We start from the raw sequence: 57,671 nt of genomic DNA, 5'->3' as shown, positions 1-57,671 counted from the left end.
CTGTTATCTTTTGAGTTAGCATCAGATCACTTACCTTTACTAATGAAATTTAAATTTAAAGATCAGTTTTATGCAAGTATTAGACAACAACCGGACTCTTGATGCCAAAGAATGGGCACTTACAATTTTTATTGCCTCACTGCCTCTGATAGGCATCATTATGCTCTTGGTCTGGGCTTTTAGCGATAATGCAAATATCCATAAAAAGAATTGGGCAAAAGGAACCTTGATTCTTTGGGTGATTGGATTTATAATAGCGTTTGCTTTTCTTTTCTTATTCGGAGGTATTGCGATTCTTGGTCAAATGTTTAATTAATCGCTGCGGCACTCATCAATCCTTTTTCCCAAAAACACGTTTGAACCAGGACTTTCGCTTTTCTTTTTTCGCTTGTTTTTTGGCCTTTTTTGAGGCTTTTTCAAAAGTTGTGTTTTTACTTTTAAAAATGTCATCAAAGAATTTTTCTATGTCTGAATCTTCAATATAGTCGGGGCATGCCAGGTATTCGGAGGTGTTTTCAAAACGTTCTTTTGATAAATACTTCCGCCTTAGTTCAGGTTTTTTCTGTACTTTTTGCAAGGTTTTTGCCACTATGGGTAAAGCCAATGTGCTCCCCGCGCCATTGGCGCCATTGTTAAAATGAATCACAGGAAAACTAGCACCTACTCTTGTTGCCATTACTAAATCAGGTGTATACCCAATAAACCAGGCATCACCGTAATCTTGCGAAGTACCCGTCTTTCCTGCTAAGGGTACAGATACCCCGTATACCGACTTCATCGAGGCACCAGTACCTTCTCTGACCGCCTTTTGAAGAATTCCGGTAAGGGCGGTACTTGTTAATTCAGAAAGTACCTCCTCCACCGGAGCATCATTTGAGAAAGTATACAGGACCTTTCCTTTGGCCGTTTTTATCGATTTTATCAAGACAGGTTCAATCCGTCTTCCGGAATTAGCAAAACTGGCATAAGCGATGGCCATTTCATACAGACTTGCCGTTGCTGTTCCCAGAGCTATCGAAGGGTTATATACCAACGGTTGGGAAAACCCCAACCCATTCCATGTATTTTGCAAAAGTCCAAAGTCTTGTTGAAAGAATAAATTCACCGTGGGTATGTTCATACTTCTCGCCAGAGCAGCCGATAAGGAATATTTTCCTCCAATACTGTGATCATAGTTCTGGGGTTCCCAACCGTCAAAATCCTTTAAAACAATTGGATTATTATCTAAATACTGACAAGGTCTTGCACCTTGCTCAAGTGCTGAGGCATACAAAATTGGCTTAAAAGCTGAGGCAGTTTGTCGCTGAGCAAATACTTGATCGTAGGGCTGGGTTCTAAAATCTATACCTCCTACCCATGCCTTGATTTTTCCATCATTTGGGTTGATTGCAATAAATCCTGCATGTAACAGGCTTAAACTCTTTGCCAAACTATCCCTTACACTAATCGAATCGGAATAGAATCCATCCCAGGAAAACATTTCTCTTACTTTCTTCTCGTCCGCCCGTGAATCGAGTTTTAATCTCTTTAATTCTCTTGACACCAGGTCATTCAGTTCTCGCTGAGATGTCCCTTTTTGATATTGCTTTTGAAGTCTCCCCTGCATTTTAGACAGGTGAGATTTCATGGCGGACATGGCGTACAACTGTAATTGATAATCTAAGGTGGTCTCGATGATCAAACCACTTTTATTAAGATCATAAACAGTATCTGTTTCGCGATTAATCCCCTTGATCAATTCCGCAGCCTCTTTCTTTATCTGCACCAAGAAATAGTTGGCCCTGCCCTCAGACTGTAAATTCGCATAATCCAATTTCAATGGTTTCTTTTGGAGTTCTTCAAGACCATCTGGTCCTAAATAGCCATACTTTTCCATTTGTTCCAGAACGGTATTGCGCCTCATCAATGCGTGATCCGGATACAGTCTGGGATTATAATAGGTATTTGCCTTTAACATTCCAATCAGCACCGCAGATTCTTCAGTTTTCAGAGAGGATACTCCTTTGTTAAAAAAACGATGAGATGCCGCCTCTATCCCTAATACATTTTCTCCAAAAGGAACCGTATTGAGGTACAACGTAAGAATGTCTTCTTTCGAATAAATTTCCTCTAAGCGGGATGCAAGAATTATTTCTTTGGTTTTGTTTACCGGCATTGAAAGAAATCCATAAGATTTCCGTCCATACATATTCTTTGCTAATTGCTGGGTAATCGTACTTCCTCCTCCCGCATTTTGCTGCAAAATGATCGATTTTACCAAAACCCTGAGTAAACTTCTTGAGTCAACTCCTTCGTGATCGAAATACCTGGCATCTTCCGTGGCCACCAGGGCATTGATAAGGTCTTTAGGAATCTGTTGAAATTCTACATTGGTCCTGTTATCAGCAAAAAACTTCCCGATTATTTTCCCATCATCCGATAAGACCAAGGAGGCCGTCTCATTCTTAAAATCTTTCAATTCCTGTTCAGAAAAAACATGGCCGAAAACGCCCAGATGCACAAAGCCAATAAACAGCCCCATGAACAGTGCCGCCAACAGTAAAATCTTTCCAATAAAAACAACAATCTTTTTTTTCATAACAACCGCCGAACGCAAAAAGAGAACTTCCTAAAGATATGCGTATTTCTTAATTTTTCATTACAACCAAGGTAGCTATATACCCGGTTAAAATGTTCCATTCTTTATCAGCCAAAACCGCGCCATTCTCACCCAGCACCTTAAATTCTGCAGTATTCGGACCCGAAGATCCTTGATTCAAGGCCTCAATATCAATCCTGTTAAATCCCTCTTTCAATTTTATATCAATGGTATAATAACCTCCTTCAAGCGTAATACTTCTACGAATAACCTCTTCATTAACATAGAGTTTTACCCGATCTCCATCCACATAACTATGATCCCTGCAAATAATCCTGATTGAATTTGAACTGGTTTCTATTTTACCAAGCTCCAGAGAGGTTTGAAATTTTTTAATACTTACGTTTTTACCATTCCAATACTTGGAAACAAGCACATCTTTGTCTCGTTGACTCAAATCACGCATGGATCGGTTTTGCTTTTTTGGAATTACACTGTACTGAGGAAACTTATCGGCAATATCCTTTAAGTTACCAAACAAAGTGATTGTTTCGGCCTTGATATCCTCTTTATCCGAATTTTGAGGCGCCATTTCAATCTTATTGTTATTTTCCGGCTGGTATTGAAATATATCAGTTTCTTCAATAGTATTGTTGTCTATCTGAGCCACCAATACTGCTGAAAAAAGAAAGAAGGAAATAAAGAGATACCTTTTCAAAAGCTAATAATCAATTAATAATTTTTTCGGGCGGCAAATTACAAATTAAAGCCTACCTTTTTATTAAAAGTTTATTAAAATATATGTATTTAATCTAGTTAAGACTGCTCTCTTTTATAATTTCTCTGGATTTTTTTAATCGCATTGTCAATCGATTTATCTGGTTCTATAACATTGAGCTCGCCCCAGAACTCAGGATCTGTAAATCCGGAAGTCTTATCAGTTAATATGACGCTTCGCCTCATTCGATCTCTATTCTTAACCGTGATACCCTGATCGTTATCTTTCCAGTCTGTGATCGCCATTTCAATGGCTACATTATATACAGAGTTGAATAATTTTTTATCCCATTTGATCTTAAAAGCCAGTTCAATACGGCTATAGCTAAAATGCCATTTACCACCTGTGTCTTTATAGTCCACGATATATTTTGTATCCATTGGAATCACATCGGCGTTATTCGGCTTTTTTCTTACAAAGAATTTTTTTGCCTCACTCAGATTGTCCAGATTCAAACTAAAAACAGCCTTGACAAGAGCATATGTCTTCGTGTCAACATAGAGCTTCCCTTTGTAAAAAGGTTCTACCATTGACGGTTTTTGATAGAAGTCAATCACATAGACATTTCTATTGTCTAAATTCATCATTTTATCAAAACTAAACCTATAAATATCAAACATATCAGCAGAGAAAAACAATTCCTCATTTCTGATCATATCCATACTTAAATTATTATAAGGCCCACCCTGTAGTTTTATAACCAGCGTATCTATTTTTCTGTAATCCGTGCTTTTTCTTGCCTTGTCCAAGGTCACATAATCACTTTGGGTCCCTCTTGGCTGTTTATAAATATCAACCACCGCTTCAGATAAGGAAGCATAGGTTTTTCTTTTCTTAATAGATTCTCTGTAAAAGGCCTTCACGATGGTCGATTCTTTATAAGAATTAACCTTTCTCTGTGCAATGACCTTTCTTATTACGGAAATTGGATCTGCTTCCACCAAATTCACATCCGGTAATTTCTCAAAAGACTCTTCCATATTGACTCTTAACTCAGTATTTCCAAAAGAACTCAATGGAATTGATTTATTCTGATAGCCCAAATAACTAATGGTCAAATTTTCATCTTTCAAGCTGTTTGGCACTTTCACCAAAAACACCCCTTCTAAATTCGAAATAGTTGAAATATTTGAGTTACTTACAGATATAGAAGCGTACTCAAGAGCCTTTTTAGTTTTTCCATCAACAACGACTCCTTTATACTCCTTAAAGCTCGATGAATCTCCCTCCTGAGCTTCTATGGAAGGTTGCACTAATAAAAACGCCATTAGATAGACGCAACTTGTAAATAGTACACCTAAACGATTATTTAACTTATTCATACTCAATCTCATGATAACAAATTTTATAGTATATTTCAACCATTGAAATTACAGAATAATAAGCAATTATAAAAGAATTTTAACTTAAAATACACGGTCAAACCAATTGTAAAAGGTTTTGTCAATGGATTTTATGTATTATTGGGTTAAATGCTTTAGATGCAATTAAAACACGGTCACCAATACGAAGTTCTTCAGCCTCTTTGTCGTTGGCAATTACCTTGACCAAATCCTTTCCAATTAACACGGTAACAATTACAATAAAATCTTGCTTGACCATTTTCATCACTTCGCCTGTAAATTGAAATTTCGCATTCACCCTGTCATTGGTAAACATCGTAGCAGGATCTCCACTTCGAACAATCGTACCCTCTTCCATTTCAATCATAAAATCAGAGAGCCTGATAATTTCCGAAACATCATGACTGATCAAAACAGTGGTCAACTTGAATTCACGATGTACCTCAAGAATATAGGATTGTAATTTTACGCGCATCTTGTGATCCAAAGCAGACAGGGGTTCATCCAACAGCAACAAATCCGGCTTTCTGACCAAAGCTCTGGCCAGGGCTACTCTTTGTTTCTGTCCTCCCGACAAGGTAGCGGGTTTTCGATCTTGCAACTGTCCAAGGTCCATGATTTCAACCAGTTGATTAATTATTTTCTTAGGATCAGATTTTCTCAAACCAAAGATCAGGTTCTCCTTCACGGTCATATTGGGAAACAGCGCATACTCCTGAAAAACCAAACCAATATTTCGATTTTGAGGAGGCATAAATGCGCTATTTGCCGTATCGGACCACAATATTCCTCCGACAGCAATCCGACCAGTATCCGGCTTTATCAGACCCGCCAGCAAATGCAATAAGGTGCTCTTTCCAGCCCCTGAAGGTCCATAAATGGTCGTTAAGTTCCTCTCCTCCAACTGCATTTTAATGTCCAGCAGCATATCTCCAGACGAGGATTTGAGCGATTTTTGTATCTCTATTTCAATCATGCTGCCTTGTTTTATTAAAATAGCCCCCATTTATCAGGTATACCATCAATAGAATTAGAAATGTGATTCCAAATAAAATCAGTGAATATGTATTTGCTGCACCGTAATTTAAACTCTCCACCTCATCATAGATGGCTATGGAAGCAACTCTGGTTTGTCCGGATATGTTTCCCCCAATCATCAAAACAACTCCAAACTCACCAATGGTATGTGCAAAGGCCAGAATAATTCCAGTAATTAATGAGGGTTTAATATTGGGCAGTAACACCCTTGTCAACGTAGTGAATTTACTTTTTCCCATACTATAGGAAGCATTTTTTAAGGCTGGTGACAGATTCGCAAATCCAGCCTGAATGGGATGTACCATAAAAGGCAAACTATAGATGAGAGAGCCTAAAACCAATCCTTCAAATGAAAACACCAATCTCAATCCCAGCCATTGGTCCAGCCAATTTCCAAACGCATTTGACGGACTGAAGGCCAATAACATATAAAAACCAATAACGGTAGGTGGAAGTACCAATGGCATACTGACCAGGGTTTCAGCAACCGGCTTAATTTTTGACTTTGTATTTGCCAACCAGTAAGACAAGGGAATTGAAATAATTAATAAAAGTATTGTTGTGATCAATGCCAGTTGAAAGGTTAATATGAGCGGGTTCCAATCTATCATTTCGACAACATCATTTCGTTGGTCTTAATCATGGCATTCAGCTCAAGCCCTTCTACAATTTTCAATTGTTTTACAGCGTTTGAGGTAATGATTGATGTAATAAAGCCAAAATCAGTTTTAATCGTAACCTTGCTAAGTAATTCATCAGACTCGATGAGATGTACAGTGCCAACCAACTTATTTCTTAAACTAATACCACTCATATCACCTACACCGAGAATAACCTCTGTTTCCTTAAAAATAACTTTTACGTCATTCTCTATTTTTAAAAACGCTGCAGTCTCAGGTGTATCTATTAAAATAGTTGAAAAAACCGTACTTCCCAGATCCACCTTTACGATTGAAAGGTCGCCGTTTACCTTAATACTTGCTATTTTTCCTTTTAAAATATTCATCTATTCGACCAGATCATAACCAAACTTATGTAAAATTTCCTTGCCTTCTAAAGAAAGCATAAATTCTTTGAATTGCACCGCTTCTTCCTTATAAATTTCTCTGTTGTTTAAAATAACCATTGCCTGAGCCATCGGATTGTAGAGTTCTTTGTCAAGTACTTCCCAAGATCCTTCATGTTCCATCTGAGAAGAAAGAACAACGGACTTTGAGGTAAAGCCAATTTCAGCTGCCTGCGATATGATAAATTGATTTGTCTGTGAAACACTTTCCCCATAAACAATTTTGGAACTGATGGTAGCATACAAATCTGTATGATTCAAGACTTGCATTGCCGCCACCCCATAGGGAGCTGTTTTGGGGTTCCCCATGGCAACATGCTTGACCTGTCCTGAGGTCAAAACTTCTAAATCCGGAACCAGATCGTCTTTGAGGGTCCATAAAACCAGACTTCCATAGGCATAAACTTCAGGTTGGTCCACAGAAAATCCTTTTTTAAATAATTCATTTGGATACTTAATGTCTGCTGAAAGAAACAAATCGAAAGGAGCACCTTCAACAATTTGTGCAGTAAGTTTTCCACTTGAGCCTAAAATAACTTCACTCGATATGCCTGATTTTTCATAAAAAGCATTCGCCAATTCATAAATGACAAATTGCATATTCGCTGCAGCAGCTATGGTAAAGGAGTCCTTTTTTTTTGAATTACATGATTTCAAAAAAAAGAATGAACCTAAAATAAGTATTAAAACAAGGTTTCGACGCATGGGTTCACATCTGAATGGAAAAACATAGTATGACTTACTAAAATCAAAAATAACGAAAACAATTCAGGCCTGCTATCTTCCATCACTTTTTGTAGCTAAGAGATCATTTAAAATCATCAGTAAAATGCTGATGCCTGGTTTTATCAGAAAATTTCCTGGCATTAAACTCTTTTGAAGCTCCTTTTGCTATGGATAGCGTCTTCCAATCACTTTTGAGAATCAATTTAGCCAGAAAAATAATTTGTCCAATATGAGAGGCATAGTGGGCCAACTGCCTGTTGATGGCTTCTGATACGGTATGTCCGGTATTTCTTATGAAAATGGTCTTTTGAAGATCCTCTGTCTGTAATTCATTCAAGCTGGCCTCCAGGCATTCCCATCCTTTCCCCCATATCTCATCAAGCTCTTTTCTTGATCCACCGCCAGACTCAAATTCAAAATCCCGGTCTCGCCAATCCTTTTCACCATCGGAACTCAGAAAATCAGTAAAACGCGACAGCATATTCCCGGAAATGTGTTTAACGATAATGGCAATGCTATTGCTGTTCTCATCATGTTGCCAAAACAACTTCTCCTCAGGAACCTGCTTCATGGCTCTTTCTCCAAGCATTTTATAATAGTCAAAGAGTTTTTTGATATCATTGAGATAATTTTCTTCCATAAAAAATAATTAAAAATGGGGTCCAAGGTCGTTAAGACCTGATGACCCCATAAAACATTCATTAAAAATTAATGGCTAAGCTTCTTCCGGAGATAAATACTTATAGACAATTCCGGCAAGAATTGCACCAATGATAGGCGCGACCCAAAACAGCCACAACTGTGCCGTTGCCCAATCACCCACAAACAATGCCTGACTGGTACTACGGGCAGGATTCACTGATGTATTCGTGACAGGAATACTAATCAGATGAATTAATGTCAAGGCCAAACCTATGGCCAAGCCTCCAAATCCTTTTGGTGCTTTTGAATGTGTGGCACCCAAAATTACGATTAAGAACATAAAAGTCATGACGATTTCAGTAATAAGTGCTGCCATCATGCCGTAGCCTCCTGGTGAGTTTTCACCATAGCCGTTAGCGGCAAATCCACCGAGCTCAAAACCAGGTTTTCCGCTGGCGATCAGGTATAAAATTCCTGCACCTGCAATACCTCCTAATACCTGAGCAATAATATATGGAATCAGATCCTTTTTATCAAAACGACCACCCATCCAAAGACCTATAGAAACGGCCGGATTTAAGTGACAACCTGAAATATGACCTATGGCATACGCCATGGTTAAAACTGTTAAACCAAAAGCCATCGCTACACCAACAAAGCCAATACCTAATTCAGGAAATCCTGCCGCCAAAACGGCGCTTCCACAACCTCCAAGTACGAGCCAAAGCGTACCAATAAATTCAGCTACTAATTTTTTCATTTTTTATAAAGTTTAGTTAATGATAAGTTGAGACGCTGCAACTTCTTATTTTATTTATGAAGTGTCCAGAATCAATTGATACTAAAGTAGTCAATTTTTACTGAACACAAAGAAACACAAGAATGCTTTGGCGTCCATCATCATTTTCAAGTCACTTAACAACAGTCTTGACCCTTTTGGCGAAAAGCTTTTGCCGACTTCAATAAATTGATTAATATTATTCCTTGAAACCCCCCGACATAGAACTGTTTAACCATATAAAGTTTACTTCTATGAGGATAGTAACATTCATTATTTTTTTCACCCTTATAGGCTGTGTACCGGGAAAAATGAAAGACGGGCTCGCATCGATGGAAATTCATTGGGAAGTAGTCAGTAATTTAGAAAAAGAAGGATGCCATGCAAGATTCATCTTTATCAATAAATCTGATAGTGAACTAAACGGTGAGAACTGGACTCTTTACTTCAATCAGGCAAATGTCATGCCTCAAAAAAAGAATAATCCTTTCGGTGAAGTATCTCACATCAATGGTGACTGGTTTAAATTTGCCCCGGCTTCTGATAATTTTTTATTGAAACCCAATGATACACTTCAATTCGACTATCATTACGAAGATGCTTTAATCAAAAATACAGATGTACCTCTCGGGCCCTATTTTGTGGTCAATGAAGATCAGGCCGATGAAAAAATTTTTGAAGCCGAAAATTTTGCGGCAAAGGCATTTTCAAGGCCTGAACAAATTCACAGATCAGCAAAAGATTTTGTGCCCATACCAGAAAGTGAAATCCTTTATGCCGAAAATGAAAATATTACAGAATTAAATTCTGATGAATTTAGCCCGATCATACCAAGTCCATATCATTTTGAAAGATTAGAGGGCTCACTTCAACTGAAAGGATTCGTTGGTTTATGGGTGGATAAGGAATTCAGTAATGAGAAGAATTATCTTCAAAAGGCTTTACAAGATCGTTTTGAAGTATCAACAGAATTCAAAAAGGAGGCTGAGGCAGACATACGTATTGTGCTATCAAAACTCCAGAATGATACTGGAAGTGATGAGGGCTATGAATTATCTATAGACAGTAATGGAATTAGCATTAAGGCACAAACTAAAGCCGGAGCTTTTTATGCTATCCAGAGTTTACTCGCCCTTCAAATCGAATCCCCTGAAAATGGGGTTGGAATTTCATTTCCTAATGTAAAAATCAAGGATCATCCCAGGTTTGATTACAGAGGATTTCAACTTGATGTCGGTCGAAACTTCCAAACGAAGGAAACCATAAAAAAAACGATCGATATTCTCGCTTTTTACAAGATGAACACCTTTTTATTCTATTTCACCGAGGATGAAGGCTGGAGGCTTGAAATTGAAGGGCTTCCCGAGCTTACTGAAGTTGGTGGTCAGCGACAGCATACCTCCATGAATGAAGCAGCATTGCACCCTTCTTATGGTTCTGGTCCTTTTGCCTATAAGGAGGGCGGCCATGGTTCAGGATTCTATACCAAAGATGAATTTATTGAGATTTTGAAGTATGCAAATGAGAGACATATCAAAGTCATTCCTGAAGTCAATCTTCCGGGTCACGCACGTGCGGCGATCAAATCTATGGAGAAACGATATGAAAAATATATGGAAATTGGAGATGAACAAGAGGCAAATCGCTACAGGCTTATAGATCCTGATGACAAATCTGTTTACTCATCAGCACAAAGTTTTAAAGATAATGTCGCCTGCGTCTGCAGAGAATCTATCTATCGCTTCTATGAGAAAGTAATTGATGTGATTATTGACTATTACGACGAAGCAGGTGTTCCATTGGAATATTTTCATGTAGGAGGCGATGAAGTTCCCGATGGCCCATGGACAGCCTCACCAATTTGCGACAAATTATTTGAAAAAACAGAAGGCTTGGAAGCAGAGAACCTTCATGCTTACTTTTTCAAACGTACAGTTGACATCTTAAAAGAAAGGAATTTAACCGTTGCAGGATGGGAAGAAACAGCTCTTAAAAAGGAAAATGACCAAATTGTTGTAAACAAAGAGTTTTCGGGAGGCAGTGTGGTCCCATATGTATGGAATAATCTTTGGGGAGCTCAGGACCTCGGGTATAAATTAGCTAATGCAGGGTATCCCGTTGTTTTATGTCCGGTAACGAACTTCTATTTCGACCTTGCCTATGACAAACATCCTGAAGAACCTGGTTTGTATTGGGCGGGCTTCGTCAAGACAAGAAATGCCTACGAATACGCTCCGTTTAATGTATTTCACACCACATATCGAAACGATTCCTATTACACACCTTTTGATCAGGAATCTGCCTTCAAAAACATGGAACGGCTCACCCAGAAAGGCGCTAAAAATATTCTTGGAATCCAGGCTCAGATGTGGAGCGAAACCATAAAAGGGCCTTTGATGCTGGAATATTATTTGTTCCCCAAGCTCCTTGGCTTTGCCGAATCAGCATGGGCAAAAGAACGCGAATGGGAATCCATAGACGACACCCCTCTGAGAAATAAAAAAATGAACGAGGGATGGAATCAAATGGCAAATTCAATTGGGAAAAATGAGATGAGAAAATTGGATGGAATTTTCGGGGGATTTAATTATCGAATTCCTCCACCAGGGGCTAAAATTAACAATGGATTTCTTTTTGCCAATACCTCCTATCCAGGACTTGAGATCAGATATACTATTGATGGCTCAGAACCAAAGCCTGATTCACCATTATACACAGAACCTGTCAAAATAACGAATGTTCAGTTCAAACTGCGAACCTTTAACTCAGCAGGGCGCGGAAGCAGAACAACTCAACCAAATAATACAAATTTAAATCTTGCACAATGAGCTCATTTGATTCAAACAAGCGACTTATCTCTTTAGACATGCTTCGAGGCCTAACCATAGCCCTTATGATTGTGGTAAATGATCCCGGATCCTGGGAACATATATACTGGCCCCTGGCCCATGCTGAATGGCATGGTATTACAATAACGGATTTTGTCTATCCATTTTTTCTTTTTATTGTTGGGGTATCCATCGTATTATCTTCTTACAAACAACTTGATGCTGGAGGCGATAAGAAAAAAATGAGAAAAAAAATATGGATCAGATCCATAAAAATATTTGCACTGGGGCTACTCTTAAATCTATTTCCAGACTTCAATTTTGCCGAATTAAGGATTCCGGGGGTACTTCAGCGTATAGCAATCGTTTATCTGGTTTGTGCACATATATTTTTGGCAGTAAACTGGAAGACCCAATTAAAAATAGCCGCTGCTTCTCTGATCGGTTATTGGCTGGCCATGATGCTTATTCCCGTTCCAGGTGTAGGTGCCGGTGTTCTTGAACCAGGCAAGAACCTTGCGGCCTATATCGACAGCATTCTTATTCCTTTGAGAATGTGGCAAGGCACATGGGATCCTGAAGGCATCCTAAGCACGATTCCAGCCATCGTTACGGGAATGACAGGAATGTTTGCCGGGCAATTGTTGAAACAGGACATGCAAATAGAAAAAAAATTAAATTACCTGTTCCTGGCTGGTCTGCTTTGCGTGGTTGGTGGCTATATATGGGATCTGTTTTTTCCTATCAATAAAAATCTGTGGACGAGCTCCTATGTACTATTTACATCAGGATGGGCGTTTATGGCGCTTTCAGCCTGTATTTTACTAGTGGATGTCATGGGATATGATAAATACGCTAAATTTGGTGTCATTTATGGCAGTAATGCCATTACGGTTTATGTATTTGCAGGAATGTTTCCCTGGCTCCTCAATGATATCATGGGTGTAAGAGGATTATTCTATAATGGTTTGGTAAATGTCGGAATGGTGCCTGAACTGGCTTCATTTTTATGGTCAATTGTCTATACTTTGATTTGTTTTATCCCAGCCTATATTCTCTACAAAAAGAAAATTTTTATTAAAGTGTAAGCGTTTTGAAAAAATCAAATGAATTTCATTCTATTGTAAATGAGATGCTATCCAGGATTATGGATACGCAATTACCGACCATCAAGAAACTAGGGAAGCGCATTGCCGAAAAAACCATGGAAGGGTCTATTCTTTTCGGCTTTGGAACTGGTCATTCTCATGTCATTGCGGAGGAATTATATATTCGTGCAGGTGGATTGTTCACGGCCAAGGGAATCCTGGAACCTGAATTTATGCTGCACGGAACCAAATGGAAGAGTACGGCTTTGGAACGTATTGAAGGGATTTCAAAATCCATTCTTACTTTGAACGGAGTAAGGTCGAAGGATGTAATCATCATTATTTCAAATTCCGGCCGAAACCCGGTTCCGATAGAGATGGCTATTGAAGCGAAAAAAGCGGGGCTTCTGGTTATTTGCATTACAAATATTACGCACAGTAAATCCGTTGAATCCCGACACAAGAGCGGTAAAAAACTGTTCGAAGTATCGGACTATGTCATTGACAACTGCGGTTTTCCAGGGGATGCCGCAATGAGTATGAAAGGAGAACCCTATACCTTTGGTGCCACATCAACGATAACAGGAGCCTATATCATTCAACTGCTTGTAACCGAAATAATCGTCACCATAAAAAAGATGGGGGGAATTCCCCCTGTTTTACTGAGTTCCAACCTCGACAATAGCGATGCATATAATGAGGTGCTTCTGAAAGAATATTTTGATAAGTTCCCTGAACTGGAATGGCTTTTAAAATAATTATTGAACCTAATTATTAAACACAAATAGTTTTGAGGTATCACTGATTATTCGTAACTTAAAGAGTTGCATTTTAATGCATTTGTTAACTAAAAAGCATTCCTATGAACCTCCTTAATGTTATCATCGTAAGCGTTGTTATTTTTATTTTGGCCGGTATTCGAATCGTATATGAATATAAAAGAGCCGTTAAATTTAGATTTGGTAAATATGTATCACTTTTAGAACCTGGTATACGATGGATTATTCCCATTGTAGACAGAATAAAACTTGTTGACATCCGAGTTATTACAATTAATGTTCAAAAACAGGAAGTCATGACCCAGGACAATGTTCCATGTCTAATCAATGGAGTCTTATTTTTCAAAATCAATGATGCTACCAAGGCAATTCTTGAAGTTGAAGATTTCGTTTTTGCCATCTCACAAATGGCGCAGGCCACCTTACGGGATGTTTGTGGAAAAGTTGAACTGGATACCATTCTCTCCGAAAGGGAGGAAATAGGTCGAAACATCAAGGAAATTGTTGAACTGGAAACCAAAATCTGGGGAATCTCCATACAAGATGTAAAGATAAAAGACATAGAACTCCCGGAAAACATGAAACGCTCCATGGCAAATCAAGCAGAAGCTGAACGTTCGAGAAGGGCTCGTATCATCCTCGCTGAAGCTGAAAAACAAGCGGCTGACAAATTACTTCAGGCTGGTAAAATAATAGACGAATCTCCTTCAGCCATAAAATTAAGATTGTACCAAACCTTATCAAATATCGCAAGCGAAAAGAATTCCACCATCGTTTTTCCATTTCCTGAAGAAGTATTGCCGCGTAAAAAGTGATGTTCGAATTCTATACTCTTATATGATGGGCTCCTCCACTGCAGGGCGCATAGCAACTTTTGAAAACACCTGACTGTTTTATACAATTTACAGGAGGCTAAATTTTGTATCTTGTGTGCAAATCTGATAAAATGATCCAAACCTATAAGCGCAATCCCCAAATCCATGAACATTATCACAGTATCTTTATTGGTTCCGGAATGGGCAGTCTTTCGGCCGCTGCAATTCTTGCCAAAGAAGGTCATCGCGTCCTTGTTTTAGAGCAACATTACACCGCTGGAGGCTTCACTCATGTTTTTAAAAGAAAAGGATTTGAATGGGATGTAGGGATTCATTATATCGGTGATATGCAACGCGAGAAAAGCGCGATGAAAAAATTGTTTGACTATGTCACGGACAGCAATTTAAAGTGGGCTGATATGGGAGAAGTTTATGACAAGATCATCATTGGTGATCGCTCTTATAACCTGGTAAAAGGTCTCAAAAATTTTAAGCAACAACTCATCGACTATTTTCCTGAGGAAAAAGGAGCGATCGAAAAATATATTGACCTCATCTTTGCTGCTAACCGAACGGCTGGGAAGTTTTATATGAATAAAGCCTTACCACCTTTTATTGGTAAGTTACTTTATAATTGGATGTCCAATCCGTTCTTTAAATATTCCGATCAAACAACCGATGAAGTTCTCAGAGGATTGACGCAAAATGAAGAGCTCATCAAGGTGCTATGTGGTCAATATGGAGATTATGGTTTACCGCCTAAACAGAGTAGCTTTTTTATGCACAGCACAGTAGTGAAGCATTATTTTGGCGGCGGTAGTTTTCCGATTGGCGGATCTTCTCAAATTGTAAAAACAATTGATCCGGTTATTGAAAAGGCAGGAGGCTCTATCATTATCAATGCGGATGTGGATAAGGTTCTGATAGAAAACAACAAAGCAATTGGTGTACTGATGAAAGATGGGAAAACCATCAAAGCTTCGAATATTGTGAGTGGTGCAGGTATCATAACTACCTACCAGCAGTTACTACCGGAAGAGATCGGTAAAAAGTACCGATTGAACGAGCAGTTGCAGAAAGTAACTCCTTCGGTATCTCATGCCTGTCTGTATATTGGCCTAGAAGGTGAACCAGAAGAACTATCCCTTCCAAAAACTAATTTCTGGATTTATCCCGAAGGAGAAAATCATGACGAAATAGTGCACAGATATCTCAATGATATAGAACAAGAATTCCCGGTGATTTATGTCTCCTTTCCTGCCGCAAAGGATCCTGATTGGACCAATAGATATCCAGGTAAAAGCACCATCGATATCATTACACTATTGCCTTATGACATCTTTACGTCCTGGGGCGATTCAAAATGGATGAAAAGAGGTGAAGATTATGAATCGTTCAAAGAAAAAATTTCTCAACGATTGCTTAAAAAATTATACGAACAATTGCCTCAGGTCAAAGGGAAAATAAGCCATTATGAATTGGGAACTCCCCTTTCAACGAAGCATTTTATGAACTATTCAAAAGGAGAAATCTATGGCATAGATCACAGTCCTAAAAGATTTCGTCAGAAGTTTCTTACACCACGAACGCCCATTAAAAACTTCTACTTAACCGGTCAGGATATTGTTACAGCTGGTGTGGGTGGAGCATTATTTGCCGGACTATTGACTGCTTCTGCCATGACAGGTAAAAACTTTATGAAAAAGATTATAAAATCCTGATATGAAAAATAGGTGGGTATCGGAACCATGGGTTTTAGTTCCGATACCTTCAAATTTATTTAACTCTTGCTTCCAAATCCTTTCGCGGAATTTGTAAGAGCCTTCCAATTGATTTCCCATCCCTGAAAGACTGAGTTCTTAAACTCAGATCACCCGCTGGAACCTCGAAAGGACCTTCATATTTAATCCCTGTTGTAATTGGATAGGTATTATCTATGGTATAATACATGTCAATATCCTCATATGGATTTCGCAATTCACACATCAGCTTTCGGCCGTCACTGTACATATGCACCTCTGGCTCGTAAATGGTTTTGGCGACACTTATATTCTCCGCATCAAACCTATCAAAATGCGTTTCAATACGATTCGTAAAACTCTTCCAGTCTTTGCTTTCTTTGGTACTCCATAATGACTCAGACAAAGCCAAGGCTCTTGGATAGGTCATGTAAAAAGCAAAAGAAAGACTTGGTATAGCCTCTGTCCAGAGATTACCTTGTCCTCCCAGGATTAATTCCGGGTCCAGCACAAAATCAGGAACTGGCTCAAAACTATAGGTTTGTTTCAACGACAGGTCTGCATAAATCTTATTTTCAACACTATAATCGCCCTGCGTATAATCTAAATAGGTAAATTGTTTTGGCGTCATCACCACCTTATGACCAAGACCTACGGCTTCGATTCCTCCTTTCATATCCCTCCAGCTCATTACCGCTGCACCTTCAGCAAGACCTCCTTCAAGAATTTCATCCCAACCGATCATCTTTTTTCCTTTGCTGCTAATGATTTTTTCTATTCTCTTCACAAAATAGCTTTGTAATTCATGACTGTTTTTAATCCCATTTTTAGCCATAAAATCCTGCACCTTTGGATCGGACTCCCAATAACCATGGTAACACTCATCACCACCCATATGAATATATTCGCCCGGGAACAAATCTGCAATCTCACCAAAAATCATGTCCAAGAAAGCATACACTGCCGGATCAGCCGGATTTAAGGTATTTTCTATATTCATCTTAAAAGTTCCATCTGCGAACCAGTCAGCAAATTTTGCACCAGGATTGACAAATTTAAACTCTTTCCTTGTTGAATATTGCGGATATGCCGCCAACAATGCCATGCTATGGCCCGGTACATCTATTTCAGGCACAATAGTGATATTTCTTTCTGCGGCATAGGCAATCACATCCTTGATCTGTTCTTGTGTATAGAAGCCCCCAACTGTTGTTTTTTCAGTTTTTTTAGGTGCTGCCCTGCCTGCTCCAAAACGGCCATGTCTTTCCACCCTCCAAGCTCCCACCTCGGTAAGTCTGGGAAATGTTTTAATCTCAATTCTCCAGCCCTCATCATCCGTCAAATGCCAGTGAAAAACATTCATCTTATAGGCAGCCATTTGATCGAGATAGGCCTTGATTTCATCAACTGTAAAAAAGTGCCTGCTCACATCAAGCATCAAACCTCTCCAGCCAAATCTTGGGAAATCTTCAATGATACAGGTTTCGATTACAATAGGGATTGTTTCTCCCTCAGCTGACATCTCTCTTTTAACAGGTAATAATTGCTTCAAGGTTTGAAGACCATTAAAAGATCCTGCCTTGGTATTGGCCATCAATATGATCCCTCCTTCTTCAACAATTAACTGATACCCCTCGCTGCCAAGTGTATCTACCGCTGTTTCGTGGTATCCTATTTTTAAACTTTTAACTGCCGAACTATCCCCGCTGCTCTCGGTTAACTTAATTCCGATGGCCTCGAGTTCTGATTTAAAAACACGAAGCTGCTTTTTCAAATCATCATTTTCAGTGAGCAAAATAAGGGCCAAACTTTGATCAATACTTAGTTGACCCCCTGAAGATTCGTAAGAAACCGGGGCCGGTATCAACTGATGTTGTGACCAGGCAGCATTATTTAAAAAAAATAGGGTGAATACAAGTAGGGTAAAAACTCTTTTCATGGAACAATGAATTAAATGAATGATTTTTTCAAGTCGTGAATTTACTTGAATTCAATAAATTAAACTACATTTTAAATTAAAAAAATACAGGTCGTCATTGACTTCCTGTATTTTTTTCACTTCAATCTAACTTAACCTAATCAACTTATTTTTATTCAGTAGTCATACTGATAGTTTGTGTTGGATATGTAAGCCCATACCCAAAGCTATATAAAGGATCTTTGGAATCATACGGAAGGTCTTCTTTTTGATCAAGAACCGCCTTCCAGCTTGAAGGTAATTCCATAGGAAGTTTCCCTTCTGGTTTTTTAACACCAAACAACAAATCAGTCGCGACCTCATCACTTAATCCAAATTCAGCCATCAAAGCAGTACTTTCTGCCGCAATTTCTGTAAGAACAGCGGCTCTTTCTAAATTAACAATTACCACAGAAGGTTTTTGAGAAATCAAACTCAAAATCTCAGCTTTCTCTTCATCACTGTAATAAAGTCTTCCCTGTTTAAAAAAACTTTCCAGAAAATATTCATCACGAGGTTCAAACGGAGTATTTGTTCTCTTTACGATAACATCTGCCTCCATCGGCGTATCTACCAGCTCTCCATAAGCATTTAACAGCTCTTTCTCATTCATGCCTTCCGCATAGATCTTGGTACCCTTTTTTAGAGGGAGCAGGTTGTCATTTTTAAGCAATACAGTTCCTTTGGCCTGTGCCATCTTTCCTAACTTTCTGAAAGACTCCTTTCCGGCAATATCATTTGCAATAGATTCATCAATAAAGGGGTTGTCAAACAATCCCAAACGAAACTTATCTCTCATAATTCTCTTAACAGATTGATCAATTCTGGCTTCAGTCAATTGTCCGCTGTTCACAAGTTCAACAATCAGTTCCGGGCTGCTTTCTCCTCCAAACTGATCACAACCAGCATCGATTACCTTTTTAGTTCTTTCTAATGGACTCAATCCTTCAACTCCCCAAGCTCGCGCGTCTCCCATCTTTGTTGCATTGATAATGTTCCAGTCGGTACATATAACACCATCAAAGCCATATTTCTCTCTCAGCATGGTTGTGATGATGGTTTTATTAAAAGCAAAGGCTACATTCTCATCGGTCTGATCTATAGGGATGCCATAATAAGGCATAATTTGAGCTGTTTTTGCCGGAAATGCTCCTTTTTCGAAGGGAATCAGATGATAATCAAAATTATCTCCTGGATACACCTGATCTTTTCCATAAGGGAAATGTGCATCTTCACCATCAGCCTGTGGTCCGCCACCTGAAAAATGTTTGGTCATACAGGCGACACTTGTTGAACCCAATGAATCTCCCTGAAATCCCAGCACATATGCCTTTGTCATCATAGCAGATAATTGAGCATCCTCACCAAAAGTACCGTTAGATCGACCCCATCTTGGCTCGGTAGCCAAATCAGCCATTGGATGAAGCGCCAATCTTATACCGGTGGCCAGGTATTCCTGTCTCGCAATATTACCGAACTCTCTTACCAGGACCGTGTCCCTAGTGGCAGCAAGTCCCAGTGAGGTCGGCCACTGAGAAAATGTTGGAGTACTTAAGGCTGCCCCGGGGTTATGCTCAGAACCATGTCTCGGATCCGAGGCAATCGTTACAGGGATTCCCAATCGGGATTTTTCGCCTATTAACTGAATATTATTGTTATACCTGGCCAGAATATTGGCCTGGTGCGCGTGTAAAATATTAAAACTATTCATTTTCCTGTTAATGAGCATTTCAGAACTCGAAGGCATCATGAAAGTCATCATAATATCTAAAGGGTTTGAGGTCATAAAAGGCTTATCCATCGGCTCACCTTCCGGTGTCATACCAATCATGGTTATAAACATCGAACCTGCTTTTTCTTCCAGAGACATCTGAGAAACCAGATCATTTACACGATCTTCAATAGCTGCTCTGGAGTCTTCATAAACATCCAGCTTTCCATTTTTATTCAGGTCTCTAAATTCATGGCCATCAACTTTCAGCTTTTCTGCTTTTTCTCCCAGTTTTGAATAGTTGTTGGAAGCTTTATAAGACATCCTGCTATAGCCAATGAATCCTGCCAGCAAAATCAGTACTATTAAGGCACCTATAACGATTCCTGTTATTTTAAAAATTTTCTTCATCTTTGTTCTCTTATTTGAATACAATATTACAAATTTTATTTATTGTGTACAAATGACACAATATTTTTTTCCTATATTTGACCGATGAGTTCAAAATCCTCTTTAGAGAATATAAATTTAGCTGACATGTTCCTTCCTGGACAATCAGTAGACTGTGTTATTATTGGGTTCGAAGATCACCAATTAAAGATTCTAATCCTTAAATGGAAATCCAAAGATGAGGTCTGGGGTTTGCCCGGTGGATTTATAAGAAAAAATGAAGACATTGAAAAATCAGCGGTCAGAGTGTTAAGCGAAAGAACAGGTGTTCAACTGCCATTTTTAGAGCAATTCAAAACCTTCGGCAGAACCAATCGCAATTCAGCGAATGGTAAAAATAAAACATTTGATTTTGAGGGAATCAATAAAACTCAATTGAAATGGTTAAATCAACGGTTTATTACCTCAGGTTATTTGTCGCTGGTGAACATCCAAAAATGCAATCCCAAACCTGGCTTGTTCAGCGAAGAAATTCGATGGGCACCTCTCGAGGAGTTACCTGAACTCATTTTAGATCATGATATTATCGTTAGAACTGCTATTCGATATATAAAAAATCAAATCAATTATTTGCCATTTGGTATCAATCTGTTGCAAGAGAAATTCACGATGAAAGAACTTCAATTATTATATGAGGCTATTCTTGAAAAAAAATTAGACAGAGGAAATTTCCAAAGAAAAATGTTGAAATTGGATATTTTTATCAGGCATGAGAAACAGCTGGAAGGCGGCGCTCATAAAGCCCCTTATTTATATTCCTTTCACAAGGAAAAATACGAGAAACTTTTGGAGCAGGGATATGGTTTTAATTCCTGACCAAAAATTTCAACACAGATAAATACCTTTTCTTAGGTAAAAGTTCCCAATTGTTGCACCATAACTTTAGAATTTGTCGCGTAAAATTCCTTGGCCTGTTTCGACATCGCACCCGGATAAATATCTCCAAAAAAAAAAGGATTAGATGAATTTTTTATCAATTTCATCTAATCCTTAAAGAATCTACTGGTAGCTAAAATACCTAATTCACTGAGAACGTTGTCATCATTAAATCTTCACTATCAGAACTGCCTCCTACATAAAGTTCATATTCCATTTCTTCAATTTTCCATTCTTTCAGCTCTGGATCATACCAGGCCAAATCATCAACCTTAACTTCTAAACCGATAGTTTTAGTTTCTCCTGCTTCAAGAAATACCTTATCAAACGCTCTTAATAGTTTTACCGGTCGATCGACCCCAGAATTCTTAAACCCTATATATAACTGAACAATTTCCTCCCCTGCTAACTTCCCTGCATTTGTCACATCTATTCCTACTTTCAGGGTTCCATCCTTTGAAAGAGATGGTTCTTCAACTGCAAGTTGATCATAGGTATAATTTGTATAACTCAATCCATATCCGAAAGGATACGCTATCTCTTTATTTTCCTTCTCAAACAACGTATATCCATGATAGTATCCATATTCTATTTTAAAGGTATAGGGATTAAAAAACGGGTAATCCGCATCATTTCTTGCTATTGAAAATGGTAATTTCCCACTGGGGTTTACATCCCCGTACAACACGTTTGCAAGAGCATTCCCTCCTTGCATTCCGCTATACCATGAGAAAAGAATGGCCTCAACATCCTGTTCCCATTCATTCATGTTGATAGCAGAACCTCCTACATAGACAACTACTACATTATTATTATTTTCCGCCACCTTCTTTATGAGATCAACATCCTCCGGAAGTAATCTTAAATCTTCTCTATCTCCGCCTACTCCTTTCTTACCAACAAGTTTTCCTGCTTCTGCCGACTTTACCATGTCTGCTTCACCTGCCAGGTATTCTCCCTCATCCAGGTGGGTGAAACCCACAACTACGACAACTTTATCTGCAGCTGCTGATTTAGAACCTGCCAAGTCTGTATCTGCCCCGTCATATAACTCTACTTGATCGCCATTGCTTTTATTATAGGCTTCAATTCCTTCAAAAGGTGTCACTATATGCAAGGAAGTTGAATTACTGCTACCATAATCACCGGTGTTTTCCATATTCGCTAACCTTCCAACAATCAGGAGCTTTTCCCCCTCTTTTTTTGCCAATGGTAATAGTTGTTCATTTTTTAGAAGTACCATACTTTTTTCAGCAGCTTCTTTGGCCAAATCAACATGTTGTTTGGTCTCAATTCTATCATGCCCATAGGAATCCTGATCATCCGAATAAGCATATTTCAATCTGGTCTTTAAGGTTCTTGTTACGATTTTGTCGATATCTGACTCCGAAATTTCACCCTCTTTAATTCCCTGTTCTAAAATGTCGTATTTGTAGACCTGCTGATAAGGCATTTCGACATCCAATCCAGCCTTCACACTTTCTACACCGTCTCTCGTGCCAAAAAACCAATCAGATGAAACAAACCCTTCAAACCCCCATTCATCTCTCAAGATATCAGTAAGTAAATACTTATTATTGGGAGCATATTCACCAAGAACCTTATTGTAAGCACTCATAATAGAAGCGGGTTTTCCTTCCTGAATTGTTTTTTTAAAATGCGGTAAATACACTTCTCGTAAGGTTCTTTCATCCAAATCTACGTCCACTATAAATCGGGAATTTTCTATACTGTTCAAAGCAAAGTGTTTCGGACAAGCCATCACGTTGTATCTTTCTATTCCCTTGACAGCAGCTACACCAAATTCGCCCAAATGCCATGGGTCTTCCCCATAGGTTTCCTGTGCCCTTCCCCATCCGGGGTGACGCAGTAAATTAATACAAGGTGTTGCCGCATAATTCACTTTATTGGCTCGCATTTCAATAGCAATGACTTCATTAATTCTTTCTTCTAGATCCACATCCCAACTGGCTCCTCTGGCCATTCCAACCGGAAATGTAGTGACACTAAAAACCTCTTTGTCCATTACCCTTGCTCCTCTGGGTCCATCAGACAATACCCAAGGTGGTAAATGCAACCTTTCATTTTCTCCAACATAGACATGTGGAAATCTATTTTTAACCAAAAAGCCAATACCGAGTTTGGGCATCTGATACAATTTCTCCCCATACATTTGATCAATTTTTTCTTCGAGCGACATCTGAGCTACCAAATCTTCTGCCAGGGTCAAATATCCCTCTTCGTTCTCAGGCTTTGGAAGCAATTCTTCATTGGCTTGCAAGTTGTACATATTATAGTTAATACTTTTATAATATACACCTCCGGCAAGTAAAACCAAAAGCAGTAATACAAGCCCAAACCCTTTCAATATTTTTATGGCAATTTTCTTCATAATTATTCTATTGTGTAAATTTTACACAATATTACGACAATTAAGTCAATTTATAAATAAAATTATGATTAATTATCTCTTATATTATTGTAATATACTGAAAATGAGAAATTTATATACAACCAATTTAATTGGTTTTTCTGTAGCTGAATATCGCCCATGAATAAAAGAATACTGCAAATGAGACTAAGGCTATAAATGGTCTTTGCAAGTCATTAATATTACTCCCTTTTAAATATACCATTCTCAAAACTTGAATGATATATTTAAGTGGACTGAAATCACTAATTCGCTGGGCCCAGACCGGCATGTTCTCGACTGGTGTATATAAGCCACTTAAAAAAATAAAAGTCAATACAAAGAAAAACATCATAAACATGGCTTGCTGTATGGTCTGAGCATAATTAGATATCACGAGGCCAAAACCTGAAAATGAAACTATAAAAAGAGTCGCGAAGAAATAGATAGTCAATATGTTTCCTTGTGGAATCAGCCGCCAGAAAAACATAGCAATCAACATCCCAACACTCAACACAAAATAACCAATAATCCAATAAGGAATTAATTTAGATAGTATAAACGTAGCTCTTTTAATAGGCGTCACATTGATCTGTTCGATGGTCCCGCTTTCCTTTTCACCAACAATATTCAAGGCAGGTAGAAACCCGCAAATCATTGCAAGTATCATGACCATCAGGGCAGGAACCATAAAAACCTCATACTTTAATGTAGGATTAAATCTATAAGATGGCACCACTTCTAACGGTGACTCCAGACCTTTCGTTAATCCTCCGGCTAGTTCAACACGAACATCTGCATTAAAATCACTGATCACAGCGCTTAAATAAGCACTTCCCAGGCCTCCTTTATTCCCATTCACTGCATTGGCAGCAATCATTACAGTTCCCTGTTTCTCTCTGATAAAGGTAGCTTGGAAATTCGCCGGAATTTCAAGAATTATGTCAGCGTCATCCAGTTCAATACTTCGCAAGGCATCCTTATAACTAACTGACACATCGTTAATTTTAAAATAACCCGACGCCTGTACCTTTTGAATCAATTGTTGCGAATAACTGCTTTTGTCATGATCAACCAAACTCAATGCAATGTTTTTGACCTCAAAATTAGCAGCAAATGGATAAACAATTAAAGCTACAATAGGCAACATAACAATCATTCTTGGCAGAAAACTGTTTCTGAAGATTTGTTTGAATTCTTTCTCTATCAAATATTTCAGCATCATTACTCCAATCTAATTTTAAACTTTTTCAAACTGAGACCGATAAAAAAGACAGCCATGGCGCTCAAAACCATTAATTCATTCAAAATTGATGACATACCAACCCCTTTAATCATGATATTCCTCGTTGCACTTATATACCATTTGGCAGGGATTATCTGTGCTGCTCCTTGCAAAATCCAGGGCATATTTTCAATCGGGAACATAAGACCTGACAACATAATCACGGGAAACATCAGCCCCATTACTGAAAACAACAATGCCGCAATTTGGGAATCAACCAAAGAAGATATCAACAGCCCTAAGGCAAGAGATACAAAGATAAAAATGATCGAAACCAGGATTAGCAGGAACAGACTTCCCTGTATCGGAACTTCCAAAACAAATACAGAAAGACACAAAACCGTGGCGAAATTGATTAAAGACAATGTAAAGTATGGTACAACCTTTGCCAAAATGATTAATATGGGTGGCATCGGGGATACCAGAATAACTTCCATGGTTCCCAGTTCTTTTTCTCTGGCAATTGATATGGAACTCATCATGGCACAAATCAACATTAAAATCATTCCCATCACTCCAGGTACTGTGCTATACGCCCCTTTCAAAGTAGGATTGTACAAAAGGTCCACTTCTGTATGGATCTCGTAGGGAACTTCCTGCCCTTGATTTAAATCCATTACATATTCTCTAATAATCCCAGAAGCATAACTTACCAAGGTTGAAGCCGTATTAGGATCTGTACCATCAGCTATCAAAAGCACCTGTGCCTCTTTGGTATGTAACAAATTCTGATAAAAATTCTCGCCAAATACAATCACAAATCCAATCCGTCCTTCTTTAAAGACCTGTTCGATTCTGTCCGGATTATCTAAGTTTTCCTCAAAACTAAAGTATTCACTATTCCCTAATTTGTTGATCAATTCCTCTGTAGCATTGTCCTTGGAAGGATCAAAAATTGCAAATTTTGTGTTTTTAATTTCAGTTGTTATTCCAAAACCAAATAGAATGATCATCAGCACCGGAAGTAGTAAAAGAACAATGGAAGTCCATCTATCTCTAAAAATATGATAGAACTCTTTTTGAGTAAACATCAAAAATTGCCGTAACTTCATGCTATTAGTCTTTCTTTTTTCTAGCTAGTTTTTTAAAAACCTCATCCATATTCTCTGCCTGATACTGCTTTTTTAACTGTTCAGGAGAAGCAAGTGCTTCAATTCTGCCATCGACCATGATGGATACCCGATCACAGTATTCAGCTTCATCCATATAATGTGTTGTGACAAACACTGTTATTCCGGAATCTGCCGCCTCATAAATCAATTCCCAAAATTGTCTTCGGGCTATAGGGTCAACACCTCCAGTTGGTTCATCCAAAAACACAATTTTGGGATTGTGAAAGATCGCTGCCGAAAAAGCCAGTTTTTGTTTCCAGCCCAAAGGCAAAGAACTAACCATGGTGTTTTTTTCATTTTCAAAACCTAACTTTTTCAAAAGCAGATCAATGTTCGTATTTATCTTCGCACCATCCATTCCATAAATACCGGCGTATAATCTCAAGTTTTCCCACACTTTCAAATCGTCATACAAGGCAAATTTTTGGCTCATATAACCTATATGCTTTTTGATCATTTCCGAATTCTTTCCGATATCATAACCGGCCACCCGGCCTTCACCGCTACTGGGATGAATTAAACCACAGAGCATGCGGATTGCCGTCGTTTTACCAGCACCATTTGCTCCTAAAAAACCAAAAATCTCCCCTTTTTCAACATGAAAACTAATGCTGTCGACCGCAGTAAAGTTGCCAAATTTTTTAGTCAGATTTGTTGTTTCAATTACCTTCATATCAAGCTATCATCTGCATAAAACAATCTTCAATACTTGCTTTAATGACAGTTATTTGAACTTCTGAATGTCCCTTGTTATTTAAATAAGAGGTCAAATCTAACGGACTAAATCCACTCTTTGACCTAATCCCTTTGGATGCAATTGTTACATGATGTACATTACCAAAAGCATAGGATGACAGAACATATTCGTTCTTCCTCAAATCCTTAAGCAGTCTGTACATATTTTTGCTCTTAACAGACCATAAAATCTGATCGTAGTCATCTATGATCTGGCTCGGCGTATCAATTTTCATAAACGCCCCTTCCTGGATCAATGCAATTCTATCACATAAATTAGCTTCATCCATATATGGGGTCGAAACAAGAATAGTGACCCCGTGTTTCCTTAGATCCTTTAAAACGTCCCACAACTCCTTTCGGGATACCGGATCTACACCCGTAGTGGGTTCGTCTAAAAACAATACCACCGGCTGATGAATCAAAGCACAGCTCAAAGCCAGTTTTTGTTTCATTCCCCCTGATAAAGCACCAGCCTTTCTATTCTTAAAGGGCTCTATCTGACTATAAATTGCCTCCACCAAATGATAGTTTTCTTCAATACTTGTTCCAAACAGAGTGGCAAATATTTTTAAATTCTCTTCGACTGTCAAGTCCTGATACAATGAAAATTTACCTGGCATATAGCCTACTTTTTGCCTGATCTTTTTGTAATCCTTTACAACATCATTCCCATCAACAGTAGCGTGGCCTGAATCTGCCAGTAATAAGGTGGTTAAAATTCTAAAGAGCGATGTTTTTCCGGCTCCATCCGGTCCAATAATTCCGAATATCTCTCCCTTTTCCACCTCAAAACTCACTCCTTTCAAGGCCTGAACCTGCTGGTAAGATTTCTTGATGTCATGTACGCTGACCACCTTCATTCTGTTGTCCATTTTAGGCCGGCATACATTCCAATCTTCAGCAAACCATCATTCTCCACCTGAACCTTTATCGCATATACTAAATTAGCCCTTTCATCCTGTGTTTGAATCGTTTTAGGTGTAAATTCAGACTTGCTCGAAATCCAGGTCACTTCGCCTTCGTAGGTTTTTGTTTGCTCAGCTCCTATTTCAGCCAGTACGGTTAGTCTCTGACCCAGTTGAACATCTGTTAATTGAGCTGCTGTTACATATGCCTTTAAAATCATTTGCTTCATATTGGCCACTTTGAACAAAGGTTTTCCCATATTCACAAATTCTCCGGCTTCAGCATATTTCACGAGGATCGTACCCTGAATCGGACTTCTTATCTGACAACGCGAAATCTGATCAGACAATTGATCAATCTGTACATTAACCGCATTGTATTGAGCGTTAATGGCATCTGTACTGGAGTTTAAACTTTTCTTCTGGGCACGCAATCTCGCCTTTAACACATCAATTTGAGCCTCAATATCATCCAATTGTTTTTGAGTGGCTACATCACCTTCCAAAAGTCGTTGCGTTCTTTTGCGTTCAAACTCAAGTTTTTCGACCTCTCTTTCGGTTGCACTTATCTGAGCCGAAACATCTGGTTTACTCGCTTCCAATGCCAATTGATTTGCCTGTAACTGCATTTTTTTCAATGAAAGCTGAACCGTATCAATTTGGCCAAGTACCTTTTCCTTGTTCACTTCCATTCCTTCAAAGGTTTCAAATTCGAGCAGTCTTCCTGTAGTTTCTGCTGAAACAATAACTTCAGTAGATTCAAAAACACCTGTGGCATCCTTATCACTTTCACCATTCTTACAGGCAAAAAGCAACGAACAGAATGACAAAATTATTATATATATTTTTTTCATTTCTATACTTTAATTATTTAATTTCCTGATTTGTATTTGTATTCATATACCTTTTGCAAATATTGAATCTCTTGAAAAATAAGCTTTTGGTTCGCCAGATTTTCTTCATTGGTCTTATCCAGTAACTCGGTCATGGTACTCACACCATTCTCGTACTTTACTTCATATGCTTTTTTGATTCGAGATTTTATAGCTAGTACCTCTTCACTCTTCTCAATTAAATCCTGATATTTCTGCAATTCGATCTGGGTCTGGTCAATCTGCAAATTGGTATTAAACAAAAACGCTTCTTCCTGATTATCAACCTTTAACAGATTCACCTCTTCCAGTTTCTTATTATTCCCATTGCGATACAAACCGGACACATCCCAAGACAAACTCAATCCTGCAACCAATATCCTGTCGATATCTGAAGCTCCGAAATTAATCCCCGGATTCAAGAAGGTACCAAAACCCAAAAGACCTATTTTTGGATATAAAGTAGATCTGTTCAAACCCGCCTGGGCATCTATCATTGCTCGTTGAGAAGCAAACATTGAAAGTTCCGGCCTGTTTATACTTTGCTGTAAATCGTTTACCTTCATCGATGGTTTTTGCAAAGAAGTTGTTTCGGACAGTGGTTCTCCCATCATAGCAGCCAACACTTCTTTGTAGGCTTTTTTGTTGTAATTCAACTCAAGGATCCGTTCTTCAGCATTTAATAATTCTACTTTCACTTCGTCAAGATCTGATTTATAAGCGGTCCCATTTTCAACAGCAATTTCGATTCTTTTGGTGTTCTTTTGAAGAATGTCGAGATAAATTTCTTGCTGATCGATCTGAGCATCAATTAAGAGAATGCCAAAAAACAAATTATCAACTCTCTCTCGAATTTGATACAATGCCACTTCTACCTCGGCTGTTTCTTTTTCTGAATTAGCTTTAATTATCTCTTTATTGGCTTTTGTAATTCCTCCATCCCATATGGCCTGATTTAATTGAACGACACTGATCAGTTGCATGCTGGATGACGAGTTATCAGTTGAACCAGGTGCATCAAAACTTGGAAAGCCGTCAACGACTCCACCAATTATATTAAAACTGAGTTGCGGTAAAAATGCTTTGTTCGCATTTGACGTGGTATACGCTTTGGTCTGATCTATTAAACCAAATTGTTTGATCATTGGATAGTTTCTTCTCGCCTTAGCCTGGCATGAATCTAAGCTCAGCTGTCCATAACCTGAAGACAACGTGAAAAGACAAAACACAAAAAGGATATGGTTAAAAAAAAGTTGCTTCATATTCAAGGCTTTAAGGCTAACTAGGAATTATAAATATATGAATTCTCCACCTTCCTTAAAAATGAAAACCAACGATTCGTATTATTTTTTAGAGACGTATTTCCATCAAATAATCATCCATCACAAAACCTCCACCAATATCTTGTACCAGTCCCTTTTTATTGATAAAACCTAGTTTTTCATAGGCCTTTATCGAATTGTGATTGTATTTATTCACCGTCAGGCTCACTACGGTGCATCCAAGGGTTTTAGCAGTATCCATAACGAATTTCATCCCTAAAGTTCCAATTCCCTTTCCTCTATAATTTTGAAGGACATAAATTTTACTCAGAAATAATTTTTTTAGCCGCTTCTCATACGAAAGGTATCCTAATGAGACATCCTCATCATTGATTAAAAAATAGTGATAGCCCTGACCTATTTGTCCTCTCATGGTCTCTACAGATTGAAATTTCTCCAACATATAAGTAACCTGATCTTCTCCAATAATTGGCGTATAATGTTGTCGCCATATGATAGTGGCCAGCGCTTCGACCTCTTTCAATTCATTCTCTGAAATAACCTCCTTAAAATTAATTAGCATGTGATTTTAACAATTGTAATTATACGGGCAGTTTGCAATTCAATACCAGACTATTTCAATGTCCAGCCACCATCCACCATGACAACTTCTCCTGTGATCAGGGAAGCCGCGTCCGAAGCCAAAAACAAAACCGCTCCGGCGACTTCCATTGGTTTTCCTATTCTACCTAAGGGTATTCTATCGAGCACACTTTTCTTAAATTTCGGATCTTTCAGCCAGGGCTCTGTTCCTGGTGTTTCTATAAATGTTGGAGCGACAGCATTCACCTGAATATCAAATTTCGCCCATTCAGAAGCCAGATTCTTTGTCATATGATTCACTGCTGCTTTACTCATACAATAAACTGCTTCATCGTCTATCGTAATTGCACCAGCCTGAGAGCTCATGTTAATGATTCTACCCCTACCTTGTTTTATCATGAGTTTGGCCACCTCCTGAGAAGTGAAAAACATGGCCTTAACATTTAAGTTCATCGTGGTGTCGTAATCTTCCTCCGTAACCAATTCGGCAGGGTTAGCGGGTGCAACACCTACGTTATTGACCAAAATATCAATTCTTCCAAAATGTTCATTGATTTCTACAATGGCTGTTTTTATTTCAGCAACACTGGAAACATCCATTTGAAACCTTTTTACCTTGCGACCCAAGCCTTTAATTTCATTTTCAAGATCCTCCGCTGAATTTACATCTCTCAATCCTAATGCAATATCTGCCCCGGCATGTGCCAGTGCCAGCGCACAAGCCTTACCCAATCCTCTGGCTGCACCAGTTACCAAAGCAACCTTGTTTTCTACGTTAAAATTCGGATAGTCATCTTTTGCTGCAAGCATATCATTTATATTTTTAGTTCAAATATAAGCTAGTTGCGTATTATTTTAGTAAGATCAGTCTCCTGATTTTTCAAGGATTGTTCTAAATGTCAAGTTGATACGAGGACTGTTGCTCTTTTTAGTTTTTGGCAATTGATGAAGCCAATGTTGTTGAATGCTTCCCTTCATCAATAAAAGGCTTCCATGCTGAAGTGTCAAGGATACCGTTTCTTTGGTCTTTATATGCTTAAATGAAAACTTTCTTGGACTCCCTAAACTTATAGAAGCAATGGTGGCTCCGGATTTCAGCTCTTTTTCATTATCACTATGCCAACCCATGCCTTCTAATCCACTATGATAAAGGTTGAGCAGACAGGCATTATATGTGTCTTGAGATTCGTCCTCAACAATTGTCTTTAATTCAAGTAAATCCTTGTTCCAGGGTCGGGCCTTGCGATGGATGCCGGAATAACCATAATCAAAGTTTTTTGTACCGTACCATGCTACCTTTCTTTTGCTGATCACTTTTTTACCATACATATGAAATTCATCATGTTCCCAATGGATTCCATTCAATAGTTTTTCAAAAAAATAGTTCGCCTTGTCAGCACCCAGACAATTATCCACATACATCAATTCACCGTTGTATGGTAGCAGGTTATTGCTATTATCAAAAGCATCAAAGCTTAGCTGCATTTAGTGTCTTTGGAAGATTAGGTTCAAAGATACTAGATAAAAAATGTAAGACAAACCCATATTCGTGCTTTGTCGCAGTTCTTTTAAAATTGAAAACAAACGTAAACCAAACCCCAAGAACAATCTTGAGGTTTGGTTCGTTTAAAGAACTACTTCACTTATCTGAGTGACAGGTTCAATATTGGTATAATTAGGTACATCTGCCATAATGGTATGGGCATGAGGCCCAAACGATTTTTGAAAAGACTCCATTGATTCAAAATACAAATTACCCATAGCAGCATATGTTGGTGGTTCACCAGGAACGGCTCCTCCGAGTCCCCCTTCGATACTGGCTCCAACAATTGCATCTCCCAGCAGTTTCACCAAAAGGGCTACGTGTTTCGTACTATAGTAGTCCATGTCAAAATGTTTTCCTTCACCTGATGGGTATAAAACACTTACTTTAATTGAACCTTTTTTCATATTTGTGATTTTTACGGATACGTTCTTTTTTTGATCTTCGATTTATTTGGCTTGCATCAACGCCTGACTGTAATAGGCGTTTTCTCCAATGATCTTTCCTTCATCATCAAAATCATGAATTAAGAATAAAGGCAACACAATTTTTTTGCTGTCTGATTTTCGGGTCATTCTCAATTTCCACCATGACTGTACTACTTTGGCATCACCCAAGCCATAATTCAAATAGTCCGGATAGCCTTGAACATCTATGGCCGTAATATCGAATGCCTCCATCATGCTATTCATTCCTTCCTTGTCTTCTTCAAGTGTCATTGACGTTTTTCCGGGTTCCATATGTATATTTCTAAATGTGGCTTTTTCATCATAATAAGAATAAAACTTGTCCATATCGCCATTTTCCAAGGCTGCCATCATACGTCTTACATGATTGATATAATCATGATGGTTATATAACTTGCCATTTTCTCTGGCTTCAAAACTCTGCCCGACTTCATCCCATACGGTTCGATCGCTATAATCAATGATCGTCTCAATTTTATTCTCTTCGTTTACTACATATAAACGATGTACGGGCATATCTACCTTGACACCCGTTTCGTCATGAACTCCTTTTAGTTGATCCCAGGTCTGCACCCATACCACATCTTTTTGATCGTCATCCTTGTATTCAATTGCATCAGGATATGCTCCGGAGGTTCTCTCAAGACTCAAATAAGACACATTTTCCTTCCACCAGGTGGTGTTTTTTCCGGCTCCTTCTTTGGTTCCAGGTTTGGCATCTTTGTTCCCGTTGGTGCCATTCCACCATTTATAGTCATCGGCCAGATAGCTCATTACCTTATCGGCATCCCCAGCCACAAATGATTTTTGAAAATCTTCTACAACATTGATGGCAGGATGTTCAGAATAAATGGTACCATTTTTCTTTTTTTGCGAATATGCTACCATGGTCAGCAACATAAACACTACTAGTGTAATTCGTTTCATTCTAATAAGTTTTGGTTAATGTATTTGAATTAATCTTTAAATAAACAGCAATCTAACATCAGTTGCAATTCAATACGGACGAACGTATTGTAAAAATGTCCGGAAGTGCCTTAATATTTTTCAGAGTTAATTCTTATATCCTTATTTATGAAGGCATGTTCCTAAACCAGAGTATGGAATTTAATTTGGTTTCTGTTCTTTTTTCGGATGAAGTACCTTGCCGAAGTATAAAGTATCGCATTGGGCAACGCCAATATTTCTAAAAAAATTAGTGACGGGCCCAAAAAAGGTTTTTAATAAATTAACCTTTCCATAATCAGGATCCTTAGCATCTCCATAAATTCTTTGACCAACTAATTCACAGCCTCTCTTGTCTAGAATGTTAATTTTAAAGTCTAAACTGTCTTTTGACAAATCATACCAACCTGAAGTAGCTATTAAATTATTATTGGTACTGAGAGCAACATCTTCCGTTTTTAAGACACCATTGTTAAATTTCCAATCTGCCAAAAAATGGTTTACCCGTGTAGAATCTCCTGCCTTTATAAACGCCAAACGCGCAAAATCAGTTCCTTTGGTAACTGCCAAGCCAGCAGGACCGGCGAACATCACAGCGCTCACATCTGCAAGATTAAATTCCTGACTTCTTTTAAATTTTTCTATCACTTCATCAAGATCGATCCCGTAAATATTCAATTCTTTTCCTTCTAACATAAATGAAGCCTCTAAAGCCTCTAAGAAAGGTAGGTCTGAATCTGGATTCCAACGCAGATCTGTTCTGAATTGCCCTTGTCCCAATAGTTCAATTTTCTGATCATTTTTTAAACTATCGTTCTGTTCAACGAATAGTGCTGATAAATCAACTCCTGAATCTAAAGAACTCATTTGCAATTCCATATTTGGTTGATCCGTATAATCATAGCGATAATTCATTTTATAATGTTCATCCGCGATATAAAAATCATTTCCATGTACCGTAACCAATTCCTGATTGATATCTACCAAATAATTAGTATGTACTTTAATTGGTAATTCATTGACTATAAATGCCTCTGTCTCTTTAAAATTCAACGGGCTCAGATCAATTTGGGTAATCCCTTTGATCACATTTTTATATAATTCAAAAGTACCTGTTACCTTTTGCAACCTAAAAGGTAGGTTCAAATCTGACAAACGATCTAAAATAATAACCTGTGATTCTTCGATGAAAATAGTATCAATAGACAACTTCAATTCTGTAGTATCTGTTTCAACACTACCATCATCATAGGGCCTAAATCCTGCAGCAATAACCATTTGTTCTGAACTATCTCTCTCTACATACAAGGTGGCACCCTTTATATAAACGTCCTGAATTTGAATCTCTTTTAATAATATCTTACTCAGGTCGGTTTTGAATTTTAAAATATCTACCTCCAAAATAAGTTCGCCATTGGCCTCTGGTTTCTTGGGAGCATGAAATTGTAAGCCTCTCACGGACACCTCTAAATTAGGATATGAAAACAATGATCCTAAAGAAATACCACTGACTGAAAAATCGCCTTGTAACTCGTCGTTTACCGAAGTCAATAATTCTTCACTTATATCATTCTTTTTTGTGTTTATGTAGAAAAACAGAGAAGCCAAAGCGAGCAAAGCCAGTAACAAAAGTAGGGCCACTCCTTTCTTGAAAAATTTAAAAAATCTTGATTTTCTTTCTGACGTATGCGGCATGGATCAAAAATAATTAATCATTTTCGTTATTGAATTGCAAACTCTAAGTTCATCAATAGCAGTAGTTTAAAGGTGATACAGATACAAGAAGACCTTATAAAAGTATCTTGAAAAAATCGTCAAATTAAATCATTCTACTTGGATATATCCTCTAATTCATATTCGATTGGAGCATATCTATTTTTTCCTGAGAAAATTCATTCGGTGAAATTTCAACCGCCTTTTGAAATAATTCCAGGGCCTTTAGGGAATCCTTCGCTGCCATGTAATAATCACCTTTAGAATCATATACATTAAAACTTTCAGGATAATTCTGAATATTCAGGTCAAATGCAGCTTCACTTAAGGCAAGTTTACCGTCATTCATAAAACCATATCCCAGGCTATTCACAAACATTTCATCAGGTAAAACTGAATACCCGAAACGATCTGATATTTTTTCATAATGTGACTCGATGATTCCTCGCATCTCGGCAGGTTCCATCTGATATGACGGGTCATAAAATTTCTGAATTTCTTCAAACCTATACCATGAAAACATTTCTCTAAATGCATCATATTCTGTAATCAACGGAACGCTGCCATGGTCGTCCTCCGAATAGTACTTCCAATTCATTGCCAAGCCATTCACTTCTTCTGCGGAAGCCGCATCTACAAATTCCATGATGGACCTATAGTGATAGGTATCGCTGCTGGTATCTTTTCGGGCCATATCCACATCCATACCCTCAGGTAGCGTATTAGCTACCCCTACAAACAATGATCGATCTGAAAAATCAACTTCTGAAAGTTTTTCCTTAGTCATTTGCAGGGTTTCCTGATTGTTCCACCACATACTTGGATCAATCGATATGTAGTTATCAAAAAGGTCAGGTCTAGTCATGAGGGTATTGATCACTGCCAAACCTCCAAATGAATGCCCAACATAGGTTCTATACGACGTAACCGGATAATTTTGATCTATATAGGGAATCAATTCTTTTTCAAGAAAATCGGTAAAAGCCTCACCGCCACCTGAGTCCTTTAACCAGGCCGTATCTCCACCAAAGGGACTAATATCTGAATGTGTTGGGGTCAAATCTCTGGTTCTGTTTGTATTCGGAATCGCAACAATTACCATTTCAGGAATAAGGGCGTTGCCATTAGCTGTACTCAACTGTTTCATCATTCCCGCCACCGAATAAAAATGACCAGGGCCATCTAATAAATAGAGTACCGGGTATTTCTTCCCGGAGAAGATATTCTGGTCTCCGTCACCTGGCACATGAATCCAAATCTTTCTTGATTCATTCAGCACTTCCGATTGAATTGAATCTATTTTGCCAAACACCAGGAGATTATCAGCATCATTGTTTTCAGATACCTTGTTTTTTTCTTGGCATCCTGTCAAAAGAAAGAAAGTAATCAGTAAAAAGAGTAGGTTTTTCATAATACATGGCTAAGTTTATCTATCACGAATATAGACATAATTCATTCAATCGTCATAAAAGACCTACTCACAACTATACATTTATTTGTGCCTCACAAACCTGATTCAAAAGAATCTACAGAGTCTAGGCGGCATTGAATACCCTCTTTGACGGAGGGTACACCTCTGTTAAAATATTCCATAACTCATCAATTAAGAAATTGTTTGTAAGGGATGCATTCATAGGTTTTTGATTTGTTATTTCACCCAATACTTTACCTTCAGGTGCTCCCAAAACATCGCCATTCGTGCCCAACACACCCGTGAGACTAAGCAGGTATTTTTCAGCTATATAAAATTCTGATCTTGTCAGCTTAGGGTAAGGAATCAATCTCATTTTGCCCCTTTCTTTGGGCAGATCAAAAAAAGAATCACCATTTGGTGATTCTTTTTAATCCTGGTTTGCCGACGTCCAGAGCGTCTCATCCTATTCACTAATTTTCTATACCTTCTAAGTCAAACATAAAGGCATATTGTAGGGCCGTCCTTTTATATCCTTCGAACCTTGCAGATGCACCACCATGTCCGTTATCCATATTACAATCTAATATCATTAAATTGTCATCCGTTTTTAATGCTCGGAGCTTTGCCACCCACTTTAAAGGTTCCCAATACTGTACTTGACTGTCCCAATAACCTGTAGTTACCATGATATTAGGGTACGATTTAGCTTCTACATTGTCATAAGGCGAATAGGATTTCATGTAATTGTAATACGCTTCATTTTTGGGATTTCCCCATTCATCAAATTCACCCGTAGTCAGTGGAATAGATTCATCAAGCATCGTTGTAACCACATCGACAAATGGCACCGCCGCGATAACACCATTCCAAAGATCAGGTTTCATGTTCAAAACAGCACCCATTAATAAACCTCCGGCTGACCCCCCATAGGCATACAAATGATCGCTACTGGTATATCCTTCTTGAACGAGATATTCTCCGACATTGATAAAATCTGTGAATGTATTTTTCTTTTTCAATAATTTTCCATCTTCATACCAATAGCGTCCCATTTCCTGGCCACCTCTGATATGCGCCATGGCATAAACAAATCCTCGATCCAACAAACTCAGTCTACCTGCAGAAAAATAAGGTTCTGTACTTGACCCATAAGAACCATAAGAATATAACAGCAAAGGTGTTTCACTTGATTTTTCCGTCCCTTTTCGATACACCAAAGAAATCGGAATTTTGGTACCGTCATCGGCTGTGGCATAAATTCTCTCAGAGATATAATTTTCTGGTAAAAAATTCCCTCCAAGTACTTCCTGTTGTTTTAACAATACCTGCTCTTTGGTATTCATATTATATTCAAAAGTGCTATTTGGTGTTGTCAATGAGGTATAACCATATCTCAAAACATCTGTATCAAAATCCAGATTTGAAGTCGTATACGCTAAATAAGCCGGATCGTTAAACTCTATATAGTATTCTTCACCCTTCCATGGTCGTACCCTTAATGCCGTTAAACCATTCACTCGTTCACTAACAACCAAAAAATTCTCAAAAATATCTACACCTTCTAAAAACCGTTCTTTGCTATGAGGTATCACATCCTTCCAATTTTCTTTGGTTGAAGCTGTTATAGGCGTTTTGACCAATCTAAAATTTTCTGCATCTAAATTTGTTCTGATATAAAAATGATCGCCATAGTGGGATACATTATACTCTAAATTTCTCTCTCTCGGCTGAACTACGGTCCAGGCTCCATTCGGCTTGTTGGCATCCAGGTATCGAAGTTCAGTCGAAAGCGTTTGATAACTGCCGATAAACAAATAATCTTTTGATTTCGATTTATATACATAGCATCCAAACGTATCATCTTTTTCTTCAAAGACAAGTTCATCTTCTGATTGATCTGTCCCTAAAATGTGTTTGTATATTTTATCGGATCTCAACGTCTGCGGATCCTGTGTGGAATAAAAAATAGTTTTATTGTCATTGGCCCAGGTTGCTCTACCTGTCGTATTTTCTAATTTATCACCTAATAATTCACCTGATTCGAGATTTTTAAAATATATGGAATACTGTCTTCTCGACACCGTATCAATTCCAAAGGCCAACAGATTGTTGTCCATACTCATTGATTGCCCGCGCAGGCTAAAGAAGTCATGCCCTTCAGCCATTTCAGGTCCATTTAACATAATTTCTTCTTTGTCAGTGCCGATTTTTGTTCTACAATATAACCTGTAGTCTCCCCCTTCTTCGAATCTGGAATAATAGCTGTAGCCGTTATCTTTTACAGGTACAGATTGATCATCCTTTTTGATTCTGCCTACCAGCTCATCATAGATCTTTTTTTGAAGATTTTCAGTGTGTTTCATTGTGGTATCCAAATAGGCCGTTTCAGCCTCAATATATTCCAACACATCTGTCGTTTGAGCATCCGGATTCTCAGCATTTTTTTGATCATCGCTCAACCGCATCCAAAAATAATTATCAATTCTACTGTCGCCATGTGTGGTAAGAGTTTCGGGACTTATTTTAGCAACAGGTCCTTTCGGGATGTTTTTTGCAGGCTGATGATTGACTTCTTTACAGGAAATTGAGAAAAGTAATGACAGTAATAGGACATAGGAAATTCGTTTCATGGCAGGCTTGATTTGAGTTTACAAATTATTGATTCCATAAATATACGTAAATAAAACCTACAAAACACTAAGCACCAGACCATAACAAACTACAAGTATCCATCTTACTTTTATGCACAATTTCATACGGGACATTGAAAAATGGCAATAAAAAAAGGAATCAATTTAGTTTTGATTCCTTTTAAACATATGATGATGGGTTCAGAAAATCAAACCACCTCTACAAACAACCCATCCTCTGTCTTACTGACCGAGGCAAGTTTGTTTTTGGTAAGTCCCTTAATCGTCTTATCCCATTTTTTATTAGACAAACCTGATTGTGTCTTCAATTCAACCAGTTCTAATTTAGTTGCTTTCTGAAGTAATCCCAACACGGCTTTTTCGTCTTCGTTGAGTTCCACTGTTGGTGCCTTCTGTTCCGGTTTCATCTGTGGAAAAAACAATACTTCCTGAATAGAGGCATTATTTGTAAGGAACATCACCAATCGGTCGATGCCAATACCTATACCCGACGTTGGAGGCATTCCATATTCAAGGGCTCTCACGAAATCCATATCAATAAACATGGCTTCATCATCTCCCTTTTCAGAAAGGTTTAACTGATCCTGAAACCTTTCCAGTTGGTCAATCGGATCATTTAATTCTGAATAGGCATTTGCCAATTCCTTTCCGTTTACCAACAGTTCGAATCGTTCCGTCAATTCCGGATTATCTCTATGCTCTTTACAAAGAGGACTCATTTCTTTCGGGTAATCTGTAATAAAAGTAGGTTGTACATAGTGATGTTCACATTTCTCACCGAAAAGCTCGTCGATCAGTTTCCCTTTACCCATGGTCTCGTCTACTTCAATACCGATCTCTTTACAAACATTTCTTAATTCTACTTCATCCATTCCAGCCACATCATGACCCGTATGTTCTTTGATCGCCGCAAGAATAGGTACTCTGGCATATGGTGCTTTGAAATTGATCAAATGATCACCCACCTGAACCTCTGAAGAACCATTGGCATCATTGGCGACTTTTTCAAGTAATTCTTCGGTCATTTCCATCATCCAATGATAATCTTTATAAGCCACGTACAATTCCATTACCGTGAATTCAGGATTGTGAGTCCTGTCCATTCCCTCATTTCTGAAATCTTTTGCAAACTCATAAACAGCATCAAAACCACCAACAATCAATCTTTTCAAATACAATTCATTGGCTATTCTCATATACAATGGCATGTCCAGAGCATTGTGATGTGTGATAAAGGGTCTTGCCGCCGCACCTCCGGGAATAGGCTGTAAAATTGGGGTTTCAACCTCAAGGTACCCTTTGTCATTAAAGAACTGTCGCATCGAATTGGTGATCTTCGTTCTTTTTATAAAAGTTTCTTTCACATGATCATTCACCATCAGGTCCACATACCTTTGTCTGTATCTCATCTCAGCGTCACTAAATGCATCATGGGCTTTTCCATCTGCATCAACTTTCACAATAGGCATCGGTTTTAGTGCTTTTGACAAAACAGTAAGTTCTTTTACCATAATGGAAGTCTCTCCTACCTGAGTTTTGAAAACGATTCCTCTTACCCCAATGATATCACCAATATCCAACAGTTTTTTAAAAACATCGTTGTACATGGTTTTATCATCTCCTTCACAAATCTCATCTCTGTTGATATAAATCTGCATTCTACCTGAACCGTCTTTTAATTCGGCAAAGGACGCTTTCCCCATGATTCTTCTACTCATGATTCTACCCGCTAAAACGAGCTCTTTCCCTTCAAGGTTCTCAAAATCAGTCAATACCTCATCCACTGTTGAAGTTGTTTTAAACTGTGCTGCCGGATAAGGGTTGATACCTAACTCACGTAATTTCTGTAAAGATTCTCTACGAACTATTTCCTGTTCTGATAATTGCATTTTCTAAAATATTTTGAAAAAAATAGGTCGCAAAGATACAATGAACCATTGAAACTATGAAACTGGAAACCGCCAAAGAATTGCTTTATCCCATATTCTATTGCTTTTTGTAAAATCATTAAAAAATGCCTTGTAACGAATTGATAAAAATAGCGTCATGTAATTAAAATATTATCACGAATTTTGCAACCTGAAACAACTATTTAATATGAGCATTTTTAGAGTCTTACTTTCCATTTTATTCCCACCTTTAGCTGTGATAGATAAGGGATGTGGAAGTGTGGTTATTGTGTTCATCTTAACGCTTTGCGCCTGGATCCCGGGTGTCATTGCCGCTTTGATCATATTAAATAATCCAAAATACAGCTGATGAATCAGGTGCTTTTTAAAGATCTCGGATCCATGGATTACAAGGATGCCTGGGATTACCAGAATGAACTATTTCAAGGAATCATAGATATTAAACTTTCGAATCGGAAACGGGAGGAAAAAGAATTGACGCCTAATTATTTTTTATACACCGAGCATCCCCCAGTTTATACGCTTGGCAAAAGTGGTGATCTTTCCAATCTTTTGTTAAATGAAGTACAGCTGAAACAAAAGGGAATTTCTTTTTTTAAATCCAACCGAGGCGGAGATATAACTTTTCATGGGCCAGATCAAATTGTAGGCTATCCCATTATTGATCTGGAAGCGTTTAAACCCGATATTCGATGGTATATGAGAAGTCTTGAAGAAGTGATCATCAGAACCATTGCGCATTATGGTTTAAAAGGAGTGCGAAGTGATGGTGAAACCGGAGTCTGGCTGGATGTTGGCACTCCATTTGCCAGAAAGATATGTGCTCTTGGCGTAAGGACATCCCGATGGGTTACCATGCATGGCTTTGCCCTTAATGTAAATACAAATCTTGGTTATTTTGATCATATCATTCCTTGCGGTATCCGAGGGAAGGCTGTTACTTCCATGGAAGCAGAGCTCAATCAAAAAATTCCATTGGAGGACGTAAAACAGTTCATCAATACCTACTTTGAAGAAGTGTTTGAAGCCAAATTGACTGCCGGCCATTTTTAGATCAAAAAAGCAGGATCTTATTAGTTGGTTTCTTCATTAAAATAAACCTTGTAATACTTCATTTTTTTGTCCTCATCATATCCTAATTCGAGGTATTCTGATGAGGCATCAGGCGCTTCAACATCCATTTTTATTTGAATATGGGTATCCAGTTTGATCTCTGTCTTCAACTTTTGCTTTTGCTTTTTAAGCACTGAATCAGAAACATGGAATTGATTCCTGATCAAGGTTTCTTTATCCGTTTCGAAAAGTTTTTTATAATCATCGAACAAATTCTTTTGATCTTCATCTTCAAAGACCTCCTCCTTAAAATCATGAATATTTACCGTATCATGCTCCTTCAGGTAATCTACAGTTTTGGCTAAAAAATGACTCTGCTCCTGGGTGCTGTAATCTGGCTTGAGAACCTCGTCACCAAAATCTTTACACATTTCTATATAAGACTGGGTATGGTTATTTTTATCATCTGCATATTTCACATTCAAAAAATTCTTAATCCAATATTGGGCATCGTAGTTGTTATTATCAACACTTAACACAACCATACCTTCATCATCGGTATAGTTTACAATTAAACAACCCTTGTCAATCTTTTTAGTACTGATCCCTTTTTGGACAACTACATCAAGACTGTTTCCCTCCATGTAAGTCTGAAAAAAGTTGGTTTTACTCTCGATTTTAAAAATTCCCAAAGCAGAAGTTTGAACCTCATTGTACTCGATACCATCGAACATAACAACAATCACATCACCCGTTTTAATCTGTGCCGAATTTGACTGTTCAAACAAATGCAACAAAATATTTTTTGACCCTTCTATAAAGAAGTCCTCCTCTTTGAACATTTTTTGCGAATAGGTATTGATTTCATTCAAATTGATATCCGCATGATGACTAAACCTGAAACTTTCAGTCAAATTTCCGAATGGCTTTAACAAATAAGGCAACATCAAATTATAACTGTCTTCATCAAAAACTACCGGAGCTTCGGAAAATACATTTCTGGTATCATTAAATTTGTTTCCTATTTTATGAATAATTAGTTGCGGAATACTGGCCTTGGATCTTTTAATCATGTCTTCATTTTTTCAAGCTGCAATGATACGACATTCGAAAATTTTATTTCCAAACATGGTAAAAAAAATCTCACATACGTTGAACCAAGAACAGTCAGTGTATGTGAGATCAGGTTTGATCGGAGTACTTAAATTTACAAAAATTCCTTAAAATATGTATCTAAAATTTCATTCTTTTTTTTAATCAATATGAATTAAGAATACCTTGCGATCTGCTTCCGTTGTTTTCTCCCATGGACGTTTATAGACCATGATCACTTCTTGCTTTCCTTTTCGTTTGGCCATAAATTCCCATATTTCATTTCCACCGGCACCGGTAATGGCCTTATCCTTTAAAACATAATCAACATACACAGAATCCAGAAGGTTTTCTTCACTCTTATTCTCCCATTGCCAGGAATAACCAGTGCTCTGGTTCGATGCCAGAACCACTTTAAAAACTTCTCCCGTTCTTACGTTGACAACACTACTTTGAAAAGAGAGTAATAACAGGCTACAGATACTTAGGATGACCATGTGTTTCATACTTGAGGTGTTTTTTTATTGGTATAAGATCACTTAAGATCTAATTTTAATTGTTCTGGAAGCAACTTAAAACTGAGTCTATGGTATTCGGTTGCTCCAAATTCCCGAATGGCCTGCCGGTGTTCTTTTGTTGGGTACCCTTTGTTTTTCGACCAGTTATACTGAGGGAATTCAACATGTATTCTTTCCATGTATTCGTCTCGGTAGGTTTTTGCCAGTATGGAAGCTGCCGCAATACTCAAATACTTCGAATCACCTTTTACAATGGTTCGATGCGGTACTTCCTTGTAATCTTTAAACTTATTACCATCGACGATAATAAATTCTGGTACTACTTTTAAATTATCAATAGAATGATGCATGGCCAGAATAGAAGCATTCAAGATATTAATCTCATCAATTTGATGTTGATAAACAAACGAAACCCCAAAGGCAACTGCTTCTTTTTCTATTATAGGACGCAAAAATCGTCTCTTTTTCTCTGAAAGTTGTTTGGAATCAGTCAACATCTCATGCTTAAAATCTGAGGGCAATATAACTGCTGCGGCCACTACAGGGCCAGATAAACAGCCTCTGCCGGCTTCATCTGTACCAGCTTCAAATTTAAATGTAGAGTACTTAAGTGCTAACATGTTTCTATCTCTTTTCAAAAATAAGGAAGACCAGACGATTTGGCTCAAATAATATGCTCAAAAATTTTACCTTTGTCATCAATTAAAAATATCGATGCTAAGGAAAGTCTCCCTTTTATTTTTATTATTTGCCTCCACTCTATGCTTTGCACAAATTAGCGATGGGCAACTCAACACCTTAGACAATCGGTATGTCGATGAATATGGTGATACAGCCAAAATATACACGGATGAAGTTGAAATCGAACTCAGTGACAAAACCTACAACACGGATTATAAAGTAATAGATTTTAAGCTCGACACTACTTTTGTGGATACCACATTGAGCATGAAAAAATATTATAATTTTAATCTTGAACGTAAAGATCATTTTGAAAAAATGTCTTTCCACAACCCGGGTCAGTCTTATAATTCATTAGCCTATACCTTTGATGTTAACTCAACATACCCTAAAATTGGTGCAAGAGCTCAGCATGCCAATTACTACGAAGTTGAAGACATCAAATATTACAGCGTTCCAACACCTACGACTGAATTAATGTGGTCTACAGTTCTGGAACAAGGTCATTTGCTCGATGCCTTGTTTACTTTTAATCTTTCGAGGCAATTCAACGCCTCACTAAGTTTTAAAAGTATTCGCTCTCTTGGAAAGTACAGGCATTCTTTAAGTGATCATGGTGCTGCAAGGATTACCATGAGCTATCATACTAAAAACAAAAAATATTTTATTCGGGGACATCTTGTTGCCCAGGATTTAAACAATGAGCAAAATGGAGGCTTGACAGATGAATCGGTTGGTTATTTTGAATCAAACGATCCTAACTTTAAGGATCGCGCCAGGCTGGAGACTAACTTTACGGATGCCCAGAATTCAGTGCGAGGAAATCGTTATTACTTTGATCATTTCTTTGTGCTCTGGGATAAAAAAGATAGTTTGAAAAGTATTCCTTCAGATCTTAAAATAGGGCATCAGTTTAATTTTGAAAGAAAACACTATGAATACGAACAGGACAATGCGAACCGCATGTTTGGACCTGCTTTTTCAAATGACATTTCTGATGACGCCAAATATTCGAAACTCTACAACGAGGCTTATATTTCGCTGAATTCGCCCATTACACTGGGAGAGGTTCGATTTAAAGTTAATAATTACCTGTACAATTACAGTTACAAAAGCATTGTCATAACAGAAGATGGTGTGATTGATTCTAAACTGGAAGGCAACAGTTTTGCCTTGGGTGGCGAATGGCATACAAAATTTAAAAAATTTAATCTTGATGTCGATGCTTCTCAAGTTATTTCGGGAGACCTAACCGGTCATGCTTATTCGGCCATGGCAAGTTTCAAAACCGATAGCGTCTTTACCGCCAGTGGGCGGGTTTTTAGCAATAGTCGTACACCCAATTTCAATTTTCTTTTAAACCAAAGTGATTACAAGAATTACAATTGGCAGAATGATTTCAACAACGAAGAAATCAATGGAATTGACATTGTTTTTGATTCGGATAAATGGATTTATGCTGCAGCTCACCTTACAAATATTGATAATTACGCCTATTTTGATATTGATGAAGATACGGGGCATACAGCTCCCAAACAATCATCTGAAGCAGTGAACTATTTCAAAATAATGCTGAGCAAGGAAATAAGATTTGGCAATTTTGCGCTTGATAATCAGTTTATTTACCAACAAGTAACCAGTGGGGAAGATGTACTTCGTGTGCCCGATTTTATAACGCGAAACACGCTTTACTATGCCAATTATATTTTTAAAGGCAAGCCATTGTATCTGGAAACCGGTGTTACTTTCAGCTATTTCAGTAAATATCTAATGAATGCCTACAATCCATTAATCTCGGAGTTTTATTTGCAAAATGAAAGAGAGTACGGAGGATTTCCACTATTGGATTTCTTCATCAATTTCAAAGTAAAGACCATGCGGGTTTATTTTAAGCTCGAACATTTTAATTCAAGTTTTACAGAAAAAAACTACTATTCAGCTCCAACCTACCCTTACAGAGATTTTGTGATCAGGTTTGGACTTGTCTGGAATTTCTTTATTTAAAGAGCTCATTTTATCAAGCCCGTTTTTACGGTGCTTATCAATCATAGTATGCAGAAAGAATTTCAAATACGCGTCAATCCTGAGACCGCCCATAAAAAAGAAATGTTGGGTTCTTTTATTTCAAAGGAATACCAGATTCCTTTCAAAGACATTCAGCATATTGAAATAGTAAAACGATCGATAGATGCCCGACAAAAAACCATTAAGATCAATCTTAAAGTATTGGTTTTTATTCATGAAACACCTGTTCCGGATACACCGGAACTTCCACCCTATGAAGATATTTCCAAGGCTCAGGAAGTCATTGTAGTTGGTGCAGGACCGGCAGGTTTGTTTGCCGCCTTGAAACTAATTGAAAAAGGCTTAAAGCCAATAGTGCTTGAAAGAGGAAAAGATGTCAGAGAAAGAAGAAGAGATTTAGCGGCCATCACCAAACATCATACCGTCAACAAAGATTCTAATTATTGTTTTGGTGAAGGAGGTGCCGGCACTTATTCTGATGGTAAATTATATACCCGTTCAAAAAAGAGAGGGGATGTAAATAGAATTCTGAATTTATTAATCGCTCATGGAGCAAACAAAGACATCGCTGTCAATGCCCATCCACATATAGGAACGAACAAACTACCAAAAATTATTCAGGAGATCAGAGAGACGATCATACGACATGGGGGACAGATCTTGTTCAATACCAGGGTCACCGATTTCCAAATTAAACATCAGGAAATTCAAGGTGTAGTGCTCCAAAACGGCGATCGTATTGATGCGAATAAAGTGATTTTAGCCACGGGGCATTCTGCCAGAGATATATTTGAATTGTTGCATAAAAAGAAGATCCATATCGAGGCTAAACCTTTTGCACTTGGTGTGCGGGTAGAACATTCTCAAGAATTAATAGATCAAATCCAATACCATTGCACAACCCGCGGAGAATACCTGCCTCCGGCACCTTATAGCGTGGTTAAACAAGTTAACAACAGAGGTGTTTATTCATTCTGTATGTGTCCTGGAGGAGTTATTGCTCCCTGTGCCACCGCTCCCGGAGAAGTAGTCACTAATGGCTGGTCGCCCAGCAAGAGAGATCAACCTACTTCCAATTCCGGCATTGTTGTTTCTTTGGATCTTCAGGACTTTGGACCTTTTAAAGAATTTGGTCCCTTGAGCGGTATGGCTTTTCAGAAAAGCATCGAACAGAAAGCCTGGAAACTGGGAGGAATGACTCAAAAAGTACCTGCACAAAGGTTGGTAGATTTTACCAAAGGTAAGCTTTCGTCAGATATCCCTAAAACATCCTATACACCAGGTACAACCAGTGTTGAATTAGGTTCCCTACTCCCCGATTTTATTCATAAATCACTGCAGGAAGGATTCAGGCAGTTTGATACCTCTATGAAGGGGTATCTTACAAACGAGGCTGTAGTTCACGCCCCTGAATCGAGAACATCCTCTCCAGTAAGAATTCCTCGTGACAACAAAACCCTGGAACATGTCCAGATAAAAGGCCTGTATCCATGTGGAGAAGGTGCAGGATATGCTGGTGGTATCATCTCTGCTGCAATTGATGGTGAAAAGTGTGCTGAGCAGGTGAAAGCCTCGTTGTTGAGGCCTCAGTCCTGAGGTTTTCAAAAGTGAGAGGCTGAGCTCGTGCTGTCACCTAAGTAAAGCCTTCACTGCAGTCAGAACTTCCGATTAATTTTTAGACAATTCCTTGATCTTAATTCTGAAACCGGCAAATAATAATGTCATAAAGGGACTCATCCAGTTGAAGATGGCATAGACAAAATAATCGTAAACACTTACTCCTAGTACCCCCGATTGATAGGCACCACAAGTATTCCAGGGCACAAGAACTGATGTTACGGTCCCTGAATCTTCTAAAGTTCTACTTAAGTTCTCAGGCGCAAGATTTCTGTCTTCGTATGCTTTTTTAAACATTTTACCCGGCACAACCAAAGCGAGGTACTGGTCTGAAGCAGTTACGTTTAAAGCAAGGCATGTTGCCACTGTGCTGGCAAACAACCCAAATACTGTATGTGCCATTTTTAACAGAGCACCACTGATGGTGGCAAGGGCCCCGATTGCATCCATCACCCCTCCAAAAACCATGGCACAGATAATGAGCCATATCGTACCCAGCATTCCATACATACCACCAGAAGAAAAAAGATCATTCAATTGGCTGTTACTGGTTTCAATGGCAGTATCTACCGTGATCGCATTCATGATTCCCTGATAGGCCGCTTTAAAATCCAATTGATCTGCTCCGGCTACTTGCATCACTACATCTGGCTGAAATATAATGGCAAAAACACCTCCTAAAAGCGTTCCAATTAGCAGTGCAATCAAAGGCTGTGTTTTTCGAATAATCAATAAAATTACCGCCAAAGGAACTAAAAACAACCAGCCACTTATAGTAAATGATTCTTCAATTGAGGTCAGTATTGCCTCCGTATCTGCTGTTCCATTAGTATCAAAAGTAAAGCCCAGGATGATAAAAATGATTAAAGTAACTGATATTGTTGGTACCGTTGTAAAGGCCATATACCGAATATGCGTAAACAAGTCGGTTCCTGCCATAGCAGGCGCAAGGTTTGTAGTATCCGATAAGGGAGACATTTTATCTCCAAAATAGGCGCCGGACAGCACCGCACCAGCGACCATTCCCAAAGGGATCCCAAGTGCTCCACCAATGCCAATCAAAGCAATTCCAACCGTTGCAGATGTGGTCCAGGAACTTCCTGTTGCAATTGATATGACAGCGCAAATTACCACGGTAGCGGGTAAAAATATGGTTGGATTTAACAACTTTAATCCATAATAGATCATGGTAGGGATCACTCCGCTAATTAACCAGGTACCAGCCAATGCTCCTACAAACAATAAAATTAAAAGGGCTCCGGTGGTTGACTTGATATTATTGGCAATCTCCTCAATCATCCTCTTATACTTGACTTTATTAAAAAAACCGACGATGGCTGCTACTGCTCCTCCCAATAAAAGAATGAACTGGTTTGAGCCACTTAAAGCATCATCTCCATAAACAAAAACATTATAAGCCAGCATCGCGATAAGCACCAAAACGGGTAAAAGAGCTTCGTATATATTCAGTTCTTTGTTTGTAATTATCTTGTCATCCATATAAAAGTCAATTGATTTTGTAATGTTACATAAAAACTATGACAATAAGAAATCCTTATAAAACCGTATTTTTACATCTGAACCCCTAAAACTATTCACCATGAAAAAATCAATTTACTTTTTTTTATTAGGTGCTGTTACAGTTGGACTTTTGGCATTTGTTTCAACCAACACAGCACAGCCAAGTGACTTTCATGAATCATTTGCCGCGACCTTAAAGAATGCCAAGGCCTATACCCTAGAAGTGGCTGAAAACATGCCTGCAGAAGATTACACTTTTAAACCCCATGACTCGGTACGAACTTTTGGCGAGCAAATGGCGCATATTGCCATGTCTTCTAAATTACTAAACACCATGTTTATAAAAGGTGAGCAGGTGGATTTCAATCCTGCTGAGGGAGCCAAGATGGAGAAGGCCGTAGGTGCTTCCAAAGAGGAATGCATAAAACTTTTATCAGCTAACTTTGATGAAATCATCGTAACTATTGAAGGTATGAATGATGAAGATCTTCAGGAAACTTTTATTTTCGGATTTGCACCTAACAAACCAGAGCTCACCAAGGAGCAAGGTTTTCTATTTATCCGTGATCATATTACCCACCATCGTGGACAGGCAATTACGACCCTGAGAATTAAAGGCCATAAGGCACCGTCTTACAGACCTTTTTAAGCAAAATCGTAGAAAAAACCAACCCATTCTGCATTAAAGAGTGGGTTTTTTTATGCCCGAACTATGCGAAAACACTAATTAAATGGATAAATATTACATTTTTTTCAATTTGAACGCAACCGAATTATAAATTCGGCATCTTTTAGACAAATCCCCCACCTATGAAACTTGAATATTCTATTTTAGAGCATTTAAGTAATAACGATAATGGCAAATTAGTCGATATTACTTTTATTGAAGATGATCATGCCAGATTAAGGCGCTCATTAAATGAATTGAAAGGTAAAAACATGATTTTGCTCGACGATCTGAGCGGAAGAGATTTTGAAGCCTTTGGAATTGCCAATGATAGAAAAAAGGCCATTAAAGCAAAAATCAAAATGAATGGAAGAGTTTATTTTCATTCATTGAAAGCGAAGAAAAGTGTAACTGGATCGAAACAAGAGAATAAAAGTTCTCGAAGCCTCAGTTTTTTTTTCTAGCGTTCAACCAAAAATGACATAACATTTACTCAAGATTAATCTTAGGATTATAGATCGGGGTTTGATTTATCAAGCCCTTTTTTTTGTTTTTTATTTTCTCAATTTTTCATAGTTTCAAAGTGCGCAACAGTTCAGGCTCTTTTTAATTTTCTATCTTTGATTCTCCAATTTTTAACTTTTATACCTAGTCTTTCTGCATGAAACCTTTTCTTTTCCTTTGTTTTTTCTGCTGTAGCCTAATTTCCCTGAACGCTCAGCAAGTCAGCTATGAGTTGAAAAAAGAAATTCCGTATTATTCGAATCCCGAACTGGTATCAGACGCCTATATAAAAGAAAGGTGTGTCCTCGATCTTTATTATCCAAAAAACATTGATTCATTTGCTACCATTGTCTGGTTTCATGGAGGTGGACTTACAGGTGGTAAAAAAGAAATACCCGCAGCCCTGAAAAACCAGGGCCTTGCTGTCGTCGCTGTGAATTATCGACTATACCCTAAGATTAAAGCTCCGGTTTATATTGAAGATGCAGCGGCAGCAGTCGCATGGGTTTTTAAAAATATTGAAGGATTTAATGGAGATGCTGACGCCATCTTCGTTTCCGGACATTCGGCGGGTGGTTATCTGGCAAGCATGGTAGGGTTAGATAAAAAATACCTGAAGGTCAATGGAATCGATGCCGATCAAATAGCCGGATTAATTCCATTTAGCGGACATACAATAACTCATTTTACAGTGAGAGAAGAAAGGGGCATTGAAGGTACCCAGCCCATTGTTGACGACCTGGCACCCCTGTATCATGTAAGAGCCGACGCTCCTCCCCTGCTGTTAATTACGGGAGATCGAGAATTAGAACTTCTGGGCCGGTATGAAGAAAATGCTTATATGATGAGAATGATGAAAGTGGCTGGCCATCAGGATACACGAATTATGGAACTTGATGGCTATGGGCACGGAATGACCTATCCGGCTTTTCCTATTCTGATCAAAGAAGTTCAAAGAATTCATAAAAAACAAACTCCTTAAACACAGTTCATATGTCTGCATTTGTTATCGTCGAAATCGAGATTCACAACCCGGAACTATATACATCATATACCGCCCTGACTCCGGAAACTATTGAAAACCATCAAGGTAAATTTATAGTCAGAGGAGGAGAAACCAAAGTCCTGGAAGGAGATCATTCTCCGCAACGAACCGTTATACTAGAATTCCCAAGTATGGAAGCTGCTGATTCATGGTGGCATTCTGAAGCCTATACCAAAGCGAGAAAAATAAGGCAACAGGCAGCTACCACCAAAATGACCATTGTACAAGGCGTATAGAACATACTACTGAAATACAAGTAAATGAACTATTAATTTCAATATTTAAATCATGAATAATTCGAAACAAACTATGTATCAAATCGATGCCTTTTCAGAAACAGTATTTGGTGGGAATCCTGCGGCTGTATGTATTTTAGAAACATGGTTGAGTGAAGAAATCATGCAAAATATTGCAGCTGAAAACAATCTTGCCGAAACGGCATTTGTGGTGAAAAAAGGGAACGATTTTGAAATCAGGTGGTTTACCCCCACCATAGAAGTAGCACTTTGCGGGCACGCCACCTTGGCTTCTGCCTTTGTTCTTTTCGAACATTTGAATTATTCGGAAGATCGTATCACTTTTCATTCCATGTATAGTGGAGAATTATCAGTTACCAAAAACAAAGATGTTCTTACTTTAGATTTTCCGCAGGATATCGTTGAAAAAGTGAGTCCTCCGGAAAACATATTAAAAGCCTTTGAGAAGTCACCTTTGGAGGTCTTTAAGGGAAAGACAGATTTTCTATTGCTTTATGAAAATCAAAAGGATATTGAAGCCTGTGATCCAAACCTTTATATTTTAAAAAACAGCCCGGCAAGAGGCATTATAATTACCGCCAAAGGAGATGATGTAGATTTTGTTTCCAGGTTTTTCGCTCCGGGATCGGGTGTTGACGAAGATCCTGTAACAGGGTCTGCCCATACAACACTGGCGCCTTTTTGGAGTAATCGCCTTGGTAAAAACCTTCTAAGGGCAGAGCAACTTTCAAAGCGAAGAGGAAAGCTTTTATGCGAAATTTCCGGAGATCGGGTTAAAATTTCAGGGAAGGCACGTACTTATTTGGTGGGAGAAATCTTTTTCTAGAGATTTTTCAACTTCAAATTATTTCTTAGAATTGATGTGAGTCAGAAATAGGGCTGACCCGTATCATTGCATCCCCGGATTACAATAGGGATCTTATCAATGATAATTAATAGATGCATATTCACGCGAACATAAAACCCTTCAACTTTTTTGTAACATTTCTCATTATTCTACAAAGTTGTACCGTGTATCATTCCACCCCTGCTTCTCTAGAGCAAGCGGTGAATTCCAGCGACAAAGTCAAAATAAAATCTACTGACGCTGAAGTTTACAAATTTTTAGAAATTTCATATATGGATGAGGAACTATATGGATTGACCACCAAGAATTCTTATACCGCCAAAATGCTCTCTGAGCAGGTTGACTTGAAGAAATCAGATAAAAAACATGTACGTCTACTTTTGAATCAAGAAAACATAGCTTCATTTCATTTAAAAAACAAGACGGGCTCTACCATCGCGACAATTGCGATTCCCGTAGTAATAGTAGGCACAGTAGCAGGAATTAGCGCAGCGGCTGCAGATAATATGGTAATTGGCTTAGATTTTGGTGATTGAATTGATACTGAACTTTTCATTCAAATCAATTGACTTCTTGCGATCTCTATATTCTTCATAATATCAGTGACGAGCATCTCAAGATCGGTTTTTCTTTTATCACTCATCAAAAATCGAATTCTCATCACTTTGATAAATCTATTGAAAGCGGCGTAGTAAAACATACTAACATATCCCGTCATAGGCATCACTATCAATAGTAATAAAACAATCCAGATATTCGTGATACCCAATAACCAAATTACCAATGCATAATACAAAGGGAATACGATTAGTCCAATTAGCATTTGAACTGAAGATCTGTATTCAATATCTAATTTCATCGCCTTAAACAATTTAGAAGGAATGATATAAGGGATGTAATTAAACAGCATTCCAACAACGTAAAAAGGAAAAAAGGCTACAAATAAAACAATGAAAAACAGCCCCTTAGGCAGACTTTGATTTCCTTTAAAAAAATTAGAAACCGCTGCCATATCAACTTTATCCTCTTTTAAGATCGCAGAGAATTGCAGCAATTTCTTTTGAGTATCCTGGTACAAGGCCACATTTTTTATCTCTATAAATTGCAAGGCCTTAGAAATCTGAGTTCTCAGTTCTAAAACTTCTTTTGGTCCCTCTTTCCCAAGCTCGTCTGGTGCATAAAAAGTTTTATAAAACTGATGTGCTTTTACTAAGAATAATTCTTGTTCCTTCCCTGATGTTTGCGGAATAATCGCTGCCAATTCCTTCCGTATAGCTTCCGTCAGTTCCACAACGGCATGTTGCTCATCGGTTTCAAATTGTTGTTGATAATCTGCCACCTTAATTGACTTGCAAACAGTAACAGAAACCACCGTTCTAAAATGAATAGCATCTGCATAATCCAGGGCAATTGGTACGATGTTCGTATTTCCTGCAAAGCCATTCAATGCTTCAAAACTCAAAGCGATTCTGGCAGTACCGGTTTTAATTTCCCGAAGCTTTAGTTCATAATGGCTGGTTCCTTCAGGAAACACCAGAAGGTTCCCTTTTTTTGCTAAATACGCGTGACATTTCTCAAAAGATTTTCGATTATCAGGTTTCTCTCCATTTCCAACATCTTCCCTTCTATAGACCGGAATGACATGAAAAAATCTCCAAATCGCTGAAACGAATTTATTCACGAAAATACTCGCATTGGCCAGGAAACCCACTCTTTGAGGAATCAAGGAGGCCACCAATAATGGATCCATCAGTGTATTAGGATGATTGGCTACAAAAATTACCGGACCTTCGGAAGGTATATTTTCTTTCCCAGTCAGTTCTATTTTTCTGAAGAAAAAGAACAAGGCCACCCTGACCACCTGTTTTAAGAATCCATAGATCATTCTAAATTTTTCTTGAGGTCAGCCATTTGTAACAAAATATAGCCCGCCACAAAAAACAAGGACATAAAAACCATACTGTACCTCATGCTTCCTGTAATCTGATCAATAAATCCATAAGATAAAGATCCAATGACAATGGCTAATTTTTCTGTAATGTCATAAAAACTAAAATACGAAGCCGTATCCGTCGCTTCAGTTGGAATCAATTTTGAATAGGTGGACCTTGACATCGATTGTATCCCTCCCATGACAAAACCAAGAAAAGCCGCCAGGCTATAAAACGAAATCTTGTCCTGCATAAAATAACCTGCGACACATATAAAGATCCAAATTAAAAGCGTTGAACTTATCGCAAATCCATTGCCTTTTAATTTTGACAACCAGGCAAAAAAGAAGGCACCTCCTATGGCAAGTATTTGAAGAATCAACACGATGTAGATCATTTCATCCGCTCCCATACCAATCTCTTTGTCTGCAAACAATGGAGCTAATAACATCACCGTCTGAACTCCCATACTAAAAAGAAAAAATGAATACAGGTAGCGTTTCATCACCTGCTTCTCTTTTACAACATCCCAAACCTTCAATAATTCTTCGGTTCCTTTCCCCAGAATTCGCAGACTCATTTCAGCGCCTGTTCTTACATCCTTTAAATAGTAAAATGCGATCTGTGAAAAACCCAACCACCAAACGCCAACAAGTATAAAACCAAATCGAGTAGCCGCCGTTCCACTTTCAAATCCGAATAGTTCATATTTCTGATATAAGATCAAATTGATAATTAACAAAATAACACTCCCTACATAGCCCATGGCAAAACCTCTGGCACTTACACTATCCATCTTGTCTTGACTTGCCACTTCTGGCAAAAAACCATTGTAAAAAACCAACGAACCTGCAAATCCAATACTGGCTAACACTGAACAAGTGATTCCGTATTCTACATTGTCACCCGTAAAAAAATATAATCCGATACAGGCAAATGATCCCAGATAGGTAAAGAACTTCATAAACGCTTTCTTCATCCCCGCATAATCTGCAATACCAGACAAAACAGGTGAAATAAAAACGATCACTAAAAATGAAATAGAAATAGCATAAGAATACAGTACAGAGTTCTTGATTGAATAACCAAAAAACTCAACCATTTCACCTCCGAAAGCCTCTTGTGTGGTTCCCAAATAATAAATAGGGAAAATAGCGGTTGTAACAATCAGATTATAGACAGAATTTGCCCAATCAAAAGACGACCAGGCATTGATCAGTCTTTTATTATTCTTTTCCAGCATCTTTGATAGTGACCTTTAGTGTAAATTTTGTTGACAATATAGCTAAAAAAAAAATGGATGATCAATCGAACAAGAAACTATATGTTTCCACACGATCTTTGGTCAGTTACATGGCAATTTAAGTTACTTTGAATGGATTTTGTAATATCCTACGCAGTTGTAAGCTTGATTACCTGAGCAACCTTCCAGTTGTATTACCGCCCAGAATATTCATCACCTCCTCTTCTGTAGATAAATTTACATCACCTTCATAAGTATGTTTGAGAGCGCAGGCAGCACTCGCATATTCCATGGCTTTATAATCATCGAAATGCCTTAAACCGTGAATCAATCCGGCGGCAAAAGCATCTCCTGTACCAATTCGATCCACAATATGTGTGATATCCAAATCTTCGGTTTCTCTGAATTCACTTCCATTCCACATTCTTGCCCTGATTTTATGCCAAGATGAATTAAGTGAGGTACGTATTTTGTCAAAAACCTTTTCTATTGAAGGATATTTCTCAATCAACAACTTACTCGCCTCTAAGAATTCATCATTGGAATAACCATAATCAGTTCCCAAAACTTCATTCATTTCATTAATTCCACCTATGAATATATTTGAATAATTCAATAAATCTGACAAGGCAGCCTTCGGATCCTGATCATATTGCCACAAGCCACTTCTATAGGTTGGGTCAGCAGAGATAACCATCCCTTTCTCCCTTGCCTTTACAAGTCCTTCTTTTAAAGTTTGATAGGCTCCTTTTGATAATGCTGGCGTAATTCCTGTCCAATGAATCCACTCTCCTTTTTTCAAAGCATCATCCCAATTGACCATAGATGGTGCGATTTCTGAAAAAGATGAATGAGATCGATTATAGGATATCGCACTGGGCCTCATTACGGCACCTACTTCTAAAAAATAAACACCCAAGGGTCTTTTCGAACTGGTTATTGAAGAAGTATTCACCCCAAACTTATTGAGGTATGAGATAGCTGTTTTACCAATAAAATCATCTGAAACAACACTAATATGCTTCACATCACTTCCAAAATTTGCAATCGAAATACCAACATTTAATTCGGTTCCTCCAAAATAATACTCAACCATGTTTGACTGAATAAATTTCTTATTCCCTCTCGGAGAAATTCGCATAAGAACTTCACCGAATGTAATGATCTGACCCATGAATTTTTGTTTTATCTATATTGAGGTCACAAATTTAACACATGAATCTTTATTTAAGAACTGATATAAATTAAATTGTTCTCAGGTGGATATTTTAAAACAAATTATCAATTATTGTTATAAATGACACATTTTCAAAAAGGTATAACGAGCATTCCTCTAACTTGACTGACATCTGGCCTTCCATTCCGATTTAAATGCTGCTTTTTCTTCATCGCTCATATTCATCAACTTATTTCTGAAATTTCGTTTGAACTTTCCAGGTCTGGGACCTCCTCGTTTAAATCCGCCGAATAGGATTTTACTTAACACAAAAATCCCTAAGGCCTGCCAATAGGTGATTGCATTTACCCCTATTACCTCTGGTAATATGGCATTCCATAATAACATAACAACCCAGACCAACAATGCAATCCCAATAGGTATTAATAAAAATAATAATGGTTTTTTTCTTTTCCAGTTTTGCTTATTCAT

General features: G+C 38.1%; 55 protein-coding genes (1 of these 55 running past the window's edge). 18 read left to right on the top strand and 37 right to left on the bottom strand.

Features of this window, described 5'->3' with window-relative positions:
* A protein-coding gene (locus ACR2MV_RS09980) for an endonuclease/exonuclease/phosphatase family protein (RefSeq protein WP_434021769.1) crosses the window boundary here: on the top strand, positions 1-102 show its 3' portion. The gene continues 915 nt to the left of window position 1, outside the view; the window shows 102 of its 1,017 coding nt (coding positions 916-1,017); its start codon lies beyond the left edge, outside the window; it ends in the stop codon at positions 100-102.
* The gene (locus tag ACR2MV_RS09975; protein ID WP_434021768.1) at positions 71-316 is read left to right on the top strand and encodes a hypothetical protein; all 246 of its coding nucleotides are present in this window, start codon (positions 71-73) and stop codon (positions 314-316) included. The genes ACR2MV_RS09980 and ACR2MV_RS09975 overlap by 32 nt, the downstream gene beginning before the upstream one ends.
* Before the next feature lie 15 nt (positions 317-331).
* Here the strand turns inward: ACR2MV_RS09975 and ACR2MV_RS09970 are convergent, their stop codons facing one another.
* The 9 genes from ACR2MV_RS09970 to aqpZ all read right to left on the bottom strand — a co-directional run bounded on the left by ACR2MV_RS09970 (position 332) and on the right by aqpZ (position 8,931).
* Positions 332-2,578: a transglycosylase domain-containing protein gene (locus ACR2MV_RS09970; RefSeq protein ID WP_434021767.1), complete on the bottom strand. Its 2,247-nt coding sequence runs from the start codon at positions 2,576-2,578 to the stop codon at positions 332-334.
* 49 nt (positions 2,579-2,627) lie between these two features.
* A complete protein-coding gene (locus ACR2MV_RS09965) occupies positions 2,628-3,296 on the bottom strand; it encodes a hypothetical protein (RefSeq protein ID WP_434021766.1) in 669 nt (222 codons plus the stop codon).
* Positions 3,297-3,394: 98 nt separating this feature from the next.
* The gene (locus tag ACR2MV_RS09960) at positions 3,395-4,690 is read right to left on the bottom strand and encodes a carboxypeptidase-like regulatory domain-containing protein (RefSeq protein WP_434021765.1); all 1,296 of its coding nucleotides are present in this window, start codon (positions 4,688-4,690) and stop codon (positions 3,395-3,397) included.
* A 109-nt stretch (positions 4,691-4,799) separates the two neighbouring features.
* Positions 4,800-5,675: an ATP-binding cassette domain-containing protein gene (locus tag ACR2MV_RS09955; protein ID WP_434021764.1), complete on the bottom strand. Its 876-nt coding sequence runs from the start codon at positions 5,673-5,675 to the stop codon at positions 4,800-4,802.
* Positions 5,668-6,348 carry a molybdate ABC transporter permease subunit gene (modB, locus tag ACR2MV_RS09950; RefSeq protein ID WP_434021763.1) on the bottom strand — a complete coding sequence of 227 codons (681 nt, stop codon included), beginning with the start codon at positions 6,346-6,348 and terminating at the stop codon, positions 5,668-5,670. Before modB ends, ACR2MV_RS09955 begins: the two co-directional genes overlap by 8 nt.
* The gene (locus ACR2MV_RS09945; protein WP_434021762.1) at positions 6,345-6,743 is read right to left on the bottom strand and encodes a TOBE domain-containing protein; all 399 of its coding nucleotides are present in this window, start codon (positions 6,741-6,743) and stop codon (positions 6,345-6,347) included. The genes modB and ACR2MV_RS09945 overlap by 4 nt, the downstream gene beginning before the upstream one ends.
* Positions 6,744-7,508 carry a molybdate ABC transporter substrate-binding protein gene (modA, locus tag ACR2MV_RS09940; protein ID WP_434021761.1) on the bottom strand — a complete coding sequence of 255 codons (765 nt, stop codon included), beginning with the start codon at positions 7,506-7,508 and terminating at the stop codon, positions 6,744-6,746.
* A gap of 103 nt (positions 7,509-7,611) precedes the next feature.
* Entirely contained in the window at positions 7,612-8,169 is a 558-nt protein-coding gene (locus ACR2MV_RS09935; RefSeq protein ID WP_434021760.1) for a DUF1572 family protein, read from the bottom strand.
* Positions 8,170-8,244: 75 nt separating this feature from the next.
* Complete coding sequence (gene aqpZ, locus ACR2MV_RS09930; protein ID WP_434021759.1) at positions 8,245-8,931, bottom strand: aquaporin Z; 687 nt, start codon at positions 8,929-8,931, stop codon at positions 8,245-8,247.
* A 272-nt stretch (positions 8,932-9,203) separates the two neighbouring features.
* On the opposite strand from aqpZ, the gene ACR2MV_RS09925 reads away from it, so the two are divergent.
* From ACR2MV_RS09925 to ACR2MV_RS09905, 5 genes are all read left to right on the top strand, one after another.
* Positions 9,204-11,777 carry a family 20 glycosylhydrolase gene (locus ACR2MV_RS09925; protein ID WP_434021758.1) on the top strand — a complete coding sequence of 858 codons (2,574 nt, stop codon included), beginning with the start codon at positions 9,204-9,206 and terminating at the stop codon, positions 11,775-11,777.
* Positions 11,774-12,865: an acyltransferase family protein gene (locus ACR2MV_RS09920; protein WP_434021757.1), complete on the top strand. Its 1,092-nt coding sequence runs from the start codon at positions 11,774-11,776 to the stop codon at positions 12,863-12,865. The genes ACR2MV_RS09925 and ACR2MV_RS09920 overlap by 4 nt, the downstream gene beginning before the upstream one ends.
* A gap of 5 nt (positions 12,866-12,870) precedes the next feature.
* Complete coding sequence (locus ACR2MV_RS09915; protein WP_434021756.1) at positions 12,871-13,623, top strand: SIS domain-containing protein; 753 nt, start codon at positions 12,871-12,873, stop codon at positions 13,621-13,623.
* 104 nt (positions 13,624-13,727) lie between these two features.
* Entirely contained in the window at positions 13,728-14,459 is a 732-nt protein-coding gene (locus ACR2MV_RS09910; RefSeq protein ID WP_434021755.1) for a slipin family protein, read from the top strand.
* 131 nt (positions 14,460-14,590) lie between these two features.
* Positions 14,591-16,180 (top strand): phytoene desaturase family protein, encoded by a 1,590-nt coding sequence (locus tag ACR2MV_RS09905; protein ID WP_434021754.1) that lies wholly within the window; start codon positions 14,591-14,593, stop codon positions 16,178-16,180.
* A gap of 55 nt (positions 16,181-16,235) precedes the next feature.
* Here the strand turns inward: ACR2MV_RS09905 and ACR2MV_RS09900 are convergent, their stop codons facing one another.
* The gene (locus ACR2MV_RS09900; RefSeq protein WP_434021753.1) at positions 16,236-18,137 is read right to left on the bottom strand and encodes a beta-N-acetylhexosaminidase; all 1,902 of its coding nucleotides are present in this window, start codon (positions 18,135-18,137) and stop codon (positions 16,236-16,238) included.
* 151 nt (positions 18,138-18,288) lie between these two features.
* Positions 18,289-20,277 carry a glycoside hydrolase family 3 protein gene (locus tag ACR2MV_RS09895; protein WP_434021752.1) on the bottom strand — a complete coding sequence of 663 codons (1,989 nt, stop codon included), beginning with the start codon at positions 20,275-20,277 and terminating at the stop codon, positions 18,289-18,291.
* A gap of 84 nt (positions 20,278-20,361) precedes the next feature.
* On the opposite strand from ACR2MV_RS09895, the gene ACR2MV_RS09890 reads away from it, so the two are divergent.
* Entirely contained in the window at positions 20,362-21,132 is a 771-nt protein-coding gene (locus ACR2MV_RS09890; RefSeq protein ID WP_434021751.1) for an NUDIX hydrolase, read from the top strand.
* 32 nt (positions 21,133-21,164) lie between these two features.
* Here ACR2MV_RS09890 and ACR2MV_RS09885 read toward each other — a convergent pair whose 3' ends face one another.
* The 18 genes from ACR2MV_RS09885 to lysS all read right to left on the bottom strand — a co-directional run bounded on the left by ACR2MV_RS09885 (position 21,165) and on the right by lysS (position 41,001).
* On the bottom strand, positions 21,165-21,299 hold the full coding sequence (locus ACR2MV_RS09885; protein ID WP_434021750.1) for a hypothetical protein: 135 nt from the start codon (positions 21,297-21,299) through the stop codon (positions 21,165-21,167).
* Between the two features lie 35 nt (positions 21,300-21,334).
* Complete coding sequence (locus tag ACR2MV_RS09880; protein WP_434021749.1) at positions 21,335-23,584, bottom strand: glycoside hydrolase family 3 C-terminal domain-containing protein; 2,250 nt, start codon at positions 23,582-23,584, stop codon at positions 21,335-21,337.
* Between the two features lie 127 nt (positions 23,585-23,711).
* On the bottom strand, positions 23,712-24,827 hold the full coding sequence (locus ACR2MV_RS09875) for an ABC transporter permease (protein ID WP_434021748.1): 1,116 nt from the start codon (positions 24,825-24,827) through the stop codon (positions 23,712-23,714).
* Entirely contained in the window at positions 24,827-25,939 is a 1,113-nt protein-coding gene (locus ACR2MV_RS09870; protein WP_434021747.1) for an ABC transporter permease, read from the bottom strand. Before ACR2MV_RS09870 ends, ACR2MV_RS09875 begins: the two co-directional genes overlap by 1 nt.
* A 4-nt stretch (positions 25,940-25,943) precedes the next feature.
* Positions 25,944-26,672: an ABC transporter ATP-binding protein gene (locus ACR2MV_RS09865; protein ID WP_434021746.1), complete on the bottom strand. Its 729-nt coding sequence runs from the start codon at positions 26,670-26,672 to the stop codon at positions 25,944-25,946.
* A gap of 1 nt (position 26,673) precedes the next feature.
* Positions 26,674-27,597: an ABC transporter ATP-binding protein gene (locus ACR2MV_RS09860; protein ID WP_434021745.1), complete on the bottom strand. Its 924-nt coding sequence runs from the start codon at positions 27,595-27,597 to the stop codon at positions 26,674-26,676.
* On the bottom strand, positions 27,594-28,496 hold the full coding sequence (locus tag ACR2MV_RS09855) for an HlyD family secretion protein (protein ID WP_434021744.1): 903 nt from the start codon (positions 28,494-28,496) through the stop codon (positions 27,594-27,596). Before ACR2MV_RS09855 ends, ACR2MV_RS09860 begins: the two co-directional genes overlap by 4 nt.
* Positions 28,497-28,513: 17 nt before the next feature.
* Complete coding sequence (locus tag ACR2MV_RS09850; protein WP_434021743.1) at positions 28,514-29,776, bottom strand: TolC family protein; 1,263 nt, start codon at positions 29,774-29,776, stop codon at positions 28,514-28,516.
* A gap of 88 nt (positions 29,777-29,864) precedes the next feature.
* A complete protein-coding gene (locus tag ACR2MV_RS09845) occupies positions 29,865-30,359 on the bottom strand; it encodes an N-acetyltransferase family protein (RefSeq protein WP_434021742.1) in 495 nt (164 codons plus the stop codon).
* Positions 30,360-30,409: 50 nt separating this feature from the next.
* A complete protein-coding gene (locus tag ACR2MV_RS09840) occupies positions 30,410-31,189 on the bottom strand; it encodes an SDR family NAD(P)-dependent oxidoreductase (protein WP_434021741.1) in 780 nt (259 codons plus the stop codon).
* A 54-nt stretch (positions 31,190-31,243) separates the two neighbouring features.
* Positions 31,244-31,864: an alpha-ketoglutarate-dependent dioxygenase AlkB family protein gene (locus tag ACR2MV_RS09835; protein WP_434021740.1), complete on the bottom strand. Its 621-nt coding sequence runs from the start codon at positions 31,862-31,864 to the stop codon at positions 31,244-31,246.
* Positions 31,865-32,005: 141 nt separating this feature from the next.
* Positions 32,006-32,329 (bottom strand): EthD family reductase, encoded by a 324-nt coding sequence (locus ACR2MV_RS09830; protein ID WP_434021739.1) that lies wholly within the window; start codon positions 32,327-32,329, stop codon positions 32,006-32,008.
* Between the two features lie 42 nt (positions 32,330-32,371).
* On the bottom strand, positions 32,372-33,316 hold the full coding sequence (locus ACR2MV_RS09825) for a nuclear transport factor 2 family protein (RefSeq protein WP_434021738.1): 945 nt from the start codon (positions 33,314-33,316) through the stop codon (positions 32,372-32,374).
* A gap of 180 nt (positions 33,317-33,496) precedes the next feature.
* Entirely contained in the window at positions 33,497-35,029 is a 1,533-nt protein-coding gene (locus ACR2MV_RS09820) for a hypothetical protein (RefSeq protein ID WP_434021737.1), read from the bottom strand.
* A gap of 151 nt (positions 35,030-35,180) precedes the next feature.
* Positions 35,181-36,458 (bottom strand): alpha/beta hydrolase-fold protein, encoded by a 1,278-nt coding sequence (locus ACR2MV_RS09815; protein ID WP_434021736.1) that lies wholly within the window; start codon positions 36,456-36,458, stop codon positions 35,181-35,183.
* A 124-nt stretch (positions 36,459-36,582) separates the two neighbouring features.
* The gene (locus ACR2MV_RS09810; protein ID WP_434021735.1) at positions 36,583-36,834 is read right to left on the bottom strand and encodes a hypothetical protein; all 252 of its coding nucleotides are present in this window, start codon (positions 36,832-36,834) and stop codon (positions 36,583-36,585) included.
* A gap of 97 nt (positions 36,835-36,931) precedes the next feature.
* The gene (locus ACR2MV_RS09805) at positions 36,932-39,091 is read right to left on the bottom strand and encodes a S9 family peptidase (protein WP_434021734.1); all 2,160 of its coding nucleotides are present in this window, start codon (positions 39,089-39,091) and stop codon (positions 36,932-36,934) included.
* Positions 39,092-39,300: 209 nt separating this feature from the next.
* Complete coding sequence (lysS, locus tag ACR2MV_RS09800; protein WP_434021733.1) at positions 39,301-41,001, bottom strand: lysine--tRNA ligase; 1,701 nt, start codon at positions 40,999-41,001, stop codon at positions 39,301-39,303.
* Between the two features lie 208 nt (positions 41,002-41,209).
* On the opposite strand from lysS, the gene ACR2MV_RS09795 reads away from it, so the two are divergent.
* Together ACR2MV_RS09795 and lipB are read left to right on the top strand one after the other, a co-directional pair.
* Positions 41,210-41,371 carry a YqaE/Pmp3 family membrane protein gene (locus tag ACR2MV_RS09795; RefSeq protein WP_290289882.1) on the top strand — a complete coding sequence of 54 codons (162 nt, stop codon included), beginning with the start codon at positions 41,210-41,212 and terminating at the stop codon, positions 41,369-41,371.
* Positions 41,368-42,075 carry a lipoyl(octanoyl) transferase LipB gene (gene lipB, locus ACR2MV_RS09790; RefSeq protein ID WP_434021773.1) on the top strand — a complete coding sequence of 236 codons (708 nt, stop codon included), beginning with the start codon at positions 41,368-41,370 and terminating at the stop codon, positions 42,073-42,075. Before ACR2MV_RS09795 ends, lipB begins: the two co-directional genes overlap by 4 nt.
* 20 nt (positions 42,076-42,095) lie before the next feature.
* Here lipB and ACR2MV_RS09785 read toward each other — a convergent pair whose 3' ends face one another.
* The 3 genes from ACR2MV_RS09785 to ACR2MV_RS09775 form a co-directional block, all read right to left on the bottom strand.
* On the bottom strand, positions 42,096-43,148 hold the full coding sequence (locus ACR2MV_RS09785; protein WP_434021732.1) for a nucleoid-associated protein: 1,053 nt from the start codon (positions 43,146-43,148) through the stop codon (positions 42,096-42,098).
* Positions 43,149-43,328: 180 nt separating this feature from the next.
* Positions 43,329-43,673: a protease inhibitor I42 family protein gene (locus ACR2MV_RS09780; protein WP_434021731.1), complete on the bottom strand. Its 345-nt coding sequence runs from the start codon at positions 43,671-43,673 to the stop codon at positions 43,329-43,331.
* Positions 43,674-43,702: 29 nt separating this feature from the next.
* Complete coding sequence (locus tag ACR2MV_RS09775; protein ID WP_434021730.1) at positions 43,703-44,305, bottom strand: ribonuclease HII; 603 nt, start codon at positions 44,303-44,305, stop codon at positions 43,703-43,705.
* A gap of 94 nt (positions 44,306-44,399) precedes the next feature.
* Between ACR2MV_RS09775 and ACR2MV_RS09770 the strand changes: the two genes are divergently transcribed.
* Together ACR2MV_RS09770 and ACR2MV_RS09765 are read left to right on the top strand one after the other, a co-directional pair.
* Positions 44,400-46,370: a putative porin gene (locus ACR2MV_RS09770; RefSeq protein WP_434021729.1), complete on the top strand. Its 1,971-nt coding sequence runs from the start codon at positions 44,400-44,402 to the stop codon at positions 46,368-46,370.
* Positions 46,371-46,418: 48 nt separating this feature from the next.
* Positions 46,419-47,987, top strand: coding sequence for an NAD(P)/FAD-dependent oxidoreductase (locus tag ACR2MV_RS09765; protein ID WP_434021728.1), 1,569 nt, complete (start codon positions 46,419-46,421; stop codon positions 47,985-47,987).
* A 72-nt stretch (positions 47,988-48,059) separates the two neighbouring features.
* On the opposite strand, the gene nhaC is transcribed toward ACR2MV_RS09765, so the two are convergent.
* Positions 48,060-49,508 (bottom strand): Na+/H+ antiporter NhaC, encoded by a 1,449-nt coding sequence (nhaC, locus tag ACR2MV_RS09760; RefSeq protein WP_434021727.1) that lies wholly within the window; start codon positions 49,506-49,508, stop codon positions 48,060-48,062.
* Between the two features lie 100 nt (positions 49,509-49,608).
* On the opposite strand from nhaC, the gene ACR2MV_RS09755 reads away from it, so the two are divergent.
* From ACR2MV_RS09755 to ACR2MV_RS09730, 6 genes are all read left to right on the top strand, one after another.
* Positions 49,609-50,178 carry a DinB family protein gene (locus ACR2MV_RS09755; RefSeq protein WP_434021726.1) on the top strand — a complete coding sequence of 190 codons (570 nt, stop codon included), beginning with the start codon at positions 49,609-49,611 and terminating at the stop codon, positions 50,176-50,178.
* 161 nt (positions 50,179-50,339) lie between these two features.
* Positions 50,340-50,660, top strand: coding sequence for a hypothetical protein (locus ACR2MV_RS09750; RefSeq protein WP_434021725.1), 321 nt, complete (start codon positions 50,340-50,342; stop codon positions 50,658-50,660).
* 272 nt (positions 50,661-50,932) lie between these two features.
* A complete protein-coding gene (locus ACR2MV_RS09745; protein ID WP_434021724.1) occupies positions 50,933-51,682 on the top strand; it encodes an alpha/beta hydrolase in 750 nt (249 codons plus the stop codon).
* A gap of 11 nt (positions 51,683-51,693) precedes the next feature.
* The gene (locus ACR2MV_RS09740) at positions 51,694-51,981 is read left to right on the top strand and encodes a DUF1330 domain-containing protein (protein WP_434021723.1); all 288 of its coding nucleotides are present in this window, start codon (positions 51,694-51,696) and stop codon (positions 51,979-51,981) included.
* 52 nt (positions 51,982-52,033) lie between these two features.
* Positions 52,034-52,828, top strand: a complete 795-nt coding sequence (locus ACR2MV_RS09735; protein WP_434021722.1) for a PhzF family phenazine biosynthesis protein — start codon at positions 52,034-52,036, stop codon at positions 52,826-52,828.
* 293 nt (positions 52,829-53,121) lie between these two features.
* Positions 53,122-53,385 carry a hypothetical protein gene (locus ACR2MV_RS09730; RefSeq protein ID WP_434021721.1) on the top strand — a complete coding sequence of 88 codons (264 nt, stop codon included), beginning with the start codon at positions 53,122-53,124 and terminating at the stop codon, positions 53,383-53,385.
* Between the two features lie 20 nt (positions 53,386-53,405).
* Here the strand turns inward: ACR2MV_RS09730 and ACR2MV_RS09725 are convergent, their stop codons facing one another.
* The 4 genes from ACR2MV_RS09725 to ACR2MV_RS09710 all read right to left on the bottom strand — a co-directional run.
* Positions 53,406-54,734, bottom strand: coding sequence for a 1-acyl-sn-glycerol-3-phosphate acyltransferase (locus ACR2MV_RS09725; protein ID WP_434021720.1), 1,329 nt, complete (start codon positions 54,732-54,734; stop codon positions 53,406-53,408).
* Complete coding sequence (locus tag ACR2MV_RS09720) at positions 54,731-56,023, bottom strand: MFS transporter (protein WP_434021719.1); 1,293 nt, start codon at positions 56,021-56,023, stop codon at positions 54,731-54,733. The genes ACR2MV_RS09725 and ACR2MV_RS09720 overlap by 4 nt, the downstream gene beginning before the upstream one ends.
* Positions 56,024-56,192: 169 nt before the next feature.
* On the bottom strand, positions 56,193-57,197 hold the full coding sequence (locus ACR2MV_RS09715; protein ID WP_434021718.1) for a sugar kinase: 1,005 nt from the start codon (positions 57,195-57,197) through the stop codon (positions 56,193-56,195).
* 159 nt (positions 57,198-57,356) lie between these two features.
* The coding region (locus ACR2MV_RS09710) for a hypothetical protein (RefSeq protein WP_434021717.1) at positions 57,357-57,671 on the bottom strand (315 nt) is incomplete at its 5' end.

This window comes from Lutimonas sp. (genome assembly GCF_051011215.1).
GTDB lineage: Bacteria > Bacteroidota > Bacteroidia > Flavobacteriales > Flavobacteriaceae > Lutimonas.
This window is presented reverse-complemented; position numbering and strand designations above follow the sequence as displayed.

Coding starts and splice junctions, on each gene's coding strand:
- ACR2MV_RS09850 (WP_434021743.1), bottom strand. CDS start 29,776: ATGAAGCAACTTTTTTTTAACCATATCCTTTTTGTGTTTTGTCTTTTC.
- ACR2MV_RS09975 (WP_434021768.1), top strand. CDS start 71: ATGCAAGTATTAGACAACAACCGGACTCTTGATGCCAAAGAATGGGCA.
- ACR2MV_RS09835 (WP_434021740.1), bottom strand. CDS start 31,864: ATGCAGCTAAGCTTTGATGCTTTTGATAATAGCAATAACCTGCTACCA.
- aqpZ (WP_434021759.1), bottom strand. CDS start 8,931: ATGAAAAAATTAGTAGCTGAATTTATTGGTACGCTTTGGCTCGTACTT.
- ACR2MV_RS09730 (WP_434021721.1), top strand. CDS start 53,122: ATGGATGAGGAACTATATGGATTGACCACCAAGAATTCTTATACCGCC.
- ACR2MV_RS09970 (WP_434021767.1), bottom strand. CDS start 2,578: ATGAAAAAAAAGATTGTTGTTTTTATTGGAAAGATTTTACTGTTGGCG.
- ACR2MV_RS09770 (WP_434021729.1), top strand. CDS start 44,400: ATGCTAAGGAAAGTCTCCCTTTTATTTTTATTATTTGCCTCCACTCTA.
- ACR2MV_RS09885 (WP_434021750.1), bottom strand. CDS start 21,299: ATGAAATTGATAAAAAATTCATCTAATCCTTTTTTTTTTGGAGATATT.
- ACR2MV_RS09860 (WP_434021745.1), bottom strand. CDS start 27,597: ATGAAGGTGGTCAGCGTACATGACATCAAGAAATCTTACCAGCAGGTT.
- modA (WP_434021761.1), bottom strand. CDS start 7,508: ATGCGTCGAAACCTTGTTTTAATACTTATTTTAGGTTCATTCTTTTTT.
- ACR2MV_RS09840 (WP_434021741.1), bottom strand. CDS start 31,189: ATGCTTGCAGCAAAAGATGACTATCCGAATTTTAACGTAGAAAACAAG.
- ACR2MV_RS09880 (WP_434021749.1), bottom strand. CDS start 23,584: ATGAAGAAAATTGCCATAAAAATATTGAAAGGGTTTGGGCTTGTATTA.
- ACR2MV_RS09870 (WP_434021747.1), bottom strand. CDS start 25,939: ATGAAGTTACGGCAATTTTTGATGTTTACTCAAAAAGAGTTCTATCAT.
- ACR2MV_RS09875 (WP_434021748.1), bottom strand. CDS start 24,827: ATGATGCTGAAATATTTGATAGAGAAAGAATTCAAACAAATCTTCAGA.
- ACR2MV_RS09820 (WP_434021737.1), bottom strand. CDS start 35,029: ATGCCGCATACGTCAGAAAGAAAATCAAGATTTTTTAAATTTTTCAAG.
- ACR2MV_RS09910 (WP_434021755.1), top strand. CDS start 13,728: ATGAACCTCCTTAATGTTATCATCGTAAGCGTTGTTATTTTTATTTTG.
- ACR2MV_RS09955 (WP_434021764.1), bottom strand. CDS start 5,675: ATGATTGAAATAGAGATACAAAAATCGCTCAAATCCTCGTCTGGAGAT.
- ACR2MV_RS09795 (WP_290289882.1), top strand. CDS start 41,210: ATGAGCATTTTTAGAGTCTTACTTTCCATTTTATTCCCACCTTTAGCT.
- ACR2MV_RS09735 (WP_434021722.1), top strand. CDS start 52,034: ATGAATAATTCGAAACAAACTATGTATCAAATCGATGCCTTTTCAGAA.
- ACR2MV_RS09815 (WP_434021736.1), bottom strand. CDS start 36,458: ATGAAAAACCTACTCTTTTTACTGATTACTTTCTTTCTTTTGACAGGA.
- ACR2MV_RS09825 (WP_434021738.1), bottom strand. CDS start 33,316: ATGAAACGAATTACACTAGTAGTGTTTATGTTGCTGACCATGGTAGCA.
- modB (WP_434021763.1), bottom strand. CDS start 6,348: ATGATAGATTGGAACCCGCTCATATTAACCTTTCAACTGGCATTGATC.
- ACR2MV_RS09845 (WP_434021742.1), bottom strand. CDS start 30,359: ATGCTAATTAATTTTAAGGAGGTTATTTCAGAGAATGAATTGAAAGAG.
- ACR2MV_RS09890 (WP_434021751.1), top strand. CDS start 20,362: ATGAGTTCAAAATCCTCTTTAGAGAATATAAATTTAGCTGACATGTTC.
- ACR2MV_RS09945 (WP_434021762.1), bottom strand. CDS start 6,743: ATGAATATTTTAAAAGGAAAAATAGCAAGTATTAAGGTAAACGGCGAC.
- ACR2MV_RS09785 (WP_434021732.1), bottom strand. CDS start 43,148: ATGATTAAAAGATCCAAGGCCAGTATTCCGCAACTAATTATTCATAAA.
- ACR2MV_RS09775 (WP_434021730.1), bottom strand. CDS start 44,305: ATGTTAGCACTTAAGTACTCTACATTTAAATTTGAAGCTGGTACAGAT.
- ACR2MV_RS09750 (WP_434021725.1), top strand. CDS start 50,340: ATGAAACTTGAATATTCTATTTTAGAGCATTTAAGTAATAACGATAAT.
- ACR2MV_RS09960 (WP_434021765.1), bottom strand. CDS start 4,690: ATGAGATTGAGTATGAATAAGTTAAATAATCGTTTAGGTGTACTATTT.
- ACR2MV_RS09905 (WP_434021754.1), top strand. CDS start 14,591: ATGATCCAAACCTATAAGCGCAATCCCCAAATCCATGAACATTATCAC.
- nhaC (WP_434021727.1), bottom strand. CDS start 49,508: ATGGATGACAAGATAATTACAAACAAAGAACTGAATATATACGAAGCT.
- ACR2MV_RS09805 (WP_434021734.1), bottom strand. CDS start 39,091: ATGAAACGAATTTCCTATGTCCTATTACTGTCATTACTTTTCTCAATT.
- ACR2MV_RS09920 (WP_434021757.1), top strand. CDS start 11,774: ATGAGCTCATTTGATTCAAACAAGCGACTTATCTCTTTAGACATGCTT.
- ACR2MV_RS09895 (WP_434021752.1), bottom strand. CDS start 20,277: ATGAAGAAAATTTTTAAAATAACAGGAATCGTTATAGGTGCCTTAATA.
- ACR2MV_RS09865 (WP_434021746.1), bottom strand. CDS start 26,672: ATGAAGGTAATTGAAACAACAAATCTGACTAAAAAATTTGGCAACTTT.
- ACR2MV_RS09715 (WP_434021718.1), bottom strand. CDS start 57,197: ATGGGTCAGATCATTACATTCGGTGAAGTTCTTATGCGAATTTCTCCG.
- ACR2MV_RS09755 (WP_434021726.1), top strand. CDS start 49,609: ATGAAAAAATCAATTTACTTTTTTTTATTAGGTGCTGTTACAGTTGGA.
- ACR2MV_RS09720 (WP_434021719.1), bottom strand. CDS start 56,023: ATGCTGGAAAAGAATAATAAAAGACTGATCAATGCCTGGTCGTCTTTT.
- ACR2MV_RS09855 (WP_434021744.1), bottom strand. CDS start 28,496: ATGAAAAAAATATATATAATAATTTTGTCATTCTGTTCGTTGCTTTTT.
- ACR2MV_RS09935 (WP_434021760.1), bottom strand. CDS start 8,169: ATGGAAGAAAATTATCTCAATGATATCAAAAAACTCTTTGACTATTAT.
- ACR2MV_RS09810 (WP_434021735.1), bottom strand. CDS start 36,834: ATGAGATTGATTCCTTACCCTAAGCTGACAAGATCAGAATTTTATATA.
- ACR2MV_RS09900 (WP_434021753.1), bottom strand. CDS start 18,137: ATGAAAAGAGTTTTTACCCTACTTGTATTCACCCTATTTTTTTTAAAT.
- ACR2MV_RS09725 (WP_434021720.1), bottom strand. CDS start 54,734: ATGATCTATGGATTCTTAAAACAGGTGGTCAGGGTGGCCTTGTTCTTT.
- ACR2MV_RS09780 (WP_434021731.1), bottom strand. CDS start 43,673: ATGAAACACATGGTCATCCTAAGTATCTGTAGCCTGTTATTACTCTCT.
- ACR2MV_RS09925 (WP_434021758.1), top strand. CDS start 9,204: ATGAGGATAGTAACATTCATTATTTTTTTCACCCTTATAGGCTGTGTA.
- ACR2MV_RS09765 (WP_434021728.1), top strand. CDS start 46,419: ATGCAGAAAGAATTTCAAATACGCGTCAATCCTGAGACCGCCCATAAA.
- ACR2MV_RS09740 (WP_434021723.1), top strand. CDS start 51,694: ATGTCTGCATTTGTTATCGTCGAAATCGAGATTCACAACCCGGAACTA.
- lysS (WP_434021733.1), bottom strand. CDS start 41,001: ATGCAATTATCAGAACAGGAAATAGTTCGTAGAGAATCTTTACAGAAA.
- ACR2MV_RS09830 (WP_434021739.1), bottom strand. CDS start 32,329: ATGAAAAAAGGTTCAATTAAAGTAAGTGTTTTATACCCATCAGGTGAA.